Below are 57,671 nucleotides of genomic sequence, written 5' to 3' on the forward strand. Positions count from 1 at the left end.
CATCCATCGGGAAAGTATCTGCGAAGGCAAGGTCTTGCTCGGCGCAGTATTTTTTCAGCTTTTCGATATTGTGGGTTTTGGGCAGGTAGTTGGTCAGAACCAGTAAGGTACAGGCAAAGAATCGCTCTGCGGCTTGATGAAGATTGAAAGCTGCTTCACTTAACCATTTTTTCTCAGATAAGGAGCACTCATAGAAATAGATATATCGCTGTGCGCTTTCAAACCAGTAATCATAATGCTGCTGTGCGATTTGATGGCGTTCTTCATCGGTCAGATCCCCCGGCTCGGCCAGCGCTTTCGGCGTCGCGGCAAAGATTTCGATGCCCTCTTCGCGAATATCTTTGAAGAAGTAGTGACCCTGTCTGAGCTGTTCATTGACCTCTTCCAAGGTATGCACAATCAGCCCCAGCGGTGCACTTTTGACTTTGCGGTCGATCTGCTCTTCCGCCCTGCGCCAGACGAGATCGTCTTCCACCAGCGCGGGTTTGTTAACGATCACCAGAATGTCGTAATCACTGACATAGCCATTGGGAATATCTCGCACCCAACCGCCTTTGGCATGGCTGCCGAACAAAATGATTTTCAGGATCCGAAATTCAGCTTTACTCCCCTGCTTACCAACGAGGTATTCTTCCAGCGTATCGCGCAAAATGGTCGAGATCAGCGCAAGTTCATGCTGTTTACGTTCGGGAAGATGGTCGAGTGAAGTCTTCATACCTGAATGATTTGAATCGGTTAGTGAACAATGCCCACAGTGTGGCGAGCTGCTGCGCAAAAGTCTATGGCTTTTCATCAGTTTAAATCCATATCGCGACCTTTTCCCGAGGCACTTCACACCAATGCATCGTTCATGCTATCTGTCACACCGACGATGCGATTGAGACGTCAAAAAAAAGAAAAAGCCGCAGACGAATGTCTGCGGCCTTGAATGTAACAGTGAGTCAGAAATAGTCTATTCAGCGACTTAAAAATCCCACGCGTGGCGATGCTTGTTATACATTTTTTACGACTCGCGCCATATGATAGACATTCACATATTTACCATTTCTAAAGGCATAATCCACTGATTCCCCTTCAATTTGAAAGCCAAATTTTTTGTAAAGGTTAATCGCTCGCTCATTATCAGCATAAACTTCAACTTCTAAACGTCTTAGGTTTAACCATTTGTCTGAAAGCTCTACGACTGTTGTCAACAACTGACTACCCACACCTCTGCCTTGCACATGATCTTTAACACCCATACCGAAACTGCCAACATGCCGACGGCGAGGGTTTTTACAAATTTCAAAACCAATATGTCCGACGATCTCACCATCTAATAGCGCCACATACTGATACACATTTTCAGGCACATTTGAAACGCGTTTTTCCCAAGTTGCTATCGAAGGGTATGGGAGTTGTAACGTCCCCGTATAAGTATGCTCACATTCGTATATTTCTTTGATTGCTTTGGCATCTGTTGATTCTGCGCTTCTGATTTTACCTTTCACTGTACAACTTATCTCCTCATGTATAACGCCAAGCTCGACCGCCGGTGACCAACGCTCTTTTAGGGCGAAGCGGGTCGGTTGAGACGCCTTGTAATAGACGGCTTAAGAGTGCGCTTTAACGTACTTTTTAACCTTTTTTATCGCCATTTGACGCTTCAGTGGTGAAAGATAATCAATAAACAAATTACCCAACAAATGATCAATTTCGTGCTGCATGACGATAGCCAGAAAATCATCACTCTCAATTTTAATGGGCTTTCCTTCACGATCGAGGGCAGACACGACAACTGAAGTAAAACGCTCTACATCTGCGTAGTAATCAGGGACGGACAAACACCCTTCTTGACCGAATGCTTTGTCTGAACCACTGACCACTTCCGGGTTAACCAAAATCAATGGTTTGTCTCGGTTTTCTGAAAGATCGATAATGACAACCGCTTCTTTGCGACCAACTTGAGTTGAAGCCAAGCCGATACCATTGTCGGTGGCATACAAGGTTTCTAACATATCGTCGATTAACGTCTGTATCAACGAAACATCTTGCACCTTTTCCGCTTTGATTTTAAGCCTTGGATCCGGCACCGTGAGAATGTCTAAAACTGCCATAATTACCTCCTCATTCTGGGAAGAACATAACGCTGAGAACAGTTGCAAAAATATCTGGCGCTACATTTTGGAAACCCAAATTCGTGACAGGTATTTTTATCAATTACTTCAATTTGTTCGCTGCCCTTCACCAAAAGCTCATTAGTAATGATAACGACATGAAATAATTGTGATAGCTTGGTCATCAACCGCATAAACTAACCGATTAGTATCGTCAATACGGCGTGACCAAAAGCCGGCTAGATTTTCTTTTAATGGCTCGGGCTTTCCGATACCTTCAAATGGTGAACGTTTTACATCATTAATTAATTTATTTATACGCTTTAATGTCTTTTTATCTTGTGTTCGCCAATATAAATAATCATTCCAAGATTCATCAGTCCATGAAAGCAATCGCTGGCTACTACTCATCCATTAAATCTCGAGCTGTTGTTTGACCTGCACGATATTGAGCAATTGAACGATTTAGATGCTCTGCGTTTTCTGGAGAACGAAGTAAATGAACGGTTTCCATCAAGCTATTGTAGTAATCCAAGGACATGACTACTGCATCCTCTGCATCACGGCGAGTGATTACTGTTGTATCAGCATCATTCACGACACCATCGAGAACAGCTTTTAAACTATTTCTCGCTTCCGTAAAAGATACAATTTTCATAAAACCTCCACATGTACAATTAACAGGACAAGTATAATCCCAAAAAAACTAGCTGTACAGTTAAACGGACATGTGGATTCGATAGCAGCTAACGAATGATATGGACTCCCTCTATCTAAACCGCCACGCGCCATAGTTGGTTTGTATTTACTTAGATGTAGATGCAGCCCAAACACCAACTCCGATAATAATGATGTACTGTGAGAAGCCAAAAAATAGCTTTGTATAAACCCAAGCTTCTATAGATAAAAATGACGCCATATGGGTAGCAAAGGCAAAAATCAAGAATAGAACAGATAAAACACCATTATATAAACACCAAGATTTTGTATTTATTCTATTGTTGGAACGTAAAAATACTGGCTTAATTTTATTTATTTTATAAAGTACTGAAATTGCACCAAATGCTATACAAACTATCGTCCAAGTAATAGTTTTCGATACAATTGGGTCTACTGAATATAGATAATATTTTATTGGTGACAGACCAATCAATATCATAACTAAGCAAAAGAATAAAAAGCCTCTCATAGAGTATGACCACCAAACCATCTGCTCTGATACACTTTTATCTGTAAAATTTATTTGTCTTTCATCTACCATAATATTTTCACCATAAACCTAATGCCTGCCTAAGGGGCTGGCAACGCATTACCACTAACCTCAAATACAACAGCCATAGCCACTTCGGCTCAATGGGACTGGAAACGCCACGCGTTGATAGTCCCTCTTGAGGCATTTGTATGCAGGTATGTTGAAAGCCAGTGAAAAATGGACGCATCCGGTGCAAAACTGGAACCTGACGCTGTCTCAGCTCAGTATCCACTTTGAAGGCCGACTCACCCCATACCTGGATTTATAAAAATAGGCGTGACACAGAATAATGAACAGTCTCATTTCCTCAGATAAATCCCTAATCTATGTTGTAGCTCTTCAATACGTTCTTTATTTTCGTTATCATTAGCACTTGGTATACCAGCATCTTTAGATATTTCTTCCGTGGCTTTACCGAGCCTAGACATTAATTTTTTAAATTTATTAAGATTTTCCTCATCGAGCATATTATGACGAATACAGCAACAAGTCATAGCTTCAATAAAAGTACTCGTAACTACTCGAGACATCATGATGGAATAAGAGCAAGCCTCAAAAGCTACCAGTTGACGAGCTTCCAATGGGTATTGAAGCATCATCATAAATAGAATTGTATCTTCTGCAGTCATATGGCTTGATCCACTTAAACGATGGTAAATTGAAAAATATTCAACCGTTTTACCGAGTTTTTCAAAGCGCTTAAATAACGAATTAAACCATAGCTCATTATATTCACTAGGAACTACCGAAAAATGATTTTTAGCTAATTCAATATATTCACTATAATGTGAAATTGCGCTAATACGTCCATCAATTAGTGGGATAACTTTATCGGAATAGTCTTTCGTTGCAACTTCCTTTTTCCACTCATTTAACTTCCGAAGATGTTCATCATACCATTTCGCCATATACGCGGTGATCGTACGCTCATCGCCATTTAAAGCCATATACATAAGATTAATAGATGATTCCTGAACAACTCGACCTAACGCCTCCGCACTAGTAAAACTTTGAGTTGCAATGCAACAAAGCATTCCTTCTACTTGTTCATAAATTCTACCAATCAAATTAAGATGAGTATGAACAATAAAACTATCTTTTTCTGTTTTGTTATCAATATACGCAATATAGTCATATGAAATCTTATTAGCTTCTGCTGCACACTCTAAGGCGACTTGTATATTGGATAAATCTAATTTCTTATCTAGTCCTTTTTTCTTTCTAAACTCTGATAAATAATTCACTTAAACCTCTTAAAAATTTAACATTTCTTATACAGAACCACTCTATAAGAATACTTCCGTATAACTTAATTCTTTTTCTAAACTGAATCTCACAACTCACCATCAAATAGTAAAAAAGTCGGATATTTTTCAACATCTATCGCGAAATGCTGACTTGTTCTATCTAATTTATCCACATTGTGACTTGATAAAAACTGTACATAAAAACAGTACTGAAGTTATTAATGAAATCCCTGTTTCTCACGAGTTTAAAAGAGTTGATGCAGGCTCGTCACTACGCGTGAAAAACCATTAAAACGTATCTTTATTGGGTGGTGTAAAGAGTCCGCTTTCACACCTCATGGTGTAACATGACATTTTTCCACGCTACCGCTCTTTCGCATACGAAATGTGGGTATAAACATTTATCAATTCATTGCATATATTTATAGCAAAGAGTCACGGTAATGCCTACGGTAAATGGGAAATCGACTATAAAAAACAATCTGGCTAGCGGATGAAAATAAGGGGATAAAAAGGAAGATATGGGGGGACACATCATTTTCGATGCGTGCTGCATAAGTGGAATCACCCCTCAAGCCGCGTCAGACAAACCCGTTCCACCAGCCTTTTCAGCTTCTCCACTTCCCCTTGCAGATACACCAGTTCTTCTTCGGTGATTTCGTAATGCATGGAACAACGGGCATCGATGTAAGCGCGACGATTGAACTTAGCTTCAGTATCACTTTGCCAAGAATAAGAAACTTTCATACTACTTCTCACTAAATTGTTTTGTAAACATCCCTTAAACTAGGGGCATAAATGAGCCAGCACAGATCTAGCTGGCTCGAAGATGGACAAAATCAAGTCAGAGTTTTGATTTAAATTAGCAGAAAACGAATCACTCCAAGTATGGAGAAATCATTTAGCTCAATGTCTATTTTAGCTGGTACACATCAAACAGAACCCCACACAAGAAGGTGGGGTTCGTCAGCAACTTGAAGCGAGTAAACTATCCGCTCTATATGATGCGAAGTTATAATTAACTAAAATATAAATTGATAAACATAATTTTCATCCAAGGGCCAACTTACTCAAAATAAGCCGTGTCGTTGTTTGCTTTATCTACTTCTTCTTTGAAGAGATTCATCAGTTTTACACCTTTTTCACCTAACGATTCTTTAATAACAGCTTCGACTTTAGGTTGCGTCGCTTCTTTCATCTGTTGACGCGCTTCAGGTGATAGTGCTTTTACATCCATAACTTTCTTAATACCAGCAAGACCTCGATCATCTGATGCTTCAATCAAGCGAGATAGGCCACGGTTGGCGCTTAACGCAATACGTGTAGCATCATGAATAACCTTCTTCTCTTTATCCGTTAAACTGTTATAAAAGTCCTTGTTCATCATAAATGTGTAAGGTGCAAATAAGTGGTTCGTTAAAGTCACATATTTTTGAACTTCGTTGAATTTAGAAAATAAAATTGTTGGAAGCGGATTCATTTGACCGTCAATAACGCCAGTTTGAAGCGAGGAATAAACTTCACCCCATGACAGAGGATATGCCTCAGCACCAAGAGACTTAACCAACGCTTGGTGAGTTGGTAGCGTCATCGTTCTTATACGCAATCCGTCGAAGTCTTGCAGGCTGTTAATTTGCTTCTTAGAGTTGGTGAATGAAAAGAAACCACCGGTATCCGGAAAGCCTAGGACGCGTACGTCACCAAGCTCAGATTCGATGTCACTTGCTAATATCTTACCAAATTTCCCATCGAAAACTTTATATGTTGCTTCATTGCTATCAAACGCAAAAGGGATATCTAGAACACCAATCCGAGGGTAATAACTTGCTACAGCACCAACAGATGAAAGTGTTGCTTGTAGTTGACCATCTCTCACAAGCTGAATATGTTCCTTGGCTGAGCCTAATTGGTTGCTAGGATATACTTGAACTTTAATTTCACCGTTAGTTTCAGTTTCAACAATACTTTTAAATACCCCAGTAAAAGCATGAGCTGGATTTTCAAATATATCAGCTTTATTATCATGACCAAAGCGAAGTATTTTTTCTGCAAATGCGACATTGGAAAATGCGCAAGATAGTATTGTTGTTGTTAACAATGTTGCTGCAAACTTTTTCATATATTAATTCTCCATTTAATATTAATTACTTTGCACTAATTTAAAGATAAGTATTTACAAAATATGAGGTTAGTATCCTAGTAACCTCGGGATAAATAATGTTACAGATGGGAAGTAAGCGATAATAAACAATAGAGCCAACTCACCTAATAAAAAGGGGATCAGGTCTTTTGATATTTTCTCTAACTTAGTTTCCGTAACGGAGGATAAAACAAATAAACAAGCGCCAATAGGCGGTGTCATTAACGATATGTTTAATGCTAATACAAACACAATACCTGCATGTAATGGGTCCATACCTAATTGTTGTGTAATCGGTACTAGTATCGGCCCCAAAATAATAAGCATCACATTAATATCCATAACCATACCAACGAGTAATAGCATGGTGATAATTAGAAAGAGGATAATAGAATGATTACTTGAAACAGTTAAAAACAGTTCTGCTATTTGCTGTGGTATCTGATTAAAACTCAACCACCAACCTAAAATAGAAGCGGCACCTATAATTAAGTAAATAACAGCTGAAATCTGAGCTGTTTTTATCATCATTGAAAATAACGATGATAGAGATAAGTTTCTATAGATAACACGACCAACGATCATCGAGTAAGCCACGGCAATTGATGCCGCTTCCGTTGGCGTCACAATACCGAAAACAATACCACCCAGGATAATTAACGGCATCAACAGCGCTAATATAGAGCCTCTAAAGTGAAACAGAATCTCATTAAGTGTTGCTCGCTTTGCTGTTTTTGGTAAGTTTTTGCGCTTACCTGTAGCAGCAATAATAGCCATACAAACAACACAGACTAGAATCCCAGGCAAAATTCCTGTGGCAAACAACCCTCCAATTGAGACACCCATCAGGGAGCCATACACGACCATAAGGCCTGAAGGAGGGATCGTAGGACCAATAATAGAACCAGCAGCAGTCACTGCACATGCATATGATCGTGAGTAACCCTGTTTCTCCATCGCAGGCACCAGCGTGCGACCAAATGCAGCAGCATCAGCTGTCGCTGACCCAGTAATGCCAGCAAAAAATACAGAAGCAAGCATATTAGAGTGCGCAAGACCTCCCCTAAAATGCCCAACGAGAGCTTCCGCAAGCATCACTAAGCGTCCAGTAATGCCTGTATGATTCATAATTTCACCTGCAAGGATGAAAAATGGCATCGCTAAAAATGGGAAGATGTTTAACCCGTTAAAAATTTTACTCGGCGCTATAGCAGTAAAATGAAGCCCACCCATCTCATACATACCAACTAAGCCAGAGACGCCCAAAGATAAGGCGACAGGGGCACCAAAAAAAAGTAGGAAAAAGAATAAAATACCGACAATCATAGCCGCTTCTCCGTGTAAGGATGCATTGACATCGTCTTGAGTTCGCACAATTTGTAAATGTCTTGTAGCACAACAAACAACGACTGGATGGCACTTAGGAAAAACGTGATAGGAATTGCAGCGTACGCATATGACATAGGAAGGGCAAATACACTTGACACTTGACCACTGCCTTTTTGCGCAAAATTGACTCCCTCATAGGATAAATAGGCAAAGAAAAGTGTGAGCAGTACACCCATAAAAATTTGAAAACCAATTTTAGTCTGGCTAGAAAATTTGTTCACAATGAACTCTAACCCCATATGTTCACGCTTAGCTGTACAACATGGAACGGCAAGTAAAATTGCCCATATCATTATGTATCTTGCGAGTTCTTCTACCCAAGATAACTGCCAATGGAAAAGATATCGGTCTATCACTGCAATCCATACATCTAGAATTAATAGCGATATCAGTATGCCGACACAAAACTGGTTTACTTTATTTAGCTTATTGCTAACTTTTATTATGTTAGATTTAACACTGCTCATTTAGACATCCTTTGTCTTTAAATCCGTGTAACTTAAATATTTATTTAATTATTCTTTATAACAAGTTACGTCGACTTCAACCTTACAATCCACAACAAGGTCCGCAACCATGCATATTCTCGCAGGTGGATTATCGCCAAATACTTCTTTAAACACCTTATTAAAAGACTGAAAATATCTTGAGTCGGTTAATACCACGGTCACATGTACAACATCTTCAAGACCATAATTCGCTTCTTTCATTATATTAAGACAATTTTCAATCGCCAAGCGTGATTGTTCAATAATGCCGCCTTCAACAACTTCACCATCTTTCATTGGAGTTTGGCCGGAAACATATAACCATCCTCCCGCTTGAACTGCTCTTGAAAAAGGTAAATGTTGACCACCAGTACCGGTACCACCAGTACTGCCAAATCTAATAATTGACATAATAAAACCTCAAAAAATATTATTTATTTCTGTAAAGAAATTTTCCAGAACGTTTTTTATTTACTGATTTTTCCTGATATACAATATTCCCATTCACTAAGACATATTCAATACCAGCACTTACTTGTTTAGGATTATTAAAGGATGCCATATCAATAATTTTCTCAAAATCAAAAATCACTAAATCAGCATAATATTGTTCTTTAATTAATCCTCTATTTTTTAAACCAAAGCGTTGTGCAGACAACGATGTCATTTTTCGAACTGCTTCAGACAGAGAAAATAATTTTTCATCTCGGCAGTAGTGACCAATAACTCGAGGAAATGTCCCCCATAAACGAGGATGTGGTAGCGGGTCATTGGGCAATCCGTCTGAACCTATCATCGTTTTTGGGTATTTTAAAACTCGAGCGACATCCTCTTCTAGCATATTGTGATAAATAGCCCCAGCAGGTTGGAGACGCTTAGCCGCATCGATGAGTGACACGCCCCAGATGTCAGCGATATCCGCAAGGTTTCTGCCCCCCTGCTCTGGTTCCGGTTCTGACCATGTAATGGTAATATCAAAATCAGATGTCACCTGGCCTAAATCTAGGGTTGAAGAACCAGCGGAATATGGATAACAATCACAACCTATATCTTGTGTTTTGCTTCTTTCATCCATGAACCTTAATGTTTGCTCTGTTCTACCCCAATTCGCTTTGCCTGCACATTTATGATGAGAGATAACGACGGGTACATTACCATGGCAACCAATATCAAAGGCTTCTTCCATTGCATCTAATATCCCTTCAAACTCTGTACGCAAGTGCGTCACATAAATACCATCGTAGTGAGAAAGCTCTTCGGACAGTTCAAGCACTTCTTCTGTTGGAGCTTCTCTTGCGGAGGCATATGCAAGGCCAGTACTTAGCCCCAGAGCCCCGTGCTCAAGTGAATCACGTAATTGAGAACGCATCGCTTGAATTTCACTGTTCGTTGCGGGTCGATACAAGTTATCCATGTGATTTTGTCTCAAAGATGTATGTCCAACAAGCGCTCCGACGTTTATGGCTGGCTGCGCTGCTTCGACTGCCTGTGCATACTGACTAAATGTCGCGTAACTAAACTTATCTCTTTCACCTAATAAATTCATTGGGTCCGGAGGCTCTGAAGTTAGCGTGACTGGAGAAGCACTAATTCCGCAGTTACCGACAATAACCGTTGTCACCCCTTGACTGATTTTAGGTAGCATCTCTGGCTGCTGAATCACATTAATATCGTCGTGAGTATGGACGTCGATAAAACCAGGCGCGAGATATAATCCATTGCCTTCAATTTTAACATCAGCGTGACAAGACGAAAGATCGCCAATCTTTACGATTTTATCTCCAACAATCCCAACATCCTGAATCGTGATATCTCCACCACTACCATCCACAATGTTGAAGTTTCTCAAAAGAACTTCAAAATCCATCTAATCTCCTAATGGTTGGCGCTCACTACCACCTCGATGAATATCAAGGTTAAGTTTAATACGCCGCAAGTTTTCCCTTACCAACTCTTCTCGTGAATGAGCTAACTTCATCGACAACACATCAAGTTGTACCATTAATGCATACCTAGATGTTGTTGGACGAAAAATATCATCCCCTTCACTCGTATCGACTCTAAAGACAAAATCAGCAAGCTCTGAAAGAGGAGAATCTGCACTAGTAAATGCAACAACCTTCCCGCCATACTGTTTTGTGATTGATGCCAAATCTAATACCTCAGGCGTTCGTCCAGTGATAGAGAAGACAACCAAAACATCTGTCGGTTGTAACACTGATGCGACCATTCGTCCCATTAAACTATCACTGTGCACAACACACGATAAACCGAGTCTAAACAGGCGGTTTTGTGCTTCCAAGGCCATAACACTCGAAGAACCACCACTACCAAAAATAAAGATTTGTCTTGCTTGCACAAGCGTAGTGATGACGTTTTCAATTGTTTCTTCACATATCAAATTCTGATGGACATTTAGAATTTGATGAATCGCTGAAAATAAGTTGCTGGTATCAGACAAAACTGGCTTATCCACAAAACGTTGACCTAAGGTGCTGCACTGCGCCAGCTTAACCTTTAGATCTCGCACATTCCGGCAACCAACAGATTTTGCGAAACGTGTAATGGTCGCTTCGCTAACTTCTGCGACTTCTGCTAATTCCGTAATACTTGCTTCAGCACTAAATGTCAGATTCTCAGTAATGACTCTAGCAACTTTTTTTTCCGCATCTCTTAGTTGTGGTAACGCATTGTAAATTTGCGAAACGATATCAACATGGGTGATCATGATTACCTCTACTTTGTATGGTTACACTCTATTCATCTTTTGATTGTATTAATATGACAGCCATCACACTTTTACGCCTTGCGTGATACTTTCTATCACAACCGTAAAAAAAGGTCGTAATATCAGCTTTAAAACACTCTAAATTGCAAACGAAAGGAATTGGCAATGCAAAATGTTAGAAACTATCAAACAAACTCCGTTATACCAGAGAAAGGATATTGTCTAGAAACAGACAATCAATACCCAAATATCCTGCGCGAAGAAGTGAGCCTTCCTGCTTTAGTCATGGATAAGACAAAGCTCCTGAACAATATAAATTGGATGCAAAGATTTGCTGACACTTATCACGTTCACCTCGCACCTCACGGCAAAACATCGATGACACCAGAGATATTTAAACTCCAAATTAATGCGGGAGCTTGGGGTATGACTGTCGCAAACGCTATACAGGCAAGCGCTGCTTATCACTCGGGCGTAAATCGTATTATTATGGCTAACCAGTTAATTGGTAAAGCAAACTTCGATTTAATTTCTCAACTTATCTCCCAAAATGACCTCGAATTCTGTTGTGTTATAGATTCTATCGATAACTTAAAAATGCTCGACAAATACTTCTCAGATAAAGGACAACAACTTAATGTCTTAATTGAACTTGGTGTCTCACACGGTCGTTGCGGATGCAGAACACAGGACCAAGTCCACGACTTACTTAATGCGCTTGATATTAGTCCATCAATAAAACTGGCAGGTTTAGAGTTTTATGAAGGCGTGATTCACAGTACCAACGCTGAACAGGATGTAAGGGCGTTTATTAAATATGCCGCAAATATATTTAAATCTGACGCTTTTCAGTCCCGACTTACAACAAAGAACCCAATCTTTACTGGCGCAGGTTCAGCTTGGTATGACATAGTCTGCGAAGAGATGCAGTCCGCCAACTTACCACCTAATACGGCACCGATTATTAGACCAGGTTGCTACGTTGCACATGATGTTGGGATTTATAAAGACGCTCAAAATAACGTATTAAAAAGAAATGAGATTGCCTGTGGGCAGTCGAGCCAACTCGAATCGTGCTTAGAATTATGGGCATACGTCCAATCAATACCTGAAGATGGCGTGGCAATTATTGGCTTTGGCAAACGAGACTCAGCTTTTGATGCAGGTTTACCCATCCCTAATCTGCACTATAAACCCGGCGCGGCTCACCCAAAAAAAGTGCCATCAAGCTGGTCTATTACCGATGTGATGGATCAACACGCCTTCATGGTGTTTCAAGGTGAATTACAGGTTGGCGATTTGATTAGTTTTGGCACGTCTCATCCATGCTTAACATTTGATAAGTGGCGTGAAATCAATGTAGTAGATGATCATTTTAATGTAGTCGATAAGTATCGGACTTATTTCTAAAAACGTTGCATAAGCACTCTTTTAATCAAACAGGGTGCTAATGCCTACATTATTAGGGGCTATTGATCTTTCATGGTTGAATTTTGTTCAATCTGAACGGGTATTGATCGCGGCGCGGGGCATGCCGCTTCGCTATCCTAAGCAAATGACCCGCAACAAAGAGCAAGACACGTTCAGATGAACCCTCTGGGCAGCATTTGTCGCTAGTTTAAGAGAGGAAACCAATCCATTATCGGTAAAAAAGTAATGACCTTTTTGTAGCTGTTCATTGACCTCTTCCAAAGTATGCACAATCAGACCCAGCGGTGCGCTTTTGACTTTGCGGTCGATCAGCGCAAGTTCATGCTGTTTACGTTCGGGAAGATGATCGAGTGAAGTCTTTATACCTGAATGATTTGAATCGGTTAGTGAACAATGCCCACACTGTGGCGAGCTGCTGCGCAAAAGTCTATGGCTTTTCATCAGTTTGAATCCATATCGCTGCTTTTCCCGAGTCACTTCACATCACTTTATTTTTTATGCTGTAACGTTGAGGGGCTGGTGCGAGTGAGGCGTTATAAGGAAAAGGTCTCCATACCTGTGTTATTGTGAGCAACCTGAATGCGATGCTAAGAGATGAAGGCAAATGGGACAGGATACTAACCAATATAGATGAAAATTAATAATTGATATACCCGTGATCATTGAAGATGCTTGATTTTCGATGAAATCAGGATCATGCTACGCACCATGGAAAATAATACTGACTCCTCAACAGAAACAACAACTCGAACAGATGCACGATTCAACTCGTGATAGTCGAGTGTGTGACCGCATCAAAGCGGTTTTACTTGCGTCTGAAGGTTGGAGTCAAACGATGATTTCTCAAGCGCTTCATATTCACGAATCGACCGTTGCTCATCATCTCAGTGATTATGTTCTTTCTGAAAAACTGAAGCCTGAAAATGGTGGTAGCCAAAACCGACTTTCTGCTCGGCAAACCATGCAACTTATCGAGCATCTGGCTGAGAATACGTACTTTCATGCTCACCAAATTGTCGCTTATGTACAAGCTGAGTTTGGTATCCGTTATACCGTTGCTGGAATGAACAAGTGGCTGCATCATCACGGCTTCTCATATAAGAAGCCGAAAGGTGTACCGCACAAGTTTAATCCAGAGATACAGCAAGCCTTTATCGAATGTTATAACGAGACGCTAAGAAATAGCGAAGACCCTGTGTTGTTCATGGATGCCGTTCATCTTACGCAGTCAACAAAACTCAGTTATGGCTGGATACGAAAAGGCCAAGACAAAGTGATTGAGACAACAGGCAGTCGAACTCGTCTTAATATTATCGGTGCATTACCCCTTCAAAATATTGGCGCAACGGTGACAGAAACGTATGACACGATAAACAGCGAGAGCATCGTTCGCTTCTTCTGGAAGCTCAAAAAGGAGCATTACCCTTTGGAGCAAAAAGTTCACCTAGTTCTTGATGGCGCTGCCTATCATCAGTCAGAGCTGGTGAAAAATGCGGCAAAAGTGCTCAATATAGAGCTTCATTACTTACCGCCTTACAGTCCAAATTTAAATCCAATCGAGCGGCTTTGGAAAGTGATGAATGAGCATGTGAGGAATAATATTTACTTCCCCTCCGAGCCAGAATTTACTTCAGCCATCAAAGAGTTTTTCGATGTAACGCTACCAGAAGTTGCAGGAACACTTGTATCCAGGATTACGGATAATTTTCAGATTTTGAAACCTGCATCTTCAAGTTGAATGGGTATAGCATATATGGTTATCCTTTAGAACAGAGTGACTTAGCCTTACGTATTGTCTCTGTCCCCAATAAACCTAAATCGACTTCAGATTTTTCAATTGTGATTAACAGATTGGCTATAGATTTATACGTATTTCTTAGTTGCTCAATACGCATATCATTAGCATCAGTATTATTTACCACTACACTGTCAAATAATTTATAAAGTCTGGTTATCCACTTTTGTTTTTCTGGATCTTCACTTTCAAATATGGTTTCGAATTCTTTATAACCAATAACGTCAAAGGTACGGTTTGGGGATTCAGACTTGACCAACATCAATTCACCAATACCAGTTTGCCAGTCGCGATATATCCATGTTTCTCTAATAGACAATTTCTTTGCCACATCAAATTGGCTAGTTCTTAATTGTTCATCGGTAATCCTATCTATTTTTAAAGAACCACATAAATAATCCGCACACTTTCGAGCAACTTCTAAGTTTCGATCTGCCGATAAATCGCTAATTAACTGAACTTCATTAACTTTTAGTTCGTGCTTGACAATACGAGATATTTCAGAACCCAATCTCATCAATTCACCTTGTGGCACCTGTATCTTCCAAATTTCACACAAACACTTTGCTCGTTTTTCTTCAGTATGAGGTCCATCCGCAAGTGATTTTTCTAGTCGATGAAGAGCTTCTAAGAGTTTTTTACTATCACCGTCATTACTTGCTCTAATATATGATTATTCCTTTTTAATTGCGGTTATCCAACCTAGAAGACTCCCTAAACGATATAGAGTACTAATATATTTATAGTTATCGAAGTCAGTAATAATTTTTCCGCGTTCCAAAAACTTAGCCTTTGTATCGTTAGAGAAAATCTCATTAAACCGCCAAAATATACTTTCAGCTGATTTCCCCAATGGTTCAGCATATTTTTTGTACACTTCTATTTTTTGTTTCTTATCTTCTTTATTTGATCTTAATTTAGGGAGCATAAAATCTTTTATTATAATTAATAATATTGGCATTAGTGAGAAAATAATTACCGCCTGTATTCTAATATCCATACACTCTCTTTAATTTATACTAACACTTGCCTAATATATCGTAGTTCGAATTCCTAACACAGATAACAATTTCAAAACACATGTTACTACTTTTTCGAGTCAAATTTCGTGACATATATTTTATCAATATTTTCATCTTGTTGGGATTAAGACTCCATCTTAAAGTAGTACATCTCTTCTTTCATTGTATCTATAAAACCTTTAAATAAGGTAATGTCAGCCTCCCACCACTTAGGTAACTTTGACAAATTAGCAGCATATTGACTTGTTTTAGGGCCAAAATAAATACCAGACATTTGGACTAACCAACCGAATTTTGCTGTCATATCGGTTTTCAACTTACTTTGCTTGAATGCTTCATCTATGTCCATTAACTGCTTACATTGAATTAATGTCATTTCATACTTCTCAGGCTCGATTGCACACTTACTTGCTTCAGTCGCAAATTGTGCCTGAGCTAACAAATACCGATTGATATCTTCTATTGTTTGAGTTGAATTCAGTAGTATAGATGCCTGCTCAATAAGCTCTAGCCTTTTCTGAACTATTTCATTTTGTTGTTTATTTATATTTCCCAATAACCAAAGGTCCTTACTTGAACTACTAGTGAGATACCAAGTAATAACTGCACCCAAAATAACCCCGAGCAAGGTTGTCACAGAATTAACCATGACGATGTTAAACTCTTGTCTCATTTTCAACACCCTATTTCTAATAGTTATCAAACAACCAACGACTATATAACTTGCCGTCCCCCTAAAAGACATATCACATAATCACCTCATCATTATGCACATAATTGAGTCAATTACAGAAAATTTCTAGAAAACCTCTCATCGCACTAGGATTTTTATGATATCAGTATGATTCTGCGAAAGTGATCGACTTGATAGTCACAAATAGAATTGACTGCTGGGTCTTTAATTTGATAGTGAACATAATTAAAGCGCCAATCGGCGCTCTACTCAAATATGCGGATAAGTCACCCGGCCAGCTTTTCGAACTCATGCGTAGCAGCAATTTGTAAGAAATGTGAACGGTTTTTGTACTCTGGATGTACCTTGACCAAATCATCGATCTTTTTCAGGTAAAGGGTCGGGAGCGTTGCATTAATCTTAATGGATTTCCCCAAAAACGGCTCAACATCAATATCAACAACAGCCCAAGCCCACCCGAGATATTCCGGGTCTTTTTGCCACGTCGAAAGATCACCAGCTTTCGGTGGTAATTTACCGTGTTCAGCCAAATCTTCTAAATAAAACTCAGCAGCGTCTTTTGCGTTTAACAATGCTTCATCCAAGGTATCTCCGGCTGAGAAACATCCGGGTAAATCGGGAAACGTCACGCCGTAAGCATGTTCCTTATCGCCGGTATCAATTGCAATGGGATATAACATAATGTTCGCTCCTACGTATCCTACTTTCGGTTATCAGTGATAAGTGCAACCAAGAGGATTTACAGCCCCGCCTGTCTCTTTATTTTGTTGACCAACCCAATTTTTAAATCTTTTTTGGGATGTGGAACAATGATCGGATCATCATGAGCTAGATGTCGGAACTTGTGATGACTTCCTCTGACACTGACTAACTCCCACCCGTTCTTTTTCAAGAGATTAATTAAGTCTGCACTTTTCACTGAATCTCCTATTTTTTAACACGGAGTTATTATAACCCCCCGAGGATAAATAAGCACATTAAAATAACCCTAATAACCCCGAAGCAATCTACCCCTTCAATGCAACAGATTAAAATCCATATCGCTGCTTTTCCCGAGGCACTTCACACCGATGCATCGTTCATGCTGTCACTCACACCGACTGTGTGATTGAGGCTGCAAAAAAGAAAAAGCCGCGGATACATATCTACGGCCTTGAATGTCTCGCCTTACCAAGAAATAGGCAGCAAGCCCTGAATCGTTTTATGATTGAATTTGACGACTATGTGTCGGATTACATGTCACGACTGGCACCATGCTCTCGTTTGTATGTTTAGTTCCCAATGTTGAAATAACAGAAAAACGGAACATAACCGCGAACCTTTAACAAATCGATATGACTCGATTTTCTAATACGGTGTTCGCTCCCGCACGCTCAATGATTTTTAACAACACCGATTGAATCGCTTCGTCTTCTCTGACGTCTTTATCACTCGTGAATCGTTGTATTTGAGGTTCGCCATTCTCTTCAGATAAAAAGGTGATCGCAACTTCCGTCGCCATATCTGCCGTTTTACCGAAATACTCTACGGAGATTTGCGGATAACCGTTGAACCCCCTTTGTACGCGTTTCAGTATGCGTTTTTTCGCTTTATCCACATTCATCAGTGAATCCTTTTTGGTAGCTGAGCTAAAAAATATGTGGATGTAGCACCATCCCACTGTCACCAATCGTTCGCCAACTCTCTCGCAATAACCTCTGATGAAGTCATCGAATCCATCATAATGTCCGAAGCGACAAAAGTATGCATCTTTTCTGGCATCAACACATAAGTCGAGATCGTCATCAATACTTATCTACCGACAAGCTATTGCCATACTGACCTTTTCTCTTCAGCACTTAACGCTTAGACGACTGATGGTGGTACACAGCTCTAGACTAGCGTTTTCTCGTTATGCTGGTTTTTCAACACGATCACCATGACTTGGTGGCGTAGATGTGACAACGAAATGTAGATCGGTATGACCACGATTACTCAATTGGTGAGGTATGTCTTTCCTTGGCTTTCTTATTTCAGTTTTTTTGTTGCTAAAGCTTGTTGCTAAAGCTTCTCGCTGTTTGAGAAACATAAAGAAGTTACTTTGACTGATGAATGGGTTAACTTCACCATTTTTTGTCACGAAGAACAGACAAGGCCGCAGACGGATATCTACGGCCTTAAAGTGGGAGTAAGTCAGAAATGGGGGACTATCTAACTGTCGCTCTCCCTCGTGAATATAGTTGGTACTTTTATGATCGGTACTTGTGGGCGAAAAATGTTTCGCCCACACTGCCTATGGCGCGACTGCTTTACCACTGTATCGATCAATCCGTCCGGGGCATAACCCCTTCGCTCTCAAATTACGGGCAATTTGTGCAACGGCGTTGTTAGTGTTGCTGTAGCCATCGTGCATTAAAATGATCTGCCCGTTTTGCAGTCGATTCGCTGCATTCACAATAGCGCTGGTGCTCGCGTTGTTCCAGTCTTTGGAATCTACATCCCAAGTGACTACGTGCATACCAAGATTTTGTGCTGCCTGCTGAATCGTTGAGTTCACTTCACCATATGGCGGACGATACAAAGTCGGTGCTGGCGCCCCGGCATTTTGGATCGCCTGACTGGTTCGGCTTAGCTCATTGATGATTTGTTGATAGCTGTAATTCGACATGTGAGGATGGGTATAGCTGTGGTTTTGAACTTCACCCACCTCTTTCATTTGGGATATCCGCCACGAGTTGTTACTGACGCGCTGCCCCCAAGCAAACCATGTTACCGGTTTAAGGTTATTTTGTTTCAGAAGGTTGACGAGTGTCCCAGTATTGCTGGTAGGGCCGTCATCGAAAGTGATACCGACATAACCCTTGCACGTGTTGTTATTGCCTCCGTTACCACCGTTGCCAGAGCAGTTGCCGCTAAAGCAATCGTCGGTATTACCAAAGCCAATAACACCATTACAGTCCATGTTTTCAGAGTATGAGCCACCACCGCACTTACCATTGTCATAAGTAGAGGTGTTGTATTCCATATCTTCAGCTTGTCGGGTTTCACCGTTGACATAGACCCAGTCTAAGACGACATCACGGCCATTGGTATCATTGTCATACTGAACTTGTATATCCCCAGCAGCTTTCCCCTTATAAGTGTACTCTTGATAACTGTTGCTTAGATTCCAGCTAGCGACCGCAGTGCCGCTAATCAGTAGGTTAATGTGCTCTTGGCCACTGATGCCCATTGCGCGGACCACAATATCGGTACTGCTCGAGCCGACATCACCGCCGCCATTATCACCGCCGCCAGTGCTGCCCAGCGTGATGTTCGAGCTACCACTGCTTTGATAACCTTCGGTCGCCATCACCATATAATTGAATTTTCCGAGGTTTAAGCCTTTGCTGGCCCAAGCATCAAAGTGATTGCCAGTGGTAATCGTCCCACCCGTGCGTTTTTGCTGACGCACACTCCAGTATTGATAGAATGTGGATCTGTCCCCTTCAATCGAGGGCTTGTCTACCCGCAGGGTGCGATAGATATCGTAGGTGCCGCCGTCAGTATTCACGGTGCCGTAATAGGTCCCGTTTGTACCGGGTCGATAGCTGCCCCAGTTATCAACGATGTAATACTCAACCAGCGGATTGGTTGTCCAGCCGTACAGCGCTAGGTAGCCGTTGCCGGAAGGGTTAAAAGTACCTGAATATTTCACGGCGCGTCGGCCGCCCGGGTTCCAACCTTTACCGCCAACCCAGTTGCCGGTGTTGTGCCATTGTGAGCTGTAATTTCCGCCATCTCCCAATGTCATAGAAACGGTACCTGGTGCATCAGTCCAGAATGAATAGTAGTAACCATTTTGGGTGCCGGTTTCGTTTGAGGTGAGGGTTTTTGCCTCACTGGCAGTTGCCGACAAAACGCCCGCAGTTACGGTCAGAATAGTCAAAAATTTTTTTGCACGAGTGGTCGTCGTTTTCACTATGGCCATTTTTATTCTCCAGTTTTACCTCTCAACCAATACGACTTACAAAGGTTGGGCCGTTAAGTACAGTTTGTTTTTAAGTACAATCTGTTTTTTAAGTACAACTCATGTTCTTGCAAGCAAGTTTCTGTTTGACTTAACACACTGCTTTTATTATTAAAAAGAGTTAAGTGATAAATATTTTAGAAGCTACACCCCCGAATAGACAATGCAATTTATCTCAAAGTTGAACGCGCTCAAAATAAAAATTAATTTAATAATGCAGTTATGAAAAAAAATAACAAAACCATTCAATTTAAATAATCAACCCTTGAGGATAAATTATTATCCAACCCTGTTATTGTTAAATTTTAAAAAACCAGCATACCTGTCATTAACTTAACGTAAAAGTCGTGTTATGCCCATATTAACTGGCTAAAACCGTAGACCAAATCGTGTAACACACACAACAAATAATTATTTTTCAATTAGTTACATGAATAACCCGTTAGTTATACTTGCCCAAATTTGCCTTATAACTTTCTATTTTAGATTGCATTCCCGCTCTTTTCTCTTTGAGACAATCACACATCACTTCGATTAATTAATTTCTTTATAATTCTAATTTTATAATAAATTCATTGAATTCAAAGTTCTCTTTACAAAATTACCAATTTTAGAATACAATTATCATATAAACCACCCTAATTTTTTGAATAAGGTTCAATATAGTCTATTTGCCATTATTTATAAGAACCAACTGATTCAAATATATATTTTCTGCAATATGCACATTTAAAATTGAATTCGATTCCAATCTTATTTATCGTTCTCTCCACATTCTCGCGTATTCTTCGAATTCTTTAACTTTTTAGGATCGATGACATACCTGACATAACAAGTCATCATCAGTGATATTTCCTTTAAATTTATTTTATGGGCGACGGCTTGGCCGCTGAAATGCTTTTTATAGCGCGGTGCCGTTCACGAATATAGAAGTAAATAAAACCAGACCTCCTAGATGGAGGTGCCCTATAGTATTGTTAGGAATGGGTATTGTTGGGAATACCGCTTTACAGGAACTTCACTCGCTCATCGATACATTCGTCAGAACCCATTGCGAACTCGCGACATATCCAAGGTCGGTTTTCATAAATCGAGCACATTAAAGTTTCTCGATCTAAAGCAGCACACCAACCGTCATCAAGTCGCATCATGGTCTCACCGCCATATTGGTCACGTTCGATAAATCGTTCCGGCACACCCGTGTCTGATATGATCATCACTTCAAGACGGCAACAGCATGCTTCGCAGTTTGAGCAAGATACATTTGAAGAAGAAATATTTTTAGTGGGTATAATCATGAGTAACTACAATTGGGTCAATGGTGCATGATACCGTAAATTTAAGACAAATGCCGCTGGGCTGCATCAATCACGCAATATTCCACAGCACTTTCATGTTGAGGTTTCGGAACAAACGTCACCGTCACGCAAAGATGATCAATGCCAATCCCGGCATTACATGCCCTTCTTCCTGCGATGAGTCACCTGCTCACCAGCAATGCCCCAGTTATCGGTTTCCACTTCATCAATTACGACCACTGTGGTCGCCGGGTTTTTATTCAACACCCGCTCAAGTAATTCTGTCACACCGGCAATCAGCTCTCCCTTCTGCTCAGCGGTTGCACCTTCTTTTGTGATTTTAATATTGACGTATGGCATCAATGTTCTCCTTAAAATATCGTGATTATCTGATTCACTGGAAATCTAGGCATGTAGCGAATCATTTCCGTATGCAGTGATTGGCTATTCTGCGCCTGATTTATATTTTATGCCTTGTGTTTTATAAAGTAATAGCGACCTAAAATCACCATTAAAATCCCACCCAGCACTAAAATCGCTGACATGATAAGACGAGAAGTAATCACTTCAGATACAAATATAACCCCACCAAAAGTCGCAATCACCGGGACAGCTAATTGGAGCACAGCGGCTTGTATCGAGGAGAGGCCGCTCAGCGCGATATACCAAAGCGTGTAACCAATCCCTGAGGTGATACCACCGGATATAATCGCTAACCATATTCCTGCTGATGAATAACCGGTATGGCGTATTGTGATGAGGGTTAGGATGATCACCAGCGGAACAGACCTGAAAAAATTATAGGCGGTATCCAGCAGCGGATTTTTCGAAGCTCGGCCTTTCAGGGTATAAATCCCCCATGCAACGCCAGATGTCGCCATCAGTAAAAAACCCGACAAGGATGGTGCGGTGACTCCCGGGAGAATCAAATAAACAAACCCTGCAAAAGCTGTCGTGATACCTAACCACTCCATAACATGTAATCTGGTACCAGAGACAAGGGAGTGCAATATCATGGTAATTTGAACGGCGCCGAATAGAATCAGCGCACCGGTTCCGGTGTCTAACGAGATATATGCATAGGAAAAGGTCACCGCATATAGAAATAACATCAAACTGGCAGTCCAACTCCCTTTCGGACGGGCGCCCTGCGTCGGGGAGTCGGTATTCTTTTGCGTGGTGAGGACAATCAAGAAAAGCACAACAGCACCGGATAGTAACCGAATCGCCGTAAAGCTTGACGCATCAATGGCTTCATGACCCAATGCTAATCGACATAGTACCGAGTTAGCAGCAAAAGCAATTAATGCTAACCCAGTCAGTATGGCTATTTTAAAAAGTGAATGATTGATGATGAACAATCCTTATACACAACAACCTTATCAATATAGTGCTTTGTTATAACACAACTTTCAGTAATGGCTATCTGACGAGCCACCCTTTTGCATCAACACGCTGTTCGAAGGTTTCTCGTGACCGTTTAGGATTATGTGTGATGCAGTAACCAAATAGCGACTCAACCCCAAAAGCAGCAACACATTCATACTGATTTGGAGCAACTTGGCGAACAGCGACAGCCGTTTCTTTTTCAGGCCAATAATGCATTGCGTCTACGGTTCCTTGATAAGGCGAGTCACCATGACGCACATGCATGTTTGCTTGATTACGGACTTGCCAATTCAGTTGAGGCATACAAGTTTTGAGTCGCGATTCATACGCCGAATAGGTATTGGGATTCGGCTCGTGAGGGTCAAAGTAGATCACATCGACATCATTCAAAGGCGTCGATACATTGAAATCATGCAATGCATCCCAAACTAAATTTCGAACGAAACCCGCTGCGATATAGCACTGGGGCAACCCCAATTGAGACACGTAATTGAGTGCCTCAACCCGGATTGGATCTTGCCTGATGAGTTCGACGACTTTGTCCATACTCGCGTTAACCCTGTCCGTTTACATTTCCTTGAGTTTAACGTGAATTTCCATTTCTACATATCCATCCACTCTCGCATCGTTCAGATAACGTTCTAACATTGGGAAATTATCGGGTTCATCGCTGCGCTGTGAAGCAAAAAACCGCAACACGCGCAGCTTTGTGAAAGCGCAGCCATAACGAAAAAGCCATCGCTATGGCTACGATTGTTATACGTTTTTCGAAACCACGGTTGAGCCGTTCGTATATGATGCGACTAAAGCCGGACACCGCATGACTTTAGAGCTTGCTCACATTGGGCAGCGTTTTTAAACTGAATGGCTGTCATACCAACTGATTCTGCGCCTTTGACATTGTATGGCATGTCATCGATGAACACCGTTTCTGAAGCCTTTAAGCCATATTGAGAAAGCAGTGACCGGTAAATTTCCGGCTGAGGCTTCAATAAACCAACTTCCGCAGAAACTGTCGCCCCGTCGAACAAATCCCAGAACGTGTAGGTTGCTTTTAGGTAAGAGATAATTTCATGAACATTGTCGGTTAACGCCAGAACATGATAGCCAGCAGATTTACAGCGTTTAATCAAGTCAACTGAGCCGTAGATGAGAATCTGTGTCTGTTTCACATAATAGAACAGCCGTTCACATTCTAACGCCGTTAACCCCAGCGTTTCCTTATACTGAGCTTTTGCCTCATTTTCAGTAATCAAACCTTTATTCAAACTTAACCAAGTTTCTGACTGAAATATTGACTTAGCTTGCTCTTCAGCGGCATCGCTGTCATCAAAAGTGAGCCTGATAATCGCCAAAGGATCCCAGCGAACCACAACATTACCGATGTCAAAAACGACGTTTTTAATATGAACAGCAGTCATTATGTACTCCTTTTACATCACAGTTTTTATACGATTCATTCCAATCTGCGAATCTGTTACCCATGCATTATTCGCAGCATTTGCTGCTATTCATCCTTTGACGACCAACGCACTGTCACAACCCGGACTGACATATGGGTCTGATTGAACTCTTTCCTTCACTGTACCTGCTTTTGTTCGGTACCGACAATCCTTCATCTATCGTCAGCCATCATCAGCAAGAAGAAATAGGCAACACTCACGGATCTGGTCCGAAAGCTCTGTTAACGAAGGGGAGCAGGTTAGTTCAACCCAATAGATGACTTAGTTTATCGAATGTAGACGCGTAATAAGACCCGGATGTTGAGTCTTTGCTTGCAACAGTGTTAACCAAATACGATTTCATCACCAACATGTATGACGTTCGGGCAATGACCGATTACATGAACAGTCCCTGGTTGTTCCGGTTCCAGTTGACCATCAAATTTAATCGTTATATGGCCTAAATTGGCCAAGTTCTGGCTTACCGCACTCCCGACTGCCGTGACGATAAAGTCTTTATCTGCAATCAGTAATGTGCTTTGGGTTGTAATTACGCCGACATGCTGCCCTTGATCATGAATAAAGCAGTAGTCTTTCACGTCTTCTGGCGCAGTTTGGTTAAACAAAATGATCATATTTTCTTGTAACGCTTCGTTCGCTAGCATGCCTATCTCAGTGATTGTGGCTTTGAATTGGAAAGTCATCATTCGACCTATTGATAAACCTATTGATAAATGAACATGGAAACAAACCAAGCCAATAATACGGTTGGCGCACCCGTGATAAATCGGGAATACAACACAGAAGGCACACCGACTTCCACGGTTTCCTGTTTCGCACCGGCCAGCCCTAAACCGACGGGGATAAAGTCGCAAGCAGCTTGTGAATTGATCGCAAACAATGCCGGGAGAGCCAAGTGAGGCGGAATTGCTCCTGTACCAATCTGCACACCAATCATGACCCCAATGACTTGCGCAATCACAGCGCCAGGGCCTAAAAACGGAGAAAATAAAGGAAATGAACAAATCAGCGCTAAAACAATTAAACCAAGCGGATTAGAAGATAGTGGCGTGAGTAAATCGGCAACCCAATCGCCAAGACCTGACGCCATGATCACCCCGATCAACATCGAAACAAATGCCATAAAAGGCAAAATCGTTTTTAGTACAGTGTCAATGGTATCCCGACCCGCTTGGTAAAAAGTCGACATGATGTTACCCATGGACATACCGACTTTAGCGATAAGACCGCCACTTTGTTCACTTAATTTTTTATCGGTATCGTAAGTCAACGGGTGAGCGTTGCTGATGGTTTCGTTTTCTGCTGCATCGACGTTGTCTTGATCAATCATGCTGACGCACGACTCGTCTATGGAAGATGCATAGATCCCCTCATGAATAAACTGAGCAAGAGGGCCTGATTTTCCGGTTGCATGAATATTTAATGTATACAAGTGTTTTTTGGGGTACAAACCACAGCGCAGAGTACCGCCACAATCAATGACAACTAGGGCAACATCTTCATCTGCGATGATATTTTTGAAGCCATCAACGGACTCAAGCCCCGTTAACTGACTGATATAGTCGACAACTTTAGGCTTCGATCCCCCTGTGACATACAGGATTTTCTTCCCTGAGACGATGGGTATATACAGAGGCCCTCCCCATCCTTGCTCCCCCGCAACGACGCTTAACAGGCGCTTCATCATTGATCACCATCTAATGAGAAGTCTGCTTTGCCAGACAATATTTTCCCTTGCTGTCGAGACACCATGACCGTCGTAAAATCGGTGACCCAACCTCTGAAAAAATTGGAAACTAACCCAACCAATAGATACCCCATTGCCAAAGGCGCTAAAGGTAAACCAAGCTGGGTTAAGCCATTGGCTACGCCAAGATAGATAAACAATTCACCTGGATTTACATGAGGAAACATACCATTCATAGAATGGCAGCTATAAGAAGCTGAAGCATAATAAGATGGTTTATAACGCTCAGGGAGAAACTTGCCGAGGCTCAATGTCATTGGATTACAAAAAACAAACGTGCCAATAAAAGGAAGGATTAAATATCGAGAGACCGGATTACTGGCACATTTTGCGGCCAATTTTTCAACGCGATGCTGACCGATAAAGCGGATTAATGAGTTCATGGCAACCAGCAGACATATCAACACGGGGAGAACCCCCGTGACCATGCTTACAAGAACGTCACCACCTTTCTCAAACAGCCCTAAAAACCACTCAGCACTTAAGGTTAAATACTCCATGATGCTTACCTAAATATAGACACAGTCGTCACTCTATCTTGATGCATAATGATAGTTTAAACATAAACAGTGTGCTGAAATGTGATTTCAATCATCAATGGAAATTTTCAAATTAAAAACGTTTATACCAGATAAACCGTAATTCCCTTGCTTTTTAATCCGTTTAAATGTTCTTCTGATAAATCTGAGTCAGTGACGACGATATCAACCAAATCGAGGGGAACAACAACATTTGGGCTTTTACGACCAAACTTTGAGGAGTCTAGGACAACAATAATTTGATTGGCTGATTGGCACATCGCTTGGCTGACCTGATAAGCTTCATTGTAAGTCGTACAACCTTGAATTAAATCAAAACCGTCAGCCCCAATGAAAAGTTTATCAAATGTAAAATGGCTGAAAGCACTTTCGGCCAAACTTCCATGAAACGAAGCTGAGCGTTTTCGGTAAGTCCCTCTAGGCATAATCACCGTATGTTCTGAGTTGAGTTCGTTCATCGCATGAACGATATCCAGACTATTTGTCATTAAAGTCAAAGACATAATTTTATCAAACTCGGGGACCATTTGTAGCGTTGTACTCCCACAATCGAGGATGATGGAGTCACCATCTCGAACTAACTGGGCCGCTTTTTTTGCGATGCGGATTTTTTTGTCTAGATTTAAAGTTTTCTTCTCATCCATAGCAATCTCTTCGGAAGCGCTGTTTGTCGCACCATGACTGGTCACAGCTTCTGCACTTCCGTAGCGTCTTGCCACGATGCCTTTTTCTTCTAATGCTCTGAGATCACTACGAATCGTGGCACCAGATGTCTGGAAAATAGAGGCCAGATCGTTGACTGCCGTTTTGCCGTTTTGTTGAAGGTAAGAAACCAACTGACTTTGTCTGCTATCAATACTCATCATAAAATCTACCGATTAATTTGTGGTTATTCTACACCAGATTATTATCATATTGAATGTAATTTGAAAACTCTGTCATTCAGTTTGAAAGGCAACGTTAAGCGCTTCCTGAGTCCCGTGACTCAGCCCGTTCAGCATCTGTTTATCGAATGGATATGAGCAACCAATCACTTCAGCCAGTGTTTTCGGGCGGGCAAAAACAGTCACACCATTAAGTACCTTCGCATCCGTAACAGTACCATCCTCAGCTTCAACTAAAACAACAATTGTTCTTGCTTTCCAACGACTTTTTGTTCGACCGATCTTCACCTTTCCCTTTCTAGCCATCGATTGAATCATTCGATTAAAGGCGCGTATTTGGAAAAAACTCATCGCGATTTGCGCGATCCACGCGACAATCGCTATGCTGATGAATAAAGAAATAGAATCCATAGGTTACCTCAAAATGATTGTCACAGTGCATGAACGAATGAGAAAGCATAAAACATCATGATAGCTTCTAAGTATCACCATTTTCATAGTGATGGCGTGATTTTACTGATTTTCAATTTTTTTATCTTTGATTTTTATTTTGGGTGTGTACTTCATATCGTTCAGAAATAATCTTGTCCACCAAGCCAGAATGCACAACCCTCCAATCGCGACAATGATATCCATACTATCCCTCAGATTCGAAAACATGAGGGGCTTTTCAGCCCCTTCAATACGATTTCATCGGCTGGCAACAACGCTTAAAACATCACTTGTCCGCCAGTGATATTGATCGATTGACCCGTGCAGTATTTCGCACCCTCACTGATATAGAATTTGAGAACATTTAACACATCGTCATACCCGCAACCGGCTTTCAGAGGGACTTTATCGATGTAATACTGCATGACTTCGTGTTCTTCAAGCCCCAGCTTCTTCGCATATTGCGGAATTAGACTTTGGAACATCGGGGATTCCAGTAGATTACCTAGCATCAAGCTATTGACGGTGATTTTGTCATCCGCCAAGTCAAGAGCAATAGACTGCGTTAAACCAACCCCGCCAAATTTTGCCGAGCTATAACCGGCATTATGTTTACTCCCTACTTTCCCTGATTTGCTGTTGATTTGAATAATGCGTCCGCCATGACCTTGCTCAACCATATAACGAGCCGCTTCGCGAGCACACAAGAAGTACCCATTTAAGTTTACATTCACATTAAAATTAAAATCTTGCAGCGTAAAATCGGTAATTTTCGTTGCTTTGGCGACACCTGCGCTATAAACCAAAACATCAATACTACCGAGCTGTGCTTTGATGGTTTTAAATGCATCAGTAACACTTTGTTCGTCCGTGGCATCGACACCAACGCCAACTGCGATACCGTCCCCTTGTAATGTACAGATTTCATCGGCCACTTGGGTGGCATTCCGAACATTTAAGTCGGCAACTCCCACTTTGTATCCTGCTGCTGCAAGTCCTTTACAAAGATACTCACCAAGTGTTTGACCACCACCAACAACAACTGCTGTTTTCATAACGAATCTCCTAAAATGTAGAGGGAGTTCTGCCCCCTCCAAAAAATCAAATAAAGCGAATAGTTGAACCAACACCCAATGAACGGGGTTGAGGACCGGCTAAATGAAGGCTACCGACGAAGTCAGCTTCGCTTGATGCGTCAAAACGCAATGTAATATGTCCTAAGTTGCCTAAATTTTGATTCACACCATCACCGACCGCAGTGATTGGGTAGGTATTGCCATCGATAATCACTTCACCACCGACAGCAATCTCACCTTTCAATTGATCATGCGTGTGCACAAAGCAGTACTCGGCAGCATCGGCTGGCACTGACTGGTTGAATAAAATCAACATATCGTCTTCCAGTGCTTCTAATGCACATTCCCCAACTTGAATGATTTCAACACTATACAAACTCATTTGCTTGCCCTCAGTTGTAAATGAACATTGATGCAAACCATGCCAACAATACGGTTGGTGCGCCGGTTAAGAAGCGTCCATACAGAACAGATGGGACACCGACACGCACTGTTTCCGGTTTGGCTTCAGCAAGCCCTAACCCGACCGGAATAAAGTCACAAGCAGCTTGAGCATTGATAGCGAATAAAGCGGGTAGCGCTAGGTGCGGAGGGATATTGCCTAAACCGATCTGAGTGCCGATCAACACACCGATAACTTGGGCAATTACAGCTCCGGGCCCTAAGAATGGTGACAAGAACGGGAACGAACAAATCAGCGCTAAGATAATTAATCCAACAGGATTCGTTGCCAGCGGCACTAACACGTGAGCAATTGTGTCCCCAATACCACTGGCCAATATCACACCGATGAGCATAGAAACGAATGCCATGAATGGAATGATGGTGGACATGACGGTATCAATCGTGTCACGGCCGGCTTGGAAAAATACCGCCATAACATTCCCCATAGCCATACCAATTCGGGCTAACAGGCCATCTGACTGTTCGGTGAGTTTTTTAGTGGTATCGATGTTCCCTGTCGTTACGGCTGCATCACTTGAATCCGCGTTATTTGAATCCATAGAAACTTCGTGAGCTGCAACCGTTGAAGTCCCCCTTGCAGCATCCAAACCGTCAACGACACTCACGCAATCAACGTCAACATTGGAAACATAGTTACTTTCATTGATGTACTTCGCCATTACGCCAGACTTGCCTGTCGGCATAACATTCAGAGTGGGAACATTGTTTTTAGGATACAGGCCACAGCGCATTGAGCCGCCGCAGTCAATAACAGCGACCGCCATCTCTTTATATTCACAACCGTCAGCGAATCCATCAACAGTCTCTAAACCTGTCAATTCAACTAATCGGTCAACAAGTGCTGGTCGGGTCCCTCCGACCATGTACATGATTTTCTTAGTTTTTGGGAAATCGACGATCAGTTCTTTACCCCAACCACCTTTCCCTGCTTTGATTTTTAATGTTGTCGTCATGATCTCTTCCTCATTAACTGAAACGAACTTCGCGATCTAATTGAATGCCTTGTTGTTTTTCGACCATCATGGTGGTGAAGTCAGTGACCCAACCTCTGAAGAAGTTCGAAATCATGCCGACAAATAGGTACGCGACAGCTAGTGGAGCGAGCGGTAAACCGAGTGTTGTAATGCCACTTGCTATACCCAGGTAAACAAATAATTCACCTGGGTTTACGTGTGGAAATAAACCATTCATCGAGTGACAAGAGTATGAACCTGCTGCGTAATAGCTCGGTTTGTAACGTTCTGGCAAAAATTTGCCCAATGAAAGAGTCATCGGGTTACAAAAAATGAATGTGCCGACAACCGGAAGAATGAGGTAACGAGAAACTGGATTGCTTGCACATCTGCTCGCCAGTCTTTCGACTCGGTTCTCTCCAATAAACGCAATCAATGCATTCATTGCACAAAGTAGCGCAATGAGTAGTGGCAGAATCCCTGTCATCATACCAAGCAAAGTTTCTCCGCCTTTTTGGAATAGTCCGATAAACCATTCCGCACCTAAAATTATGGTATCCATATGAAAGTAATGAAATCTCAATAAAAAATTCAAAAATTTTAACCCATTTAAAATCAATATCTTACTGATATATTTTTTGTTTTAACTTTTAAATAAAAAAATATTATTGAATTATTCAGAGTGACTCGTTAAATTAAAAACACAGAGCGCAAATAAAACAATCAAAACAAAAATAAAGAAACCAACAATTACTTTCAAAATGAAAATAAGATAAAATAATAGTAAGCTCGACAGCTCGTAGGATGGTGAAAGAAGCATTCGTTCAGGCGGGCGAATCAGCGCGCAGATAGGAGCGCGTTGATGGGATTGATGAAAACGTTAACGACACCTGTCGCGCGATATATGAATCACAATTCAATAACGGTATGACTTGTTATTCGTAGACAAAGTGGCGTCTTTTCAGGCGTCATCAGTATAAACTCTATCCATCAAGCTTTTGTTTTTAAACATGATCTATACATGCTAATACAGGTATTTCCCCCCCATGCTCCTTAATATCTGTATTAGCCCTTTTATTCAGTACGATAAGAGAGGCTCATTATGTCCGTTTATCTTGATACCAGTGATATTGAACAAATTAAGACGCTATCCGATTTATTACCAATTGCTGGTGTCACAACGAATCCAACAATCGTCGCTAAATCCGGTGTAAAGATGATCAATCTGTTACCCCGGATTCGGGATGCTTTAGATGGTGATGGGCTGATTTTTGGTCAAGTCATTAGCACGAGTGCAGATGACATAGTGACAGAAGCATTAAAACTCAATCAGATGGTTGATCATTTCGTCGTGAAAATACCGGTAAATATGCAGGGCGTAAAAGCCATAAAAAGGTTAAAAAATGAAGGAGTTACAACCTTAGGGACTGCAATATATACTTCGCAACAAGCTTTTTTCGCGGCATTAGCAGGTGCTTCGTTTGTTGCGCCTTACATCAATCGAATTGATATGCTGACTGGCAATGCGATTGAAACGGTGGAATCGATATCGAACCTCCTTTCTCATCATGCGCAGACATGTCAAATTATCGGTGCGAGTTTCAAAAATACCAAACAAGTGATCGACTGCTTAAGTATTCGCCAAGCGAGTGTGACCATCCCCGTCGAGCTTATCCATCAAATGATGGAGAACCCATGCGTAAACGAAGCAATTGATCAATTCAATCAAGATTGGCTCGACTGCTTTGGTTCTTTATCACACTAGGGAAAAGACCGATTCGGTGAAATGCGCCATAGGAAATGTCGTGACAAAAATGGGGCGTAAAACAGCAGAGAAATCGACAGGCATAAAAAAAGCCAATCACAAGGTCGTGATTGGCTATCAATATGAACAAATTAGGTTCACTAACAACGTCAGTTGGCTAGGTGACCCTCGGCTTAATAAGGGTCAATGTCATTAAAGCAGTATACGTGCCAACTTTTTAACAATCATTAACTACATGTTTTTATTCAATAAATAATCATTCAGTGCTTATCTTTTATCCTCTTTATGTTTTTGCAAAATGCAAAAAATTGTGCATGATGCAAATTGAACACACACGAGGATGCATAAAAAATAAATAAACCCCCAGACAACCTCGGCTTCAACACCCCGAAGATATTTGTTGAGGTTCATACCGTAGAAACTTTGCCTGCTATTTTGCTGTGTACACCTTTCCCTTCTGATGGACCTCTCAGTGACATCTCGGTTCCATTGGCCGTATGTCCCAAGAGCGTCAGACAAATAGAACCTGAGCTCTGTCCATCATCACTACCAAAGACTGTTGCCAGACCATAAACCAGACTGCCACATAACAGCAATTTGATAGTTTAGGTTTTCAGGGAAAATATTTCATGATCAACTTTTCTGGATCACAATATAAAGTCATTCAGGTTGAGCGGGACAATACATATTGTTAAATTATGAATTCAATTTCATAATAGAGATAATAATATGAACAAAGTAAATTTACTTTTAGTCTCCTTCTTGTCTTTCCCTGTATTTTCTCAATCAATCAACATCCCAATTTCAAACTCTGTATCAGAACCTTTCGATATTGAGAATACTCCGGGAGTCTATATAGACAGTAATCAAACTCGCAATAGTGATGCTTTAGAGCAGGAGATACAGTGGAGAAGTAAAATCCTTCAGCCTGAATCACTCTCTGCTCACAAAAACATTGCCGAAGGAAATCAATCTTCAGAACAACGGACTGGTTGCCCGGTACTACCTTTAGATAATGCAATATATACAAACTTACAGCAGGAAGGTGACGTCCAGTGCTACAGTGTGGAAATTAAAGAAACGACAAAAATTCAAGGCGTGCTCACCAATATAGCGGAAGATGTCGATTACAATCTATACCTTTTTCAGCTAACGGATGAAAATAAATTAGCAACACTGGACACTTCCGTATCATCAACGGCCAGACAAGAGCAAGTCTTCTATAAAGCAGAACCTGGAATATACGTGTTAGCGGTCGAAGCCAAAACAGGGATCAGTAAAGAGAAAGCGATTGTCGGATGGTTAAGTCATCCTGAATATGACGCTCAAGAAACGAATGATAAAGCATCTCAGGCTTATACACTTACCTCTTCGGCAACCATTCAGGGGAATATGGATAATAATAATGATCTTGATTATTACGTCTACAAAACCGGCGCAGATCAAAATCGTATTGCTCTGAAATTCAGTGCAAGTGATCAATTTATTACAGAACTATGGACAGGCAGTCAGTGGGCAGCGATTCCACATAATCAGGTACTGGCTATCAATGATGTATCATCAAATTCATCGGTGTATTTTTTGGTTCGAGCCAACACTGAAAGTGTCCCTGCTACATCGGCACAGTATTCATTGACGGTAAGTGATCCTGATTCTGGTGTAACGCTGTCCAATGTCAATGTGTGGAATACAGAAAAATTAGCTAAGCATGATACTTACAGGAATACACTAGAAGGCAATTGTGTCGTGGAGCGTTTGAAAAAAATACGCCATTGTTTTCCTCTCTCTAAGATTTTCGCACATAATAAACTAGAAATGTCGGGGACAGTATTAGATCAACAGGGCCTACCAGTTCCTTATGCAAACGTCCTTCTATATGCACGGGATGGAGTAAACGATTTGCTTGGTGAACCAACAGTTGTGACAACAGATGAACAAGGGAAATTTATGAAAACAGTCAAGGTTGCTGACTGTAGTGGTAAAGTAGATCAAAAACGTTTAGAACAAATAGGTAATGGAGTATCTTACGGTACTCTCGACTGGCCTGAGTTATGGTGGGATATCGAATTCGAAGAAAGGTACTCAGAATATACTCTTGCTGTCACCGCACCTAATTCCCCTCAGGGTATAGAACAGAAACAATTTATCCATCTATGTAACGCAACCCTAAGGAAAATGTGCTACCACCTGTGGGATCACAATGCTGGAAAAGAAATTAATCGCTGTACAACGCTATAAAGAACTCTACTGGTAAATTAATAATATTTGTACTAGTTCTTACATGCCTGAAGTCATCTTCAGGCATGGTTGATAGCTTACGAACGTCAATATTGAAACTTTTCCCAACATTCTTTATGCAGTAACAAAGCACTCCCGATTTCGGAATTGATCTAAACGCGCCGGAAAAACGGGACAGCGGGCGCTGCGTGACATTGGCGACAAGTTTGAATTTATTTCCTCGAAGCTATGAAATCAGACTTATAATTATTGGGATAATGTCATGACGACAAAGAGACAAAACGATGAATTTCAGGATCGTATCCGCTTTGATCACAGGTTTTATCCTTACGCTAACCATTCCCCTCAGTGCCCAATCCGCCTCGGAAGAGAGACAAAATTGCGTCACGGTAATTACATCCGGCAGTACCCATCGATTGTTTTGGTCAAAAGTTATTGAGGGTGCGACGCAAGCAGGCAAAGAGTTGGGTTTGAAGATCTACGCCAGAGGAACCGTTGAAGATTCCGATTCTGCCGGGCAAAAATTCATCTTAGACAATACAATGAAGCTGTTTCACTGTCGTGGTCTCATCATCGCACCGTCAGATGTTAGTCGTAATCAGGACATCACTCGCTTAAAAGCTGAGGGGATTCCGACGATCTATATTGATCGGGATACCGGTGGTGATCGACTTGCTTCTGTGACTACGGATAACTATGCTGCGGGGCAACTGGCTGCGCAAAAAATGGGGGAAGCACTAGGCTATCATGGCAATATTATCCTTTTCCGACTCAAGCAAGGCGTTACATCGACAGATGCGAGAGAGCGTGGCTTTGCTGATGAGGCTCAGAAGATCGGACTGACTATCATTGCCGATACTTATTTGGGCACGCAAGTCGGTGATGCGCGTTCAAAGTCAGGAGAAATTCTCGGTCAATTTGATCAAATCGATGGCATTTTCACTCCGAATGATACCACAACGATCGGCGTGTTGATTGCCCGAGAAAAACATTCGAATCAATCCAATGTCGTTCATATCGGCTTTGATGAGCAAAAGATCATGATTGAAAGCCTCAAGAAGGGAAAACTGTACGGCTACGTAATTCAGCTCCCGTTCAAAATGGGCTATCAAGGCGTCTGGCTTATTCACAAAGCACTTCAGGGTAAAACGATTCAAGGCCAATTACACACGCCAATTGAATTTATCTCTCGTCCGTAATCCACAACAGTAGAAGCAACGACAGCATCAGAACAGCGATAACTTATCATCGGATGTTGATACTGAGAGTAAACAATCCCATTGGTATTTGCCCGATAAAAAAAGCCAATCACAACAATCGTGATTGGCTATCAATATGAACAAATCTGGTTCACTAACAACGTCAGTTGGCTAGGTGATCCTTTGGCTTAAAAGGATCACTTTTATTAATGCATTATGCATGCCAACTATTCTATTTAATTTAACCACTTGTTTTAATTAATTATTTTTTATTAAGCAATCGATCTATAGCATATTGACTCATAATATTTTTGCAAAATAAAAATGCATTATCATTTTGCAAAAAATGGCGCCCATAAAACATAATCAAGACAATCTCCGGTAATATTTGTATACCCAAATGACCTCAAGATGCAGTTTCAGCGAGAATCACTGGGCTCAGAGGCAAGGCAGAGATTTGAGTCATAGCCATTCTATGGCGAGAATCTCTAACACAGTCTCTGAGTTCAGTGAACTCGCCCTTCGGGAGTGCTTCAATCAGCGCCTTTCTGCGTCAAATGCCATTGAAATGGGAAGGCCATTCCTGCCGACATTTTCCTTGAATAACGCCGATTGAAGACACTCTGAATCCTGCATCTTGGGGTTACTTGGGTATATCAAAATCCGCCTTACTCATATGTTCGCCTCGGCACCAACATCTCGTACACCGCAAAAATCAGTAGCAGACAACCAAATACAATGAATACAGTGGTCATCCCTTCGGAGCCAAATGTATCGAGCATCGCACCAATCAGCAGTAACCCGGTGATCCCTCCAAAAGAATCCATCAGGGTGTAACTCATATTGGCCGACATTTGATCCTGTTGGCAGAAACGTTCTCCCATCACTGTCAGACCAATCCCGTAGATTCCTCCCATACAACCGCCCCAAACAAACAGTAAGGCCAACGCAACCCAATACTTGGCATAGACCGCCATAGACAGAAACACCGCACAAACTACGGATCCGAAAATACAGCACAACACCACCGTACGGCGGTTCAGAATCGATGCAAAAGCACTCATGAGAATACCAAGGCTGACACTACCGGTCATAAACATAGTGAGTAATAGCTGCGCCTGTGGTTCAGATAAGCCATTATGCAGTCCGTACAAGGTCAAAAATCCCGGTAACCCAAAAAAGCTAATTCCCCCGACAAACGCAGCCACCAGAATGATTTTGGCGTGCCGAAAGGCGAAACTGAACCGGACCACACCCAAACGATGCATTGCCTGCCCTCTTGCTTTCAGACCGAGGCACAAGAGTAACGGCAACAAAGTAATCAACGCGCCAGTCTCAAACCGCCACTCGATCGTGAGATGAATCAGTTGGACGATGATCGGCCCTAAAGCGATACCACAAGAGAGTGCCGAAGAGTACAACCCCATCATTAAACCTTTCGTTTTCCCTTGAACACTAATATTCAGCCAAGTCTGCAATAAAACCAGCAGCATCCCCGTGGACAAACCGTAGCTAAAAATACTGATCAGCCATAAGCCGTAGTATCCGGCATGAGCCATCAGTAACAGGCTCAAGGATCTGAATAACGTTAATATCAACAGCGAAATCAAGATCCCAAAGTGGCTCAGATAGCGACTCAATGGGCGGTAAAACAATAGCACACCAATAATTTCAAAAGCCATCGCGATCCCGATAGCCGTATTACCAATCCCCTGCCCATCCATCACTACGGGAATCGTGACATAGTTAATGCCGGAGGAGAGCTGAACCAGTAGGGTTGCCATGATGAGTAGTATCGGTGCATAAGTTTTCATTCGCTCCGCTCCTTACTGACTTGCCAAGTGATTTGCAGGACACCGTCCTCTGTCAGTGTCAGTTCACTCCCCAACTCTTGCAGCAAATAAATGACTTTTAAAAGGTGGAGCTCCGTTGCGGACAAAGCGGCCAACCGATGCGTCATATCGTGTGCGGCTGAAATTTTGAACAGTCGCCGACACCGTGTCCATTGCCTCTCGTCCTGAATTGAAATGACGGTCACCAATTGCCAGTGCGCGAGACTTTCTTGCGCAATCTGGGTTTGAGCCTCCACCGGTTGCTGTAACAACTGACTGAGACGGTGGTAAAACTCACAGAAAGTATCCAACAACATTTGGCAATCGCCCTCTACCGGGTGCTGCATCTCACCCAACCATTGATGAGATGCATGCCCGGCTTGTTGTATGTTCGTATTCAGCTTGTCGAACCAGTCTGCCAAATAAAATGACTCCGACACGGTCGTTATATCGCCAAAACTCAATGCATAGTGATAAACCGCTTGCTGGTGGTTTTCCACGCTGTTGACCGGATTGAAAACCCCGGTCAGATTGGGTGTATCCGTTTGTTCAGGGGAATATTGTTCAGGAGAATATTGTTTAGGAGGATATTGCTCTGAAGAATCTCGTTCAGAAGGATAACGCTCAGGAGGACAGTCGCTGATGCTGCCACCTTGTCGCGCCCCGTGCATCGGTTGATCACAGGACATTCGTTGATCATTGTCAGTCGGTTGATCACGGTACGGCTCCGGTAACCGATGAAAACAATATCGCACGACTTCCAGCAGAACATCCCGACGATAGCGCATATGCGCCAAGGTCTGTGCGGCTTGCTGCTCTGTCGTTTCCAGTGCATGGAGATTATTCACATAGGCACGACGAATCCACCAAACCACCAGACCGGCAATCAGCCCGATAAACAAAATGATGATCTTCGCTTTACCGAACACACGTTGAACCTGACTCAGTCGCTTATAAAAACCGCTTAGCTCTAAGTCCATCGCCAACACACCGACAAATTCCCCTTGCGCATCATAAAAAGGGGCATAAGCACTGATAAATGTGCCCCACTGATCCTGATAAGGCACGCTTGAGACGCTGACTTCCTGATGGGTCAGTGCTGCCACTAATTCCTGAGGCGCGTCATCATAAAGTGTCATTAATGCCGGTGGTGGATCCGGTACCCCGTCGCCGTCGCCGTCATTCTGCGGGCTGGGGTTCACGACGAAATAGACCCCTTGAGGTTTGAGAATACAGGTGTAGATATATCGCACCCCTGTCGCAGCCTGCCGAATACGTTCCATATGCATTGCCATGGTGTGATATTCCGGCTCATCCGGGGATGTGTCTGCCTGAAAATGACGATGGATATCACCATCTAAAGTGGTTGCCGATGCACTGACGGTTGACATCAGCCCGGCTTTAATCTGCCCTTCGAGTGCGCTGACGGATTTGGCATATAACAGATAAGTCGTGATGCCCAATAACCCGACGAATACAACAGCCGCAAGGGTTGCATCAAACCATGTCCGAGTCGATTGAAAGAGTTTCATAAGCCACCATTCACCCCGATGAGTACACTCATTGCGATTAGAAATAAGGCAGGAAAAATGACCCGACAGCGCGGTATCACATGTTCAACCGGCCGTCCTTTTTCATCCCGAATTTTGACGAAGACAATCACGATAATTGCCGCAAATATACTGACATACCCCATAATCACCATCCGCTCGATCAACGTGGTGTATGGCAGCCTCGGCAACAAACTACTGGTATAAAAGGTGTAAGCAACCACGGTAAGCATCATGGTGAAAGAGGTCATCAGACGTTCAGAAAAGCCTTCAATCCAAAAGACCGCCCATGACGCCACTAAAATCAAAGACAGCGGCAAAATGAAACGCCACAGATAATAATCGGGTTTACGTAATGCCTGAATGCTAATCGTTAAACGCGAGAAGTGACTCAGCATGCCGCTTTGTAAATGTGTATAGTCCGAACGACTCACGCGCGCTTGAGGCTTTCCTTGCATTTGCCATTCGCTGAGCGCTTGGTTTTCCAGTGCTTCAACGTTGATCCGGGCGGAGCCAAATACGAGTTGTTGCTGCTCATAAGAAAATGGTTCCATCATCAACACAAAGGTTTGATGATCAAAAGGAAACTGACGAAAATCCATCGTCGTCGTGAACAGTCCCTGAAAGCGCTCATTATACGTCACCCGACCATCCGCGGAGATCACAACCCGTCGATTCGCGGTCTGACGTTGGCCGATGATATTGATAAACTCAAATGCCGGCACCCAAAGCCCGTCACTTATCAATTGATCAGCGTGATGATTCTCATAAACCCGCTCGCCACTGGCTGGCCGGTAAGTTTGATCGGGTTCATCCCAGGATGTCACCAGATAACCGTCTACTTTGTAAGTCTGATCGACCGTATTCACGCCATAGATTTTGTTAATCGAGATTGACGTATCCACCACATATTGTGCATATAGGGCTGGAGAACAGAACCAAATCAAGCTGACGATTACCGCTAATATCTCTTTTTTGATCATATAAAACGCTCCGCTTGCGATGCCGAATCATCAGATAATGCTCCGGAAAGATGGCGCATTGACCGCAGATCGGTCAGTGGATTTTTGGGTCGGGATGAGAATGAGAAGGCATTGGGATGAGCGAGAGCATCCAGTAATCGCTCAATCGCAGCTAGAGTGACATGGCTTAAGATGACAACGTGACACATCCGCTGTAATTGCCCATCGCTCATCACATCATTCTGTGCCAAAGAAAATTGTTCGATCACTGCGGGATTGGGCGCAGTGAAGCGAACAATATTACTGTGATGTGGCCTCGGCATCACACGCAACTGTTTGCCACTTGGATCGAACTGCTGAAACAACTGTTCGATGCGGTGCTGGGTATAATTGGCGAGATGTTCATTGGCATCAGCCAGCTGTTGCAAGCCGGCTTTGCCCAGCGTGACAAGATGATCCCATAGGTAGAGCGCATATATGCCTTGCCGGGAGCCAGAAACCGTTGAATCCCGGCTACCGATATAAACCGGCCGGGCAGATGAGCCGACTTTATAACGTGCTTGCATGAGATAAATCCCACAAGCCCACGGCATCCCCAGCCATTTATAAGGGCTGGTACACAAAGACATCACTTCCGGGTGACGAAATTCATCGGGCTCATCCGTGATAGCAAAAGGCGCAAACCCAACATGTAAATAAGGTGAGAAATTGGCTGCCAGCGCCCCGTCAACATGGACCCAGTAACGCCGTTGTTGTGGGGTATTATTTCCCAGTAGTGGCTTCAAGCGCGTCAGAATCGTATAAATCGCATCTCTGCCACCGCTAAACGTTGTGCCATGATTCAGCACCAAAATCACCGGATATTGTGCAGCGGTGAAAAATTCAACCAACGCATATAGATCGTCAATGATCACCGCATCATTTTCATCAACAGCCAATGGCTGATACCAGTTGCCCTGATTAATCGGACACGCTCCCAACTCCGGCCCGATATCGTGAAATAAGCTGACACCAACTATTTGACTGGCTTTATAAATCGAATAGTGGGCCGCCCCCGAGCAGATCAACACCGGCGGATAAGCTGTCGTGGTCGCCTCGGCATAGCCTTCAACCGGATGTCCTTGTAAGAAATCCCGTGCATTCCAGAGTGCATAAAGATTCCCTTCGGTTGACCCCATTGCGGTCAAATATCCCCAATACTGACGCTGGGTATGCGCACCGGTAAAGCCACATAACCGGGCATAATAATCCAGCACTGCCCGTTCAAACTGTTTTGCATTGATCCGGTAACTGCCGTCTTCGAATCCGTCACCGAGATTGAGTAAATTCAAAGAAAGAAAAGGCAACAGCCGTGAGGGAAATTCAACCTGTTGGTTGGTCTGATATCCCAGAAAAGAGGCCTTTTGCTGATCCAGTGCCATAAAGTAGTCTGACAGAATCACCTCTTTATCAGCTTCACTCAAACAGCCTTCCCCGATTGCCAATTTGTACTGCATTATTTTCATCACCTCATCTGATTACGACTGACGATCTCAATCTCTGTCGATATGAATTCTGTTGATGTAAATAACGATAGATTAGAGAGATAGCCGCCCGATTTCGCGGTGAAACAGAGAGGTTAAACGGGGAGACAAATGTAAATAATTCTGGAAGCGCTACTGGCGGTAGTAGTCCTCCTTTGGAGTATGGGATCTGAACATAGTGTCGTTTGGCAGTTCTTTTAACCGCACTTCAGATACCATTCAATCAGCCACACGACCCAATGACGGAAAGTGATAAAAATACCCATTCGGTCGTGTGATCATGCCTTTGGCTCTCAGCTCAAGACGCTTAAACGGGTAAAGATGAGCGGTTTGCTAATTTTTTCCGATATTGAATCGGTGACATGTTGGCATGCAGTCGAAAAAATCTTGAAAACACCGCTTGCGAAGAGAAGTAAACCAGCTCGCTAATTTCTTTAATACTTTTTTGGGTTTCAACTAACAACTCACAGGCTTTTTTCAGCCGCACCCGATTCAACACATCGGTAAAAGACTGATGATCTTGCCGTAGCTTATTGTTCAGTGTCCAACGGCTCATCTTTAAATGGCTGCAAACACACTGGAGCACCGAATGTTCGTTGTGAATATGCTGCTGTAACAACAACGACTCAATCAACTCTTCCACCACCACCGCAAATGTTTGCCGGTCATTGATCTGACGGCATAACCCCTCCAAATGCATTTTTTGTAACTGATTCAGTTGCGGGTTGAAATTGTGATTGGGCGCATGCAACGAAGGACTTTCAATGATCAAATAATTCTCACGCTGATGCAGTAAACACTGGGTTTCCAGACAATCATTGACGATATGTCGGGAGAGAGACCCCACATGCGTCAGGCTGACCTGAACCGACATCACAGGTAAATAAGTTTTAAGCAGCTCCCGGCAGATAATAAAATTCCCCAAAGCACTGGTCGATAGCTCTTCAGGGCCGTCATCGACATAGGTCAACTTGATCCGATTCCCCTCAACTTTCAGATCACAGCGATCACAATTACCAATCAGCATCCGGTAGCGAACAAAACTCTCCGCCGCTTGAACCGCTGAAGACTCATTCATGCCTAAACCTATCAGTTCGGGAAATTTACTAAACAATGACTGAATTGACGACGACTCATAGATATACCGATTATATTTCATCGTTTCGAGCATAAACTGGTAGTGTGTTCGCTCGGCAAGCCTGCCATTGGGCCGATTGAGTTCATACTCACTGATACCACAGCGCTTTAGAATCGTATCGATATCAATATTGTGTAACGACAACTGTTGAATCATATTACGTGCTAAAACATTAGAGACACTTTTTTCATATCTACCGTTCATCGTTGCTCTTTCTCTGAAACTTTGAAACCAAATCAGTCTGACTATCCAATTCATCAACATATCAAAGGCATAACACCTGGAACCTCGTCTCACCAATACCATGTCTCTCCGCTCACCCCGGCGCGAAAACACATGTCAACACGAGTTTGGTGCCAATTTAACAAAGATTCTGGCTTAGAAATGATATCGCTGAATGATAAAGGGATGCGACATGACCACAAAATATAAATGTGCAATATAAATCATACTGTCCACCACTATTAATGACTTTATTGTTATTACCAATTCGTTATAAACAATTCGTTATAAACAACTCGTTATTAACAATGTGTGATGACCCGCTTGGTGATGACCAATGATGCTGTCAGTCGTTTTTGAAGATAAAAAAAAGGCGGGCAAAGCCCGCCAAATGATGCAAACATGATGTTATTCTGCGACAGTGACAAATGACGCTGCCGTCACCCCTTCTTCCAATGCCAGCGCACCCGGCGTGGTATTTTCAACCACAACTTCTTTGCGCACGACAAACTGAACCGGCGTGACCGAAGTAATATCGGATGACTGACTGACATAGACCTGATAAGTCCCCGGTTCAACAATCCATTGATTCTTATCAGGATCGAAGCTCGCCAACGTCTCCGGTGATATTTCCAGCACCATCCGTTGTGATCTTCCGGGGGCCAGTTCTCTGGTTTTAGCGAATGCTTTCAGTTCAATGTTAGGTTTTTTCAGTTTCACTTCAGGCGCAGCAACATAGACCTGAACCACTTCTTTACCGGCAACATCGCCCGTATTCGCGACCACGGTTTTGAGCAACACACCTTTTTTCGGATGACGATGATTCAGCTCATTGATCAGCACTTTGGTGTGCGATAAATCGAATGATGTGTATGACAATCCATAACCGAACGGATAAGCGACGGCTTTGTTAAATGTCTGGTAATAACGATATCCGACATAAATATCTTCATTGTAATATTGATGATCCAATTCACCGTCGTTATTTTCATCGACACCGGGGAATGTTGCCGAAGATGGAACATCCGCATAAGACAATGGAATGGTTTGCGCCAGTTTGCCGCTTGGATTCGCCTTACCAGAGAGAATATCGGCAATTGCATCGCCGGATTCTTGTCCCGGCATATAAGCCAGTACAATCCCATCGACTTGATCCTGCCATTCACTCATATCAATCACACCGGCAATATTCAGAACCACAACAACCTTTTTATTCTGTGCATGGAAAACATTTGATACTGCCGAAATCAGCCCCAGCTCAGTTTCAGACAACAAGTAGTCACCACGTTCGGCTTTACGATCGGCCGCTTCACCCGCGACACGGCCCAAGGTGATCACTGCGACATCGCTCTGTTGTGCTGCACTACTGATTTGTGAGCCTAAATCTGTCACGGAAGGTTCCGTACAGCTCACAATTTTTGACACACCCAAACTACCCGTGGTGATCACTTTGTTTGCTTCAAAATAATCGTTATAGAATGATGCCAATCCTTGATTCACAGGAAACTGTTTCGCAAGTCCATCAATGATGGTCGTCACATGATCCGGATGAACATCCCCGCTACCGGTTCCACCTTTCAAGGTATTGATCTGAGTAATCCCAAAAGAAGCAATCGCTTGTGACGTTGCCAGTGGTAATACTGAAGCCTGATTTTTCAGCAGAATAATCCCTTCATCCGCCACTTGTTTCGCTAAAGTCGCATGTGCTTGCAGATCGGGGTTATTCGAGATGGGATAATGCTTCGCAGACGGTGTTTTTAAAGCCTGAGCGACAATATGTTGTACATTGCGATCAAGGGTTGCTTTGGTTAAATCACCCTTTTTATAGCCCTCAACCACATATTCATTCCAGTTACCTAAACCGGGAACAACCGGGTTTTCACCACCGGGCTGAATCACATCAACACCAGCATTCAAGAGATCAATCGGGTTGTAACCCGCGAACCAGTCACTCATTGCTAAGCCATTGAATCCCCACTCGTGACGCAGGATATCTGTCATCAAGTCAGCACGTTCACCACTGTTCACACCATTGACCTGATTATAAGATGACATAATCCCCCATGGATGGGATTCTTTGACCGCATACTCGAAACCACGCAAATAGATTTCCCGCAGCGCACGCGGCGTCACCACGGCATTGATAAAGAAGCGGTTCGTTTCTGAGTTATTGGCGACAAAATGCTTAATCGTTGTTGCCAAACCTTTACTTTGAGCACCCTGCACCATCGCGGAAGCAATCATGCCGCTGACCAATGGGTCTTCTGAATAGTATTCGAAATTACGGCCATTAAGCGGGTTACGCTGAATATTCATCCCCGGTGCTAACCAGAAATCGACCCCGTATTCTTTTCCTTCATTGGCAACAGCTTCACCAACTTCATGAATCAAATCGGGATTCCATGTAGATGCCATCAATGCACCATTGGGAAATGCGGTGGCATGGTAGGTCTGATCATCACCATCACGCGTCGGATCAATCCGGATACCCGCCGGGCCATCTGCAAGTTTCAGTGCCGGAACATCCAAGTGGCGCTTGTGATCATACACCCCGTGGATATACCCTGCGACACCATTGACTAATGCTTTTAAATTAATGACCTGATCGGTATCGGGAGTCATTCCTGCACCGACTAACATTTTTAATTTTTCTTCATCTGTCATTCTGGCAACAATAGCCTTTGCCAAAATGTCATACCTATTATTGTGCAAATCTGCCTGAACCTGTTGCGATTTTAGCTGTTCACCATTTACTGAAGATTGAACAGCGTCGGTTTTTGCCAAAGCACTGACCGAATATAATCCATAGCTGACAAATAGTGTTGATGAAATAATTGTCGTAAGTATTTTTTTCTTCATGTTGAATTCCATACCAGAGTTATTCCTTTCAGATACCTATGCCCCCCATTCTCTTGGGTGTAGGGTTCATTGTGTCTTCAAGCCTTATTGTGCAAAGAAACGCAACGACAATGGCTGAGTTTCACATGGGTCACAGGATGTTCAACCGTATATTAATTGATTTTCATAAGTGATGTTTTGCCTGTCGGTGATTTTTTTTGCATAGGAGGGAATTAATAAAAAATGTGATAATAAGCAAAATTGCAAAACGTCATATTTACCGATAAAAACTGTCGATTATTGTCTTAAAAATTAGGGGCAGGTTTTATTTCACATTGAAATATTCACCATCGTTTAAAGTATGCAATAATAAAAACTCACATCAAATTAAAATTAAAATGGCGGATTCATTGTCAAATAAATATATCCAATCCATCATCATCTGCCTTAAACAATCATTTTCTTGGCGGACTGACTTACCCCCCGGCGACAACCTCAACGAACAGACAAATTTAAGTATGAACAAGGTTTTATATAAAATAGACTTTTGAATTCTCTCACAATAATTCACACTATTTTCATGGTGAAATAACACGCATTTTTTCTGCATTCTATTTAAACAACACTCTTTAATATTGCTATTTTTTGTGACGAACCGCACTTTTTAATCCAGCCTGATTCATATTTTTCACACAATTATTGACATAGTACGGATGCCTTGTGTTTTATAGACATGTTTAGCAACGGCTCACATAGCGTTGCGAGTGAAATTCATCCATAACCAATTTCACACCCAACACAACCATAAAATACAAAAGGAATTTGTATGTCACGATTGATATTACACCCGCTGGCTGTAGCGCTTGCGGCTTCACTTATTTATGTCGGCACACCGGCATTTGCAGACACCACCTCAGCAGCCCCCAAAGTATTACGCTTTTCTGAAGACGGTACCCCGACAAACTTTGATTCGGTTCAATCCGGGACAACCTACAGCAACACCATCGTCACCGCTGTATACGACACCTTGTATGAATATAAATATTTAAAGAGCCCGTATGAATTAAAACCGAATCTCGCCACCGCGATGCCGGAAGTTTCCGATGATGGGCTGACGTATACCATCCATATCAAACCGGGTGTTCATTTCATCGATGATCCAGCCTTCCCGGATGGTAAAGGCAGAGAAGTCACAGCTGACGATTTTATCTATTCAATCAAACGCCACTTTGATCCCAAAAACCGCTCACAAGGTGCCTGGTTATGGGCGAGTAAAATTGCGGGTGTCACAGCATGGAAAGAAGCGGGTGCGGATTATAGTAAACCGCTCGAAGGACTGAGCGCACCGGACAAGTACACCATCCAAATCAAGCTGGTGAAACCCTATCCACAACTGGTCTATACCTTGGCGATGGGTTATTCGGCGCTCGTCCCTCATGAAGCGGTCGAAACTTATGGTCGTGAATTTGCCACTCACCCGGTGGGCAGTGGCCCGTTCAAACTCATCTCACACGACTCAACCAAAACGGTGCTGGAGAGAAACCCGACCTACCGTCATGAAGTCTTCCATCTTGCCGAATCAGGTTACGATCCGAAAGTCCAAGGCGAAACGGGCATTGCTGCTCTGGACGGAAAAACACTCCCACGGGTTGATCGCGTCGAAGTCAACTGGGTGAAACAAGCATCTGCGCGGTGGAATTCATTCAGCAAAGGCAATGAAATCGTCAATACCACGTTGCAAAATGAACAGCTCGATACCGTGCTGTCATCCAAACACCCGGTAACCCTCAAACCGGAATATGCTGCAAAATATAATTTCCGCGTTCAACGTGAAGCAGGCATGGTGTTTAACGTGTTCAACTTCGATGATGAGTATTTGGGTTATTCGGATAACCCCAAAACCAATACGCAAAATAAAGCATTGCGGTGTGCCATTATTAAATCATTTGACTGGCCACAGCGTATCTCGCGCTTTTATTTAGGGCTTGGTGAAGCCTATCCGGGTTTCATTGTTCCCGGAACCAATGCTTTTGATCCGAATCTGGACAAAAGTTCCATTACACAAGATCTTGCCGGAGCGAAGAAACTGCTGAAAGAGAACGACTGGAATGCTCACAATTTACCGGTCCTTTACTATCCGGCTACATCTTCTGTCCGTTATAAGCAATTCTTCGAACAGTTCCGTGGCAATTTGATGAAAATCGGTTATCCGAAAAATAAGATCAAATTTAAACCTTACGCAACCTTCGGTGACTTCAACCGGGATATTAAGAACAGCCGAACTCAGATGATCCCGATGGGCTGGGGGCTCGACTATCCCGATGCCGAAAACACGCTGCAACTCTTCTACGGACCAAACCGCTCTCCCGGCTCTAACAGCGCAAACTACAACAACCCGCAATATAATGCGTTATTTGAGAAAGCATCGGTGATGCAACCGGGGCCGGAACGGACGGCTATCTATCATCAGCTCAACCAGATCTTAATCGATGACTGTGTTGGGATCGGCAGCTTCTCACGTACCCGGGTTCGTCTATGGCACAAAGATGTCACGATGTGGCCACAACGGGAGATCCTCGGTAACTACCTCAAATATATTGATGTGCAGTAGAGGTGTAACACATGGATACACTCCGTTATTGCCTGCGGAAACTCATTTATAGTCTGCCGCTGCTGTTTGGCGTGACTCTGATTAGTTTTGTGCTGATGGTCTATTTCGGCCCGGATAAAACCTATGATTTATTAGGCCGCAATCCGACGGTTGAAGAGATCAATGCGATTCGTCATGAGCTTGGCTATGACCAACCGTTCTGGATTCGTTATCTACACTATCTCCAGCAAGTGGTCACCTTTGACTTTGGTTATTCCGACTCGAGTGGCGAGTCGGTTACCACCATTCTCGAACGGACAATACCAATCTCACTGTTGCTGGCATTACCGGGTTTTATTTTGGGCCACTTGATCAGTATCGGGTTGGGTCTGTTCGCATCGCACCACCGTGGGCGTTGGATCGACAAACTCGTCATGTCTTCATCGGTGATTGGGATGAGTATTTCTTACCTCATCATCATCATCGTATTGCAATTAATTTTCTGCTCCAGTTACGGGCTGAACCTGTTTCCGGTGTATGGCTGGGAAGTGAATTCCCTGAGTAGTTATTTGTACTATGTGACGGTGCCGACACTCTGTTCGATTTTTGTTTCCGTTGGGTACAGCACCCGGTTTTACCGCGCCCTTTTTGTCGAAGAAATGACCCGGGATCACATTCGTACCGTCAGAGCGTTCGGTCATTCCCATCTGCAAGTGTTATTCAAACATGTGTTGAAGAACGCCCTGATTCCGATCCTGACACGAATTGTGTTTTCTATCCCGTTCGTGATGATCGGCGGGTCTCTCTTATTGGAGAGTTACTTTGGTATTCCCGGTGTCGGCCTGATTACCTACAACGCGATCACCACCGGAGATCTACCGGTACTCAAAGCAGTTATCGTCCTCCTCACGCTGGTGTTTATCGTCATCGTCAGTACGGTCGATATTCTTTACAAACTCGTCGATCCTCGGATCTCACTCAAATAAGGGGCATTCGATGACTGAAACGATTCATATACAAACTCAGAATGCAAGACAGAAACGAGAATCACTCTGGTCTAAAGGCATTGATAAATTCCGCAAAGATCGCATCGGGATGATCAGTTTAGCCATTGTGTTGGTTTATTTTATCATTGCGATACTGGTCTGGTTCGGTTTGATCGCCCAACAATGGGATGTCTTACAAACAGCAGGACAAAGCGGGCCAAGTGCTGAGCACTGGTTCGGGACAACCATCAACGGGCAAGATATTTTTCAACGGGCAATTTACAGCACCAAAACTGCATTTGAGGTCGGGTTGGTTGTCGCGGTACTCGCCACAGTGATAGGTGCGCTGACTGGCTCTTTGATGGGCTACTATGCCGGTTCACTCCTCGATGAATTCATTCTGTGGGTGATGAACTGTATCGACTGTATTCCCTATTTCTTACTGGTCGCAGCGATTGCCGTCGCAATGGAAGGCAACCCTTACGCGATGCATACGGCAATGACACTCGCATTTTGGACGGGTACCGCCCGGGTCATTCGGGGAGAAGTGATCAAGCTAAAAAATATGGAGTTTACCGAAGCCGCCCATGCGCTCGGCGTACCGACCTATCGCATCATTTTCCGGCATTTAATGCCCAATACCAGCCATATTCTCTTGGTTGAGATGACTTTACTGTTTATCACCGCCATCAAGAGTGAAGTGATTCTGAGCTTCCTCGGACTGGGTGTGAAAGAAAGCATTAGTTGGGGGCTGATGATCGCGGAAGCCAGTACCGAAGTGACTTCAGGACACTTCTGTAACTTTTTTGCAGCCTCCGGTATGTTGTTTGTACTGGTGCTGGCATTCAATTTATTTTCAGATTCGCTCCAGGATGCGTTAGATCCAAGGAAGGTGTCATGAACGCAATAGACAATACCGTGACAGTGCCGACAGAACCATTGCTCAAAGTGGAAGGGCTGACCGTCGATTTTCAGACCGATAAAGGGATCGCCCGCGCAATCAACGGGATCAGTTTTGAGGTGATGCCCGGTGAAAGCGTCGCGATTGTCGGTGAATCCGGCTGCGGAAAATCGGTCAGTTCATTGGCGGTGATGGGGCTGATCCCAAGCCCGCCGGGTAAAATTGTCTCCGGCAGTATTCGCTTTCAAGGACAAGAGCTGGTCGGTATGAATGAAAAAGCCTACCGGCAATTACGCGGCAATGACATCTCGATGATTTTTCAGGAACCGATGACCGCTTTGAACCCCGTGCTGAGAATCGAAACGCAAATGGTAGATGTAATTCGCAATCACCAACGGATTTCACGCAAACAGGCTGCGATTCGGGCAACTGAAATGCTCCGTATGGTTGGGATTCCGTCACCGGAAAAACGGATCCGCGAATACCCGCATCAGCTCTCCGGCGGCATGCGTCAACGCGTGATGATAGCAATGGCGCTCTCCTGCCGCCCAGCTCTGCTATTAGCCGATGAGCCGACCACCGCGCTCGATGTCACTATTCAGGCGCAGGTGATGTATGAAATCAAACAGTTAAAACAGTCATTGAACATGGCAATGGTGTTGGTGACGCATGATTTGGGTGTCGTGGCTGAATCTTGTCAGCGCGTCGTGGTGATGTACTGCGGTGAAGTGGTGGAACAAGGGCCGGTTGAAGCGATTTTCAGCCACCCGAAGCACCCATATACCCAAGGACTACTCCAATCGATCCCTGTCGTTCGACAACAGAAAATTGCTCGCCTGCCAACCATTGAAGGCATGGTTCCGGATTTATTTCATCTGCCGACAGGGTGCCGCTTCGCTGACCGCTGTGACCGTGTGACTCAGACATGTCGACAAAATACGCCGATCCTGACCGGACCGCCAGAACACCAAGCGGCATGTTTTCACATAGCAGAGGCATCCAGATGAGTGATATATTATTAGAAGTCAAAGGCTTAGAAAAACATTTCTATGCCGGAAAATCGTTATTCAAACGCACTCGCTCGGTCTGTAAAGCCGTCGATAACGTGAGTTTTAAAATTCATCAGGGGAAGACTCTCGGGTTAGTCGGGGAATCGGGATGCGGTAAATCAACCCTAGGACGCTGTATCCTGCGCCTGATTGAACCCTCAGCCGGAACCGTCACTATCTCGGGGCAAGATATTACCCGAATGAATGCTCGCGAACTCAAAGCCATGCGTAAAGAGATGCAGATGATTTTTCAGGATCCATTTGCCTCTCTGAGCCCGCGGATGACTATCCATGATATTCTGCGTGAACCGCTGGATATTCATAACATTGGAACGGTTGCGCAACGCGAAGAAAAAATTGCCGAGGTGATGCATACCGTCGGGCTCCGCCCTCAGGCATTGAATCGTTATCCGCATGAATTTTCCGGTGGACAACGCCAACGGGTCGGCATTGCCCGTGCTCTCGTCTTAGAGCCCAAACTGATTATCGCTGATGAACCAGTCTCTGCGCTGGATGTTTCTGTTCAAGCGCAAGTCCTCAACTTGATTGCCGAACTTCAGGAAACCCGAGGCATTTCATTTCTGTTCATTGCCCATGACCTAGCCGTTGTACAACACACCTGTGATGAGGTCGGGGTGATGTATTTGGGTAAAATGGTTGAAAGGGCGCCAGCAGAAATTCTCTATCGTCAGCCCAAACATCCTTATACGCAAGCATTGTTATCTGCGATTCCCGTGCCGGATCCAACCCACAATACCGAGCATGTACCACTCATCGGTGATATCCCCTCTCCGCTCAATCCCCCGAGCGGCTGTGCCTTTCACCCTCGCTGTAAGTACGCCACTGAACGATGTTCCCGCGAGGCTCCGACACTGACACAAACACAACAAGACGAACACTGGATTGCATGTCATCTTTATCCGGCCAGTTGATAATAACGAAAATGCAGCAACCCGACGCGACATCCATGCTCATCAAGTTCTGACAATCAGCCATACTCACATGCTACGGTGTGTGAGTATGGCGTATAGTTCTTCATCTCACCCACACGAACACATACCAGCCCGATTCAGATACGCCATCACATCAAAGTGTCACAATTAATTTACATTCACCCCCATAAACAAACAATCCACCACAAAAAGAAACATTATTCAATCATTACAATCAGTTAGGCGAATTTTTCTTTCATTGATGAAAAATACGTCTATAGTATATTTCAAAGAGTGACAAATATTGGTGAACTAAAGCCAAGCATTCTGGGATAGAAATATAAATAATACATTTATAAATAAAAGAACAAATAAACAACACCTCTCATTATTGATATGTTTATGTATCTATAAGTTGTCACAAAATTATTAATTAACCCAAACACCTTTTCTAGCCTAACTTCAATAAAAACATGAACTTCCCCGTTCCAAAAAATTAATCGATTACATTTAAAAACATGTAAATTTTTATAAACATAGCTAAAATTTCTTTTGTTTTTTTTTGCTTTAAAGACTAGACGAATTTAAAAATTTTCAGCATTGTTGCTATGCATTTTATCGCACTAGCGATTGCAATAGGGTTAATTACTGACATGTCAGAAATTAATTAATGAAAGAATAAATCTCTAGGATTGAGAAATGAATAAAATACAACGTCACATTCATTGGGTATTCGCTGCGGGTCTGACCGCTGCATTGCCAGTATCCGCTGCAGAAATGGTCACTATGCAGGATAGCTCACAACTTGATCAAGTTCTGAACACCCAAGCTCGCAGTGTTGCACCGCTTGAAACGGGCTTCAAAGAAATCAAACAAGTTACATTGCCAAATGGTAAAGTAAAAGTCCGCTATCAACAGACTTACATGGGCATTCCTGTTTACGATACATCAGTTGCTGCAACCTTAACTAAAGGTGTCGTCTCAGGTACAACTGATGTTTATGGAGTTGTTGCTGAAGGCATTGCAGACGATATTGCAGTCGCATCACCGTCGATTGAACTCAAAGAAGCAATCTCAATTGCTAAATCTTATTATCAACAACAAACTGTCAGTATTAATGCTGCTGAATTTGAAAATGAAAAAGCTGAACTGCTGGTACGGCTTGACGAGAACAATCAAGCACAGCTTGTCTATCAAGTAGACTTCTTCGTTGCTGATGAACACCCTGCACGCCCATTCTTTTTCATCGATGCAACCAACGGTAATGTCATCAAAACTTGGGAAGGTCTGAATCATATCGAAGCACTCGGTACGGGCCCTGGTGGAAACAGAAAGACCGGCCAGTATAACTACGGCTCAGATTACCCTGGTTTTATCGTCAATAAATCTGGCTCAACCTGTACCATGAATAACAGTGTTGTTAAGACAGTGGACCTCAATGGAGGAAAGTCTGGTAGCACTGCTTACAGCTACAGATGTGCAACATCATCGAACTACAACGATTATAAAGCGATCAACGGTGCATACTCACCATTGAACGATGCACACTACTTCGGCAAAGTTGTGTTCGATATGTATCAGGATTGGTTGAACACGTCGCCACTGACCTTCCAGCTCACCATGCGGGTTCACTATGACACAAACTATGAAAACGCATTCTGGAATGGCTCCAGTATGACTTTTGGTGACGGTGCCACACAGTTCTATCCACTGGTTGACCTAAACGTAAGTGCGCATGAAGTGAGTCACGGTTTTACTGAACAAAACTCAGGCCTTGTTTATGAAGGCATGTCTGGTGGTATTAACGAAGCGTTCTCTGATATTGCCGGTGAAGCAGCTGAATACTTCATGAAAGGCAGTGTTGACTGGCAAATTGGTGCAGCCATTACGAAAGGTTCCGGTGCACTACGTTATTTTGACCGACCTTCCCGCGATGGCCGTTCAATCGACAACGCTTCTGAATACTACAACGGTCTGAACGTCCACTACTCAAGTGGTGTTTTCAACCGTGCTTACTACCTGCTAGCCAACAAATCAGGCTGGAACGCTCGTAAAGGTTTCGAAGTCTTTGCGGTTGCAAACCAACTGTACTGGACACCAACTGCAACATTTGACCAAGCGGCTTGCGGTGTCTTCAAAGCAGCGAAAGATCTCGGCTACAGCACTTCAGATGTCACTAGCGCATTCAGCACTGTTGGTGTCAATGCTTCATGTAGCTCAGCGCCACCATCTACGGGAAGTGAACTGAAAAAAGGTCAGTCTGTCACTGTATCCGGTAATCGTAGCTCACAGACTTACTACTCCTTTAAAGGTGATGGTTCAAACATGACAGTCCAAATCTCCGGTGGTAGCGGTGATGCGGATCTCTATGTGAAAGCCGGCAGTCGCCCAAGCACAAACTCATATGATTGCCGTCCATATAAAAGCGGTAGTAATGAGTCATGCTCAGTCAACTCTCGCAGCGGTACAACCTACCACGTGATGTTGAATGGCTACACAGCATACTCTGGTGTAACACTGAGTCTAAAATAAGACTGAGTTAGATATCTGTTTGACATCTAATTCAACACATTGAAGTCAACAATAAAAGCGCATGGATGAATTCTCCATGCGCTTTTTTTATCGCCGGACGTTTTATCGCCGGATAAGATACACCCCGAGTTCGCTACCGACATTTATTTGTGGTGAAGTTTTAATTTCTGTTATAAGTGAAGTATGACGCGACGGAGAGCTGCGTATGTCACACCGCGGTTGCAAGTAACGAGGAAATAAAATGACCAGTCAAGGTGATTATATCGAAATCAATGGGACTTCCCTTTACTACGAACTCTCAGGGAACTCAGATGGGGAACCATTGGTGATAATTCTAAAACAATTTTTGTCACAACCTCAAGATTAACCCAACTATTGCCCCGACGCTTATCACTGAAGCATGTTTAGATCATATTCAGTGAGCGATATAAACGTCTTACATTGAGAATATATAAGGATAGACAATGAACCATCAAAAGGTCACGATCATTACAGGTGGAGGACGAGGCATCGGAGCCGCAACCGCAAAAATTTTTGCACACCACGGCTATGCCGTCTGTATCAACTATAAATCTAATTCAGCATCTGCCAATCATCTGGCACAGGAAATTACGACACAAGGTGGTCGTTGTATTACAGTACAAGCGGATATTTCTCTTGAAGACGAGGTGTTGCGTTTGTTTGAAACCGTGGATCAACAATTAGGTGCCGTATCGGTACTCGTCAATAACGCCGGTATATTAAAGCCTCAGATGCGCTTAGAGGACATGAGTGCTGACAGAATCAATACGATTCTGACCAATAATGTCACAAGTTACTTTTTGTGCTGTCGGGAAGCGATCAAACGCATGTCGACTCGGCACGGAGGACTGGGTGGAGTGATTGTCAATGTTTCATCAGGTGCCGCACGTTCGGGATCACCACATGAGTATATTGATTATGCAGCGTCAAAAGGAGCTGTCGACACCTTAACCAAAGGGCTGTCGTTAGAGGTTGCAGCCGATGGCATCAGGGTCAACTGCGTGCGTCCCGGTTTTATTTACACAGACATGCACACTGACGGTGGTGAACCTGAACGCATTGAAAGGCTAAAAAGCGTCATTCCTCTGCAAAGAGGTGGTCTACCGGAAGAGGTTGCTGAGGCAATTTATTGGTTAGCTTCTGAAAAATCATCATTTTCGACAGGAAACTATTTAGATGTAACCGGGGGGTTATAACGTACGATAGGCAAAACAGGAATGAGGCCAAATGATGTGGAAGTGGAGATACCGACACACCATTATGACAATCGTCAATTCAGTGGATGCTTATCGGATTATTGATGCTGCTTAAAGAAGCGCTCAGCGCTGGCAAAGAGAGATTCACAGTGTTTTTTCTGCTGACTGTATTCGGCAGAATCTTCAGACATGCCATTCAGAACTTCTTGGGCACTATGGTATTCTTTCACCATCACTTCAAACTTGGCTTCATAACCACTTTTTTTATGCTTTTTAGGAGATTTATCGCGTTTCTTTCTCATTCTTGTTCCTTTCTAAACAAATTTCGTAAAGGTCATGGGTCAACATTAAATTTAGAGTTACTTTATTTTTATCAAAATTATCGACACTTGGATAAATTGAATGTGCAATTTATACATTTCAGCATTGATATTCGTTTTTATCTAAAACTCTAACTCACAATATGATCATTATTTTTGTGACGACCACACCCAAAACACTTACATTTTCAGGATTCATCATTCACCTAAACAGATAAAAATGAGGCTATTTAATGGAAGATAAAGAATAAGTTGCTACAGGCGTTGTATAACGAAATGACTCGAAAGAAAACTAAGAAGATACTCGAACTATATGTTTCATTAATAGCTCACGTTTAGGAGCTGGAGCCACTATACACTCATTCCTATAAATAGATAGTGATTTTCCGTTTTTTCCAATCACACCCAAATTTTTGCGTCGAGTGACGAAATGACACAAGCAACAAATAGCAGTTAAACATCCGTTATATCAGTATGTTACTACTAAAGACGCGGTTAAACAGGTAACAGTTCAAGGTCATAAAAAATAAAATGAGAAAAAGATAGCTTTTATCAGATTCGTCGGTATACTGTTCATCAGCTCTTAAGAAAAGAGCTATTTATTTACTTTAAGATCAAATTTCTCTCGGTTCTACATCGATTTTTCGTTTGCGTACCTACGATAAAATATATATCTCTAAAATAGATAATAGCACTTATTAGCTAACAACACTTAATATTAAATTATCAAATATAGAGGTATCTATGTCTAATAAAACAACTGGTTCAGTAAAATGGTTTAACGAAACGAAAGGCTTTGGTTTTATTTCTCCAGATAACGGTGGTGATGACGTATTCGTTCATTTCCAATCAATCGTTTCTACAGGTTTTAAAACATTGAACGAAGGCCAAAAGGTATCGTTCGTTGTTGAACAAGGTCAAAAAGGATTACAAGCAGCGCAAGTCACTGTTATGTAATACTTGGTATGGCATCAGCATCCGCTGATGCCATTCAAATGTCTCAGCTTCAAATCACATTATACATACCAAACCATTTCCCTCTTTCCAAATTCATTTTTCCCCTTTGTAAAATATCAATTATTCATCTCATAGATAAAACAAGAATTGCATGAATTGCATGAATTGCATAAAACATTGCGCTTCAACGAATTTTAGCAATAGTTTAACTTGTCTTTTCAACATCCTATGCAACAATTGCTATACGCAATAAGATCTTAGAGAACAAGGAGATAACGGTGTTTATCAATGAAGCATCAAAACGCTCTGGCGCGACTCAACGGGCAATCAGACTGTATGAATCTCTCGGATTATTGAATGTTTCCCGCTCAGGTAAATATCGAGTTTATAATCAACAACACATC

Annotated in this window: 56 protein-coding genes and 2 pseudogenes (2 of these 58 cut by a window edge); 15 read left to right on the top strand and 43 right to left on the bottom strand. The window is 42.7% G+C overall.

The features are described 5' to 3' along the window. From MKS89_RS19725 to MKS89_RS19750, 6 genes are all read right to left on the bottom strand, one after another. Nucleotides 1-715: the 5' portion of a HEPN domain-containing protein gene (locus tag MKS89_RS19725; RefSeq protein ID WP_072955738.1), read on the bottom strand. It extends 167 nt beyond the left edge of the window; only the first 715 of its 882 coding nucleotides appear in the window; its start codon is at nt 713-715; its stop codon lies off the left edge, out of view. Nucleotides 716-992: 277 nt separating this feature from the next. Beyond that, the gene (locus tag MKS89_RS19730; RefSeq protein WP_021020996.1) at nt 993-1,490 is read right to left on the bottom strand and encodes a GNAT family N-acetyltransferase; all 498 of its coding nucleotides are present in this window, start codon (nt 1,488-1,490) and stop codon (nt 993-995) included. Nucleotides 1,491-1,592: 102 nt separating this feature from the next. Then, a complete protein-coding gene (def, locus tag MKS89_RS19735; RefSeq protein ID WP_072955414.1) occupies nt 1,593-2,096 on the bottom strand; it encodes a peptide deformylase in 504 nt (167 codons plus the stop codon). A gap of 141 nt (nt 2,097-2,237) precedes the next feature. Further along, nucleotides 2,238-2,507 carry a Txe/YoeB family addiction module toxin gene (locus tag MKS89_RS19740; RefSeq protein WP_072955412.1) on the bottom strand — a complete coding sequence of 90 codons (270 nt, stop codon included), beginning with the start codon at nt 2,505-2,507 and terminating at the stop codon, nt 2,238-2,240. Beyond that, nucleotides 2,500-2,754 (bottom strand): type II toxin-antitoxin system Phd/YefM family antitoxin, encoded by a 255-nt coding sequence (locus tag MKS89_RS19745; RefSeq protein WP_072955410.1) that lies wholly within the window; start codon nt 2,752-2,754, stop codon nt 2,500-2,502. The genes MKS89_RS19740 and MKS89_RS19745 overlap by 8 nt, the downstream gene beginning before the upstream one ends. A gap of 147 nt (nt 2,755-2,901) precedes the next feature. Further along, on the bottom strand, nt 2,902-3,357 hold the full coding sequence (locus tag MKS89_RS19750) for a hypothetical protein (protein ID WP_072955408.1): 456 nt from the start codon (nt 3,355-3,357) through the stop codon (nt 2,902-2,904). Nucleotides 3,358-3,478: 121 nt separating this feature from the next. Here MKS89_RS19750 and MKS89_RS19755 point away from each other — a divergent pair. Then, a pseudogene (locus tag MKS89_RS19755) lies at nt 3,479-3,616 on the top strand (IS256 family transposase); the annotation flags it as partial. A gap of 31 nt (nt 3,617-3,647) precedes the next feature. Here the strand turns inward: MKS89_RS19755 and MKS89_RS19760 are convergent. The 8 genes from MKS89_RS19760 to MKS89_RS19795 all read right to left on the bottom strand — a co-directional run bounded on the left by MKS89_RS19760 (nt 3,648) and on the right by MKS89_RS19795 (nt 11,340). Further along, nucleotides 3,648-4,592 (bottom strand): DUF5677 domain-containing protein, encoded by a 945-nt coding sequence (locus tag MKS89_RS19760; RefSeq protein WP_072955406.1) that lies wholly within the window; start codon nt 4,590-4,592, stop codon nt 3,648-3,650. A 567-nt stretch (nt 4,593-5,159) separates the two neighbouring features. Continuing rightward, a complete protein-coding gene (locus MKS89_RS19765; RefSeq protein WP_072955404.1) occupies nt 5,160-5,342 on the bottom strand; it encodes a hypothetical protein in 183 nt (60 codons plus the stop codon). Between the two features lie 319 nt (nt 5,343-5,661). Continuing rightward, nucleotides 5,662-6,714 carry a TRAP transporter substrate-binding protein gene (locus MKS89_RS19770; protein WP_072955398.1) on the bottom strand — a complete coding sequence of 351 codons (1,053 nt, stop codon included), beginning with the start codon at nt 6,712-6,714 and terminating at the stop codon, nt 5,662-5,664. 69 nt (nt 6,715-6,783) lie between these two features. Continuing rightward, nucleotides 6,784-8,061, bottom strand: coding sequence for a TRAP transporter large permease (locus MKS89_RS19775; RefSeq protein WP_072955397.1), 1,278 nt, complete (start codon nt 8,059-8,061; stop codon nt 6,784-6,786). After that, the gene (locus MKS89_RS19780) at nt 8,058-8,591 is read right to left on the bottom strand and encodes a TRAP transporter small permease (RefSeq protein ID WP_072955396.1); all 534 of its coding nucleotides are present in this window, start codon (nt 8,589-8,591) and stop codon (nt 8,058-8,060) included. Before MKS89_RS19780 ends, MKS89_RS19775 begins: the two co-directional genes overlap by 4 nt. 48 nt (nt 8,592-8,639) lie before the next feature. Further along, nucleotides 8,640-9,023 (bottom strand): RidA family protein, encoded by a 384-nt coding sequence (locus MKS89_RS19785; protein ID WP_072955395.1) that lies wholly within the window; start codon nt 9,021-9,023, stop codon nt 8,640-8,642. A gap of 19 nt (nt 9,024-9,042) precedes the next feature. Further along, on the bottom strand, nt 9,043-10,479 hold the full coding sequence (locus MKS89_RS19790) for an N-acyl-D-amino-acid deacylase family protein (RefSeq protein ID WP_072955394.1): 1,437 nt from the start codon (nt 10,477-10,479) through the stop codon (nt 9,043-9,045). Continuing rightward, nucleotides 10,480-11,340 carry a MurR/RpiR family transcriptional regulator gene (locus tag MKS89_RS19795; RefSeq protein ID WP_021021009.1) on the bottom strand — a complete coding sequence of 287 codons (861 nt, stop codon included), beginning with the start codon at nt 11,338-11,340 and terminating at the stop codon, nt 10,480-10,482. It abuts the gene before it with no gap. Between the two features lie 165 nt (nt 11,341-11,505). Between MKS89_RS19795 and MKS89_RS19800 the strand changes: the two genes are divergently transcribed. Beyond that, nucleotides 11,506-12,750 carry an amino acid deaminase gene (locus MKS89_RS19800; protein ID WP_072955393.1) on the top strand — a complete coding sequence of 415 codons (1,245 nt, stop codon included), beginning with the start codon at nt 11,506-11,508 and terminating at the stop codon, nt 12,748-12,750. A gap of 132 nt (nt 12,751-12,882) precedes the next feature. Here MKS89_RS19800 and MKS89_RS19805 read toward each other — a convergent pair whose 3' ends face one another. After that, entirely contained in the window at nt 12,883-13,212 is a 330-nt protein-coding gene (locus tag MKS89_RS19805; RefSeq protein WP_072955392.1) for a hypothetical protein, read from the bottom strand. Nucleotides 13,213-13,467: 255 nt separating this feature from the next. On the opposite strand from MKS89_RS19805, the pseudogene MKS89_RS19810 reads away from it, so the two are divergent. Next, a pseudogene (locus tag MKS89_RS19810) lies at nt 13,468-14,509 on the top strand (IS630 family transposase). 19 nt (nt 14,510-14,528) lie between these two features. On the opposite strand, the gene MKS89_RS19815 reads toward MKS89_RS19810, so the two are convergent. From MKS89_RS19815 to srlA (MKS89_RS19920), 21 genes are all read right to left on the bottom strand, one after another. Further along, the gene (locus MKS89_RS19815) at nt 14,529-15,101 is read right to left on the bottom strand and encodes a hypothetical protein (protein WP_131814860.1); all 573 of its coding nucleotides are present in this window, start codon (nt 15,099-15,101) and stop codon (nt 14,529-14,531) included. 138 nt (nt 15,102-15,239) lie between these two features. Next, nucleotides 15,240-15,566: a hypothetical protein gene (locus tag MKS89_RS19820; RefSeq protein WP_072955387.1), complete on the bottom strand. Its 327-nt coding sequence runs from the start codon at nt 15,564-15,566 to the stop codon at nt 15,240-15,242. Nucleotides 15,567-15,712: 146 nt separating this feature from the next. Further along, nucleotides 15,713-16,261, bottom strand: a complete 549-nt coding sequence (locus MKS89_RS19825) for a hypothetical protein (protein ID WP_072955735.1) — start codon at nt 16,259-16,261, stop codon at nt 15,713-15,715. A gap of 287 nt (nt 16,262-16,548) precedes the next feature. Next, a complete protein-coding gene (locus MKS89_RS19830) occupies nt 16,549-16,962 on the bottom strand; it encodes a type II toxin-antitoxin system HicB family antitoxin (protein WP_021021012.1) in 414 nt (137 codons plus the stop codon). Nucleotides 16,963-17,021: 59 nt separating this feature from the next. Continuing rightward, nucleotides 17,022-17,201 (bottom strand): type II toxin-antitoxin system HicA family toxin, encoded by a 180-nt coding sequence (locus MKS89_RS19835; protein ID WP_072955385.1) that lies wholly within the window; start codon nt 17,199-17,201, stop codon nt 17,022-17,024. 402 nt (nt 17,202-17,603) lie between these two features. Next, nucleotides 17,604-17,885, bottom strand: coding sequence for a hypothetical protein (locus tag MKS89_RS19840; RefSeq protein WP_205409164.1), 282 nt, complete (start codon nt 17,883-17,885; stop codon nt 17,604-17,606). 669 nt (nt 17,886-18,554) lie between these two features. Beyond that, nucleotides 18,555-20,231, bottom strand: a complete 1,677-nt coding sequence (locus MKS89_RS20920) for a glycoside hydrolase family 11 protein (RefSeq protein ID WP_077316466.1) — start codon at nt 20,229-20,231, stop codon at nt 18,555-18,557. Between the two features lie 1,046 nt (nt 20,232-21,277). Next, complete coding sequence (locus MKS89_RS19855) at nt 21,278-21,568, bottom strand: YkgJ family cysteine cluster protein (RefSeq protein ID WP_072955382.1); 291 nt, start codon at nt 21,566-21,568, stop codon at nt 21,278-21,280. 156 nt (nt 21,569-21,724) lie between these two features. Further along, nucleotides 21,725-21,928, bottom strand: coding sequence for a 2-hydroxymuconate tautomerase family protein (locus MKS89_RS19860; RefSeq protein ID WP_021021019.1), 204 nt, complete (start codon nt 21,926-21,928; stop codon nt 21,725-21,727). Between the two features lie 107 nt (nt 21,929-22,035). After that, the gene (locus MKS89_RS19865; RefSeq protein WP_235862518.1) at nt 22,036-22,929 is read right to left on the bottom strand and encodes a DMT family transporter; all 894 of its coding nucleotides are present in this window, start codon (nt 22,927-22,929) and stop codon (nt 22,036-22,038) included. Between the two features lie 61 nt (nt 22,930-22,990). Continuing rightward, complete coding sequence (locus MKS89_RS19870) at nt 22,991-23,503, bottom strand: nucleotidyltransferase family protein (protein WP_072955379.1); 513 nt, start codon at nt 23,501-23,503, stop codon at nt 22,991-22,993. Between the two features lie 257 nt (nt 23,504-23,760). Then, entirely contained in the window at nt 23,761-24,378 is a 618-nt protein-coding gene (locus tag MKS89_RS19875; RefSeq protein ID WP_072955377.1) for an HAD family hydrolase, read from the bottom strand. A gap of 365 nt (nt 24,379-24,743) precedes the next feature. Then, complete coding sequence (locus MKS89_RS19880; protein ID WP_315972529.1) at nt 24,744-25,106, bottom strand: PTS glucitol/sorbitol transporter subunit IIA; 363 nt, start codon at nt 25,104-25,106, stop codon at nt 24,744-24,746. A gap of 17 nt (nt 25,107-25,123) precedes the next feature. Continuing rightward, on the bottom strand, nt 25,124-26,104 hold the full coding sequence (gene srlE, locus MKS89_RS19885; protein ID WP_072955374.1) for a PTS glucitol/sorbitol transporter subunit IIB: 981 nt from the start codon (nt 26,102-26,104) through the stop codon (nt 25,124-25,126). Then, nucleotides 26,104-26,667, bottom strand: a complete 564-nt coding sequence (gene srlA / locus MKS89_RS19890; RefSeq protein ID WP_072955364.1) for a PTS glucitol/sorbitol transporter subunit IIC — start codon at nt 26,665-26,667, stop codon at nt 26,104-26,106. The genes srlE (MKS89_RS19885) and srlA (MKS89_RS19890) overlap by 1 nt, the downstream gene beginning before the upstream one ends. 122 nt (nt 26,668-26,789) lie before the next feature. After that, on the bottom strand, nt 26,790-27,572 hold the full coding sequence (srlR, locus tag MKS89_RS19895; protein WP_235862516.1) for a glucitol operon DNA-binding transcriptional repressor SrlR: 783 nt from the start codon (nt 27,570-27,572) through the stop codon (nt 26,790-26,792). Between the two features lie 72 nt (nt 27,573-27,644). Further along, nucleotides 27,645-28,001 carry a transcriptional regulator GutM gene (locus tag MKS89_RS19900; RefSeq protein ID WP_021021026.1) on the bottom strand — a complete coding sequence of 119 codons (357 nt, stop codon included), beginning with the start codon at nt 27,999-28,001 and terminating at the stop codon, nt 27,645-27,647. A gap of 299 nt (nt 28,002-28,300) precedes the next feature. Beyond that, nucleotides 28,301-29,077 (bottom strand): sorbitol-6-phosphate dehydrogenase, encoded by a 777-nt coding sequence (gene srlD / locus MKS89_RS19905; RefSeq protein WP_072955361.1) that lies wholly within the window; start codon nt 29,075-29,077, stop codon nt 28,301-28,303. 46 nt (nt 29,078-29,123) lie between these two features. Continuing rightward, a complete protein-coding gene (locus MKS89_RS19910) occupies nt 29,124-29,480 on the bottom strand; it encodes a PTS glucitol/sorbitol transporter subunit IIA (protein ID WP_072955360.1) in 357 nt (118 codons plus the stop codon). A gap of 10 nt (nt 29,481-29,490) precedes the next feature. Then, a complete protein-coding gene (gene srlE, locus MKS89_RS19915; RefSeq protein ID WP_072955359.1) occupies nt 29,491-30,516 on the bottom strand; it encodes a PTS glucitol/sorbitol transporter subunit IIB in 1,026 nt (341 codons plus the stop codon). 13 nt (nt 30,517-30,529) lie between these two features. After that, the gene (gene srlA / locus MKS89_RS19920; protein ID WP_021021032.1) at nt 30,530-31,078 is read right to left on the bottom strand and encodes a PTS glucitol/sorbitol transporter subunit IIC; all 549 of its coding nucleotides are present in this window, start codon (nt 31,076-31,078) and stop codon (nt 30,530-30,532) included. 540 nt (nt 31,079-31,618) lie between these two features. Between srlA (MKS89_RS19920) and MKS89_RS19925 the strand changes: the two genes are divergently transcribed. From MKS89_RS19925 to MKS89_RS19935, 3 genes are all read left to right on the top strand, one after another. After that, entirely contained in the window at nt 31,619-32,281 is a 663-nt protein-coding gene (locus tag MKS89_RS19925; RefSeq protein ID WP_072955357.1) for a transaldolase family protein, read from the top strand. A 729-nt stretch (nt 32,282-33,010) separates the two neighbouring features. After that, nucleotides 33,011-34,519 (top strand): carboxypeptidase-like regulatory domain-containing protein, encoded by a 1,509-nt coding sequence (locus MKS89_RS19930; protein ID WP_072955355.1) that lies wholly within the window; start codon nt 33,011-33,013, stop codon nt 34,517-34,519. A gap of 284 nt (nt 34,520-34,803) precedes the next feature. After that, the gene (locus MKS89_RS19935) at nt 34,804-35,718 is read left to right on the top strand and encodes a substrate-binding domain-containing protein (protein ID WP_077316301.1); all 915 of its coding nucleotides are present in this window, start codon (nt 34,804-34,806) and stop codon (nt 35,716-35,718) included. Nucleotides 35,719-36,386: 668 nt separating this feature from the next. Here the strand turns inward: MKS89_RS19935 and MKS89_RS19940 are convergent. The 6 genes from MKS89_RS19940 to MKS89_RS19965 form a co-directional block, all read right to left on the bottom strand. Beyond that, nucleotides 36,387-37,532: an MFS transporter gene (locus MKS89_RS19940; protein ID WP_072955353.1), complete on the bottom strand. Its 1,146-nt coding sequence runs from the start codon at nt 37,530-37,532 to the stop codon at nt 36,387-36,389. After that, the gene (locus MKS89_RS19945; protein WP_072955352.1) at nt 37,529-39,082 is read right to left on the bottom strand and encodes a PDC sensor domain-containing protein; all 1,554 of its coding nucleotides are present in this window, start codon (nt 39,080-39,082) and stop codon (nt 37,529-37,531) included. The genes MKS89_RS19940 and MKS89_RS19945 overlap by 4 nt, the downstream gene beginning before the upstream one ends. After that, nucleotides 39,079-40,083, bottom strand: coding sequence for a ligand-gated ion channel (locus MKS89_RS19950; RefSeq protein ID WP_072955350.1), 1,005 nt, complete (start codon nt 40,081-40,083; stop codon nt 39,079-39,081). Before MKS89_RS19950 ends, MKS89_RS19945 begins: the two co-directional genes overlap by 4 nt. Then, nucleotides 40,080-41,558, bottom strand: coding sequence for a pyridoxal-dependent decarboxylase (locus MKS89_RS19955; protein WP_072955348.1), 1,479 nt, complete (start codon nt 41,556-41,558; stop codon nt 40,080-40,082). The genes MKS89_RS19950 and MKS89_RS19955 overlap by 4 nt, the downstream gene beginning before the upstream one ends. A 334-nt stretch (nt 41,559-41,892) precedes the next feature. Next, entirely contained in the window at nt 41,893-42,927 is a 1,035-nt protein-coding gene (locus MKS89_RS19960) for a helix-turn-helix domain-containing protein (RefSeq protein ID WP_072955346.1), read from the bottom strand. A gap of 426 nt (nt 42,928-43,353) precedes the next feature. Further along, the gene (locus MKS89_RS19965; protein ID WP_077316306.1) at nt 43,354-45,804 is read right to left on the bottom strand and encodes a beta-glucosidase; all 2,451 of its coding nucleotides are present in this window, start codon (nt 45,802-45,804) and stop codon (nt 43,354-43,356) included. An 805-nt stretch (nt 45,805-46,609) separates the two neighbouring features. Here MKS89_RS19965 and MKS89_RS19970 point away from each other — a divergent pair. From MKS89_RS19970 to MKS89_RS20000, 7 genes are all read left to right on the top strand, one after another. Next, the gene (locus tag MKS89_RS19970) at nt 46,610-48,394 is read left to right on the top strand and encodes an ABC transporter substrate-binding protein (RefSeq protein WP_072955341.1); all 1,785 of its coding nucleotides are present in this window, start codon (nt 46,610-46,612) and stop codon (nt 48,392-48,394) included. An 11-nt stretch (nt 48,395-48,405) separates the two neighbouring features. After that, entirely contained in the window at nt 48,406-49,359 is a 954-nt protein-coding gene (locus MKS89_RS19975) for an ABC transporter permease (RefSeq protein ID WP_072955338.1), read from the top strand. Nucleotides 49,360-49,369: 10 nt separating this feature from the next. Next, nucleotides 49,370-50,260, top strand: a complete 891-nt coding sequence (locus MKS89_RS19980) for an ABC transporter permease (RefSeq protein ID WP_072955335.1) — start codon at nt 49,370-49,372, stop codon at nt 50,258-50,260. Then, nucleotides 50,257-51,267: an ABC transporter ATP-binding protein gene (locus MKS89_RS19985; protein ID WP_072955333.1), complete on the top strand. Its 1,011-nt coding sequence runs from the start codon at nt 50,257-50,259 to the stop codon at nt 51,265-51,267. Before MKS89_RS19980 ends, MKS89_RS19985 begins: the two co-directional genes overlap by 4 nt. Beyond that, nucleotides 51,264-52,241, top strand: coding sequence for an ABC transporter ATP-binding protein (locus MKS89_RS19990; RefSeq protein WP_072955331.1), 978 nt, complete (start codon nt 51,264-51,266; stop codon nt 52,239-52,241). The genes MKS89_RS19985 and MKS89_RS19990 overlap by 4 nt, the downstream gene beginning before the upstream one ends. A 699-nt stretch (nt 52,242-52,940) precedes the next feature. After that, a complete protein-coding gene (locus MKS89_RS19995) occupies nt 52,941-54,773 on the top strand; it encodes a M4 family metallopeptidase (RefSeq protein WP_072955329.1) in 1,833 nt (610 codons plus the stop codon). Between the two features lie 464 nt (nt 54,774-55,237). Beyond that, complete coding sequence (locus MKS89_RS20000; protein ID WP_072955327.1) at nt 55,238-55,990, top strand: SDR family oxidoreductase; 753 nt, start codon at nt 55,238-55,240, stop codon at nt 55,988-55,990. A gap of 98 nt (nt 55,991-56,088) precedes the next feature. Here MKS89_RS20000 and MKS89_RS20005 read toward each other — a convergent pair whose 3' ends face one another. Next, nucleotides 56,089-56,292 carry a hypothetical protein gene (locus MKS89_RS20005; RefSeq protein ID WP_072955326.1) on the bottom strand — a complete coding sequence of 68 codons (204 nt, stop codon included), beginning with the start codon at nt 56,290-56,292 and terminating at the stop codon, nt 56,089-56,091. Nucleotides 56,293-57,054: 762 nt separating this feature from the next. Between MKS89_RS20005 and MKS89_RS20010 the strand changes: the two genes are divergently transcribed. Both MKS89_RS20010 and MKS89_RS20015 read left to right on the top strand, forming a co-directional pair. Next, nucleotides 57,055-57,267, top strand: a complete 213-nt coding sequence (locus tag MKS89_RS20010) for a cold-shock protein (protein ID WP_038177868.1) — start codon at nt 57,055-57,057, stop codon at nt 57,265-57,267. A gap of 278 nt (nt 57,268-57,545) precedes the next feature. Beyond that, nucleotides 57,546-57,671: the beginning of a MerR family transcriptional regulator gene (locus tag MKS89_RS20015; RefSeq protein ID WP_072955324.1), read on the top strand. The gene runs 234 nt beyond the window's last position; only the first 126 of its 360 coding nucleotides appear in the window; the start codon lies at nt 57,546-57,548; its stop codon lies beyond the right edge, outside the window.

The sequence above is a fragment of the Vibrio gazogenes genome, assembly GCF_023920225.1.
GTDB lineage: Bacteria > Pseudomonadota > Gammaproteobacteria > Enterobacterales > Vibrionaceae > Vibrio > Vibrio gazogenes.

Coding starts and splice junctions, on each gene's coding strand:
- MKS89_RS19740 (WP_072955412.1), bottom strand. CDS start 2,507: ATGAGTAGTAGCCAGCGATTGCTTTCATGGACTGATGAATCTTGGAAT.
- MKS89_RS19820 (WP_072955387.1), bottom strand. CDS start 15,566: ATGGATATTAGAATACAGGCGGTAATTATTTTCTCACTAATGCCAATA.
- MKS89_RS20005 (WP_072955326.1), bottom strand. CDS start 56,292: ATGAGAAAGAAACGCGATAAATCTCCTAAAAAGCATAAAAAAAGTGGT.
- MKS89_RS19875 (WP_072955377.1), bottom strand. CDS start 24,378: ATGACTGCTGTTCATATTAAAAACGTCGTTTTTGACATCGGTAATGTT.
- MKS89_RS19790 (WP_072955394.1), bottom strand. CDS start 10,479: ATGGATTTTGAAGTTCTTTTGAGAAACTTCAACATTGTGGATGGTAGT.
- MKS89_RS20010 (WP_038177868.1), top strand. CDS start 57,055: ATGTCTAATAAAACAACTGGTTCAGTAAAATGGTTTAACGAAACGAAA.
- MKS89_RS19765 (WP_072955404.1), bottom strand. CDS start 5,342: ATGAAAGTTTCTTATTCTTGGCAAAGTGATACTGAAGCTAAGTTCAAT.
- MKS89_RS19965 (WP_077316306.1), bottom strand. CDS start 45,804: ATGAAGAAAAAAATACTTACGACAATTATTTCATCAACACTATTTGTC.
- MKS89_RS19840 (WP_205409164.1), bottom strand. CDS start 17,885: ATGAATGTGGATAAAGCGAAAAAACGCATACTGAAACGCGTACAAAGG.
- MKS89_RS19925 (WP_072955357.1), top strand. CDS start 31,619: ATGTCCGTTTATCTTGATACCAGTGATATTGAACAAATTAAGACGCTA.
- MKS89_RS19805 (WP_072955392.1), bottom strand. CDS start 13,212: ATGAAAAGCCATAGACTTTTGCGCAGCAGCTCGCCACAGTGTGGGCAT.
- MKS89_RS19975 (WP_072955338.1), top strand. CDS start 48,406: ATGGATACACTCCGTTATTGCCTGCGGAAACTCATTTATAGTCTGCCG.
- MKS89_RS19910 (WP_072955360.1), bottom strand. CDS start 29,480: ATGAGTTTGTATAGTGTTGAAATCATTCAAGTTGGGGAATGTGCATTA.
- MKS89_RS20000 (WP_072955327.1), top strand. CDS start 55,238: ATGAACCATCAAAAGGTCACGATCATTACAGGTGGAGGACGAGGCATC.
- srlD (WP_072955361.1), bottom strand. CDS start 29,077: ATGAAAACAGCAGTTGTTGTTGGTGGTGGTCAAACACTTGGTGAGTAT.
- MKS89_RS19775 (WP_072955397.1), bottom strand. CDS start 8,061: ATGATTGTCGGTATTTTATTCTTTTTCCTACTTTTTTTTGGTGCCCCT.
- def (WP_072955414.1), bottom strand. CDS start 2,096: ATGGCAGTTTTAGACATTCTCACGGTGCCGGATCCAAGGCTTAAAATC.
- MKS89_RS19955 (WP_072955348.1), bottom strand. CDS start 41,558: ATGCAGTACAAATTGGCAATCGGGGAAGGCTGTTTGAGTGAAGCTGAT.
- MKS89_RS19960 (WP_072955346.1), bottom strand. CDS start 42,927: ATGAACGGTAGATATGAAAAAAGTGTCTCTAATGTTTTAGCACGTAAT.
- srlE (WP_072955359.1), bottom strand. CDS start 30,516: ATGACGACAACATTAAAAATCAAAGCAGGGAAAGGTGGTTGGGGTAAA.
- srlA (WP_072955364.1), bottom strand. CDS start 26,667: ATGGAGTATTTAACCTTAAGTGCTGAGTGGTTTTTAGGGCTGTTTGAG.
- MKS89_RS19940 (WP_072955353.1), bottom strand. CDS start 37,532: ATGAAAACTTATGCACCGATACTACTCATCATGGCAACCCTACTGGTT.
- MKS89_RS19785 (WP_072955395.1), bottom strand. CDS start 9,023: ATGTCAATTATTAGATTTGGCAGTACTGGTGGTACCGGTACTGGTGGT.
- srlE (WP_072955374.1), bottom strand. CDS start 26,104: ATGAAGCGCCTGTTAAGCGTCGTTGCGGGGGAGCAAGGATGGGGAGGG.
- MKS89_RS19970 (WP_072955341.1), top strand. CDS start 46,610: ATGTCACGATTGATATTACACCCGCTGGCTGTAGCGCTTGCGGCTTCA.
- MKS89_RS19800 (WP_072955393.1), top strand. CDS start 11,506: ATGCAAAATGTTAGAAACTATCAAACAAACTCCGTTATACCAGAGAAA.
- MKS89_RS19985 (WP_072955333.1), top strand. CDS start 50,257: ATGAACGCAATAGACAATACCGTGACAGTGCCGACAGAACCATTGCTC.
- MKS89_RS19990 (WP_072955331.1), top strand. CDS start 51,264: ATGAGTGATATATTATTAGAAGTCAAAGGCTTAGAAAAACATTTCTAT.
- MKS89_RS19880 (WP_315972529.1), bottom strand. CDS start 25,106: ATGATGACTTTCCAATTCAAAGCCACAATCACTGAGATAGGCATGCTA.
- MKS89_RS19780 (WP_072955396.1), bottom strand. CDS start 8,591: ATGAGCAGTGTTAAATCTAACATAATAAAAGTTAGCAATAAGCTAAAT.
- MKS89_RS19930 (WP_072955355.1), top strand. CDS start 33,011: ATGAACAAAGTAAATTTACTTTTAGTCTCCTTCTTGTCTTTCCCTGTA.
- MKS89_RS19945 (WP_072955352.1), bottom strand. CDS start 39,082: ATGAAACTCTTTCAATCGACTCGGACATGGTTTGATGCAACCCTTGCG.
- MKS89_RS19830 (WP_021021012.1), bottom strand. CDS start 16,962: ATGTTATATCCCATTGCAATTGATACCGGCGATAAGGAACATGCTTAC.
- MKS89_RS19795 (WP_021021009.1), bottom strand. CDS start 11,340: ATGATCACCCATGTTGATATCGTTTCGCAAATTTACAATGCGTTACCA.
- MKS89_RS19870 (WP_072955379.1), bottom strand. CDS start 23,503: ATGGACAAAGTCGTCGAACTCATCAGGCAAGATCCAATCCGGGTTGAG.
- srlR (WP_235862516.1), bottom strand. CDS start 27,572: ATGATGAGTATTGATAGCAGACAAAGTCAGTTGGTTTCTTACCTTCAA.
- MKS89_RS19900 (WP_021021026.1), bottom strand. CDS start 28,001: ATGGATTCTATTTCTTTATTCATCAGCATAGCGATTGTCGCGTGGATC.
- MKS89_RS19750 (WP_072955408.1), bottom strand. CDS start 3,357: ATGGTAGATGAAAGACAAATAAATTTTACAGATAAAAGTGTATCAGAG.
- MKS89_RS19855 (WP_072955382.1), bottom strand. CDS start 21,568: ATGATTATACCCACTAAAAATATTTCTTCTTCAAATGTATCTTGCTCA.
- MKS89_RS19950 (WP_072955350.1), bottom strand. CDS start 40,083: ATGATCAAAAAAGAGATATTAGCGGTAATCGTCAGCTTGATTTGGTTC.
- MKS89_RS20920 (WP_077316466.1), bottom strand. CDS start 20,231: ATGGCCATAGTGAAAACGACGACCACTCGTGCAAAAAAATTTTTGACT.
- MKS89_RS19980 (WP_072955335.1), top strand. CDS start 49,370: ATGACTGAAACGATTCATATACAAACTCAGAATGCAAGACAGAAACGA.
- srlA (WP_021021032.1), bottom strand. CDS start 31,078: ATGGATACCATAATTTTAGGTGCGGAATGGTTTATCGGACTATTCCAA.
- MKS89_RS19825 (WP_072955735.1), bottom strand. CDS start 16,261: ATGAGACAAGAGTTTAACATCGTCATGGTTAATTCTGTGACAACCTTG.
- MKS89_RS19860 (WP_021021019.1), bottom strand. CDS start 21,928: ATGCCATACGTCAATATTAAAATCACAAAAGAAGGTGCAACCGCTGAG.
- MKS89_RS19995 (WP_072955329.1), top strand. CDS start 52,941: ATGAATAAAATACAACGTCACATTCATTGGGTATTCGCTGCGGGTCTG.
- MKS89_RS19770 (WP_072955398.1), bottom strand. CDS start 6,714: ATGAAAAAGTTTGCAGCAACATTGTTAACAACAACAATACTATCTTGC.
- MKS89_RS19935 (WP_077316301.1), top strand. CDS start 34,804: ATGAATTTCAGGATCGTATCCGCTTTGATCACAGGTTTTATCCTTACG.
- MKS89_RS19745 (WP_072955410.1), bottom strand. CDS start 2,754: ATGAAAATTGTATCTTTTACGGAAGCGAGAAATAGTTTAAAAGCTGTT.